This is a genomic window from Cupriavidus sp. 2TAF22, assembly GCF_052115045.1.
In the GTDB taxonomy this organism is placed as follows: Bacteria; Pseudomonadota; Gammaproteobacteria; order Burkholderiales; family Burkholderiaceae; genus Cupriavidus.
Map to the genome: position 1 here is coordinate 1 of NZ_JBFRFX010000029.1, position 56093 is coordinate 56093.

The following is a 56093-nucleotide window of genomic DNA, read 5'->3' on the forward strand; positions in this document are numbered from 1 at the left end:
TTGTAAGCTCCGATGCTTGCGCACCGGGCATCCGCTATCAAGCGCCCACACTTATCGGTTGTTTGTTTGTTAAAGAACTTGCCGCGGTTCGCTTTGCTTACCGCGTCGCTGCTTTGTTGTCAGCAGCAGAGAAACGAGATTATGAAGAAACTTAGTAATTAAATCAAGAGTTTTTTGCGAAATTTCTTTTTTTCAAAAACCTCGCTCACCTCGACTAATTACCTTCGCCGACCCAGGCAATCATTTTCCCTGCTTGATTCGCCGCAATATTTCCTGCTGCGGGGGACCGAATACTAAGGGTTCCACACCGAGCTTGCAAGTTTTTTCTGGAAAAAACCAAAAAGTGCCACCATGGCCACATCGAGGGTGCATCGAGGCCCGAAGCCGCCGGCACGCCTTCCTACGGCAGGCCCTCGTGACGGGCAACAGCGCAGGCATCCGGCAAGTTACGCAGGAGCGAAGCGGCATCCCCAGAGCGACGGCGTGTCCAGGTCCATGACTCGCTCAACACCCAGTGCGCCCGGCACTTCGTCGTAGAAATGCCGGGCGCCATGCCCATCCGACATCAGTCATGTGGCGGCGGGACGGGTGCACTCTGCGCTGCGCGCGTTCGCAGGCGTGGTGTCGCGAAGTCCAGGAAGGCACGCAACTTCAACGGCAGCGGCGCTTGTCCTTTATGCACAAGACTGACTGGCAATGGCGCCGACTCGAATTCCTCGAGCACGATGCAAAGTGTCTTATTACGTATGGCATCCGCAACCTGGTAGGACAGCACACGTACCAGTCCAACGCCGAGTATCGCGGCTGCAATAGCCGCCTCCGCGGTATTGACTGCAAGCCGCGAATGAATGGGCACGGATAACTCGGACTTGCCGAATCCAAAAACCCAGGCGCGCATGGACGCGAGAACCTCGAAGGTAATGCATTTATGCCCGGCGAGATCGCGCGGTCCGGCCGGCACGCCGTGAGTTGCCAGATATGCCGGACTTGCACATACGACCCGGCGGACGACTCCGACTCGCGTCGCCATGAGCGTGCTATCGGGCAATTTACCAATCCGGACCGCCACGTCGGCGTGCTCGTCCATCAGATGCACGACGCGATCCGTGAGCGCGAGGTTGATGTCGATCTCCGGATATTGCGCGAGAAATTCCGCAACGACCGGCACGACGTGCAAGCGCCCGAAAGTGACAGGAGCCGTGATGACGAGCTCGCCCCTGGGCGAGGAATGTTCACCGGTCGCAGCGCGCTCGGCCTCTCCGATTTGCTCGAGAATCCGCCTGCAGGCGGCCACGTATGAATCCCCGGCTTCCGTCAGCGAAAGCTTGCGCGTCGTGCGGTGAAGCAAACGGACTTTTAAATGTGCCCCCAGCTCCCCAATCTTGCGGCTGACTGTTGCCAGCGGCACGCCGAGGCGACGCGCGGCGGCGGACAAACTGCCCGAATCGGCGACCGCGATGAGCAGAGACATGGAGTCAAAAAGGTTCATCTGATTCTATCGATTCTATCAATTGATGGAAGGATGACTCTCAATTTTGCTGGATTCTCTTTTCAGATGCAAGGAGGTAACTTACGAACCTAGTATCTCGAGAATGAAAGGAGAGTGCCGTGAGCAACCCATCCAACCCACCCGACAGTCCGCACGCGCCTGCGATGGCGTCCCGTAGCAAGATCGTGATGATGGCAATCATCGCGGGCGCGGTGATCACCAACATCTATTGCACACAGCCGATCTTGCCGTTGATCGCGTCGGACCTGCACCTCGACGTGACAACGGTTGATCTCGTTGCCGGCGCTGCGTTGCTTGGCTTCGCAACGGGGCTGGCGCTTCTGTTGCCTCTGGGCGACCGCTTCGACCGTCGCAAGCTGGTACTCGGCCAGATCGCGCTCGCCTTCGGCTTTGCCGTGGTTGCAGCGCTCGCCCCCGGTGTCTGGGCGCTGATCGCAGCTTCCTTTGGTCTTGGCATTGTCAGCTGCGTGCCGCAACAGCTCGTGCCTTTCGCGGCCGTCATGTCGCCGCCAAGCGAGCGTGGGCGCTCGGTGGGGACGGTCGTCAGCGGGATCATGGTTGGCATCCTGCTTGGCCGCACGATCAGTGGCGTGGTCGGCGCGGCCTATGGCTGGCGCGCGGTCTATGGCGTGGAAGCGGCGTTCATGATCCCGGTCTGGATCGCCGCCGCATCGCTGCTGCCGCGGGGTCGGCCCACCACGAATCTGTCCTATGGACGCCTGCTCGCGTCGCTCTGGCCGCTGGCGCGGGACAATCGCCCGATCCGGGAATCGATGATCATCCAGGCGCTGTTGTGGGCTTGCTTCAATGCGTTTTGGGTGAATCTGGCCGCGCTCCTCGTAAGCGGTCCGTGGCACCTTGGTAGTGCCTGGGCGGGCGGCTTTGGCATCATTGGCGCGGCTGGCGCACTTGCCGCTTCACTCGGCGGTCGCGCCACTGACCGGTTGGGGTCGCGCAGCGTCATTGGGGCCAGTATCGGCATAGTGACGCTTGCGTACGTGCTTCTCGCCGGCGCCGATTCCTCGCTTGCCCTTCTGGTTATCGGTGTCATCGTGCTCGATATTGGCGTGCAGTCAGGCCTTGTGTCCAACCAGACGCGCGCCTTCGCCGTTGATCCGAAGGCGCAGGGCCGCATTAACAGCCTCTACATGACCGCTACCTTCTTCGGCGGCGCCCTCGGTACGGTGATCAGCGGCTGGCTCATGACTCGCTTCGGCTGGACGGGCATCGTCGCATTTGGAATCGTGCTTGGACTCATCGCTTCCGCAATACACTGGATCGGCGCCCGGGGCGGCCAGCGGAGCCCGAATACCGATGCGGCGATCAAAGCGGGCAACATCTCAGCGAGCGCAGATTGAATTGCCCCGGAGCCGGTCCGCGAGGATGCGTCGCGGACCATCCAAGACCTTATTCGAGACGGCGGGGGCCGGGCTCGCGGCCGCAAGCGCGGGCTATTTGCCGATCGCCAACGCTGCCTCAGGAGCGGCCGCCGGCTGGTGCGCCGGACCGGTGATCTCGGCGCTCGTCCTGATGAGGGTCTTGCGGAAAATCTCCACCAGGGGCCGCAGATTGACTTTGTGCCACGCCGCCCACAACGGCGTGCGGTAGGTGAACCACGACAGTTCGTGCAGGACCACCCCGTCCGGCGCCTGGTGGCGCAGGCTCTGCTGGATCATGGTCATGCCGAGGCCTGCTGCCACCAGTCCCAGTGCTGCCAGCGGCTCGGTGGCTTCCATGGTGATGGACGGCGTAAAGCCGGCCCTGGCGCAGGCGGCAATGAAGGTGTCGTGCCGCAGGGCACTCTCCCTGTGCATCACGCCAATCCACTTCTGCGCCGCGAGGTCGTCCGGCGTGAAGCGCTGCGCCGTTGCCAACGGATGTCCCTCGGGAATGGCAAGCAGCATCGGGTCGTTCAGCACCTGTGCGGACTCCAGGTCCGGGTCGTCCGGAGGCGGCGGCTCGCATACCAGGGCGATGTCCAGGCTGCGCTGGCGCAGTCCTTCGATCTGCGCCGCGGAGGGATGGTTGTAGAGCGCGATATGCACGTTCGGGCGCGTCTGCCGCAGTTCGCGCAAGGCATTGGGCAGCACGCCGGAATGCATGGCGTATTCGAGATACCCGATGCACAGCCCGCCCTCGTCCCCCTTCCCCAGGCGCCGGGCCAGTGACTCCAGCCGGTTGCCATGGGTGAGGAAGGCGCGCGTTTCGGCCAGGAATGTGCGCCCGTCCGTGGTCAGGCGGATGCGCTGCTGGGAGCGCTCGAACAGCGTCAACCCCAGCTTTTCCTCGAGTTGCGCGATCTGCCTGCTCAGCGGCGACTGCGAGATGTGCAGCCGCTCCGCCGCCCGTCCGACGTGTTCTTCCTCGGCGACGGCGACAAAATAGTGGAGTTGGCGAATGTCCAGCATCTCAGACCTCTAGAGACTTAACTTTTTCCTGATCATGTCCCGTCGAGGCTCAACTTGCAACGCCCGACCGTGCCGCGATCTGCGGATCTTCATCTCCGCATATTGCATGAAGCATGCCTTGCAATGATTTCCCCGCCGCGCCAGGAAAGGCGTGGCGGGGAGACGATCATTCGCCGCGCCGGAACAGCACGCGCGACGTGCCCGGCCCGGAGCCGACGCAGTACCGGCTTAGGCCGTCGATGGCCTTCAAGACGAAGCGCTGTCGCTGCTGCTGCCAAACGACGCTTCGAGCGCCTTCAGGCCGTCCCGGTAGATACCGCCGAACAGGGCGGACGCCTCCTCATCGCTCACACCAACCGGCGTGAACTGGCCGGACCATTCGACCTGCGCGCCCTGCTCGCCTGGGATTTCCAGCACGCGCAGCGTCGAGCGATAGCCGGTCACGGGGAACGGCGCCTCGAGGATCGAATAGGTGTAGCTGCGCGCCGCGTTGTCGAATACCTCGAGCCGCTCGACGATGGCATTGCCGTCGGGATTGGCCAGGCGACGCACGCGGCCGCCCTCGCTCAACTCGCTCCTGGGAATGTAGGGCAGCCAGTCCGGCAGCGAATCGAAGCCGCCGATCCGTTGCCATACCTGGTCTGCCGGGACCGCGAGCGTGATGCTTGCAAAAGCTTGTGCCATGTTGGCTCCTCAGGCGAGATCGATGGGAAGCGGCGCATTGGGCGCGACCAGGCCTTGCTCGCGCATTTCGCGCCAGAAGCCAGCGGGGATCGGCTCCGACAGCGCGGCCATGTCTTCGGCGATGCGCTCGGGACGGCTCGCCCCCGGGATTACCGCGGCGACGGCGGGATTGGCCAGTGCGAATTGCAGGGCGGCGGCCTTGATGCCGACCTGGTAGCGCCGGGCGATCGCCTTGATGCGCTCGACTTTGGCGACGATGTCGGCCGGCGCCTTCTGGTACTCGAAATGCGTGCCGCCGGCCAGGATGCCGGAGCTGTAGGGGCCGCCGACGACGATCTCGACCTTCTGCGCGGCGGCCGCCGCCATCAGGCGCTGCAGGGCGCGCTCGTGATCCAGCAGCGAGTAGCGCCCGGCGAGCAGGAAGCCATCAGGCTGCGCTTCGGCCAGGTCCAGCGTCAGCTCCAGCGGTTCGACGCGATTGACGCCCAGGCCCCAGGCCTTGATGACTCCTTCCTCGCGCAGCCGGGTCAGCACGCGGAAGGCACCCTTGCGGGCAGTCTCGAAGTAGGACAACCATTCGTCGCCATAGAAGTCCTGCGCGATATCGTGCACCCAGACGATATCGAGGCGATCGGTGCCCAGTCGTTTCAGGCTGTCGTCGATCGAGCGCAACGTGGCGTCGGCCGAATAGTCGTTGACCAGCTTGTTAGGACGCCCGGTGGCGAACAAACCACCTTTTTCGCCAAGATCGCGCGCGCTGGCGTCTTCGACTTCGTCCAGGATCAGGCGGCCAACCTTGGTGCTGATCACATAGTCATTGCGGTTGCGCTTGGCCAGGGCCTGGCCCAGGCGGATCTCGGACAGGCCGGCGCCGTAGAAAGGCGCGGTGTCGAAGTAGCGGATCCCGTGTTCCCAGGCGGCGTCCACGGTGGCGGCGGCTTCGGCTTCGGGGATATCGCGGAACATGTTGCCCAGCGGGGCGGTACCGAAACCGAGGACGCTGCCGGCGGGCAACTTGTCTTTGATGCTCATGACTGCTCTCCAGAAGTGAGTTGAGTGAAGGCAGTCTAGGATCGCAAGTTGAGCCTGTCCAAGACGGAATAGGGAGAACTTAAGTCTCCCAAGGTCTTAATATGAACGAGCGGGCTGGGCCGGACGCGCGTACATTGGCGTCGCATGGGCTGCATCGGCCACTCGGCATGCATCGGCGCGCTTCGTCGATGCCCGCGGCGGTGGGGCGATGCCAAGGCGGCTGGCGCGGGCCAGCCCATCCGAGGCCGGGTCCACGCCGACCATCGCGCCCATTTCCAGGTGCCGGCTATTGCGCATCACCTTGAACATCAGGTCGGTGCCGATATTGCCCGGCCCGATGATGGCGACTTTCAGTTTGCGGTTTTTGCTTGTTTTCCTTCTGGCGGCGATACATGGAAGCCTGCATGCCCGAGCCCTTCCATATCGACCGAGACGTACTGCCCCGGCCGGATCCATTCGGCCTGCGTGGCGCCGCCGGCCATTACCAGCCAGCCTGTCTGCAGGGGCTCGCCGGCGGCTGCGGCGACGCGCGCCGCGGCCACCAGCGAGCGCAGCGGATGGCCGAGAATCGCCGCCGTGGAGCCCACCTGCACCGCCCGGCCGTCGATCGACAGCACCAGGCCGAGGTTGCCGAAATCGCGGTGCGGATCGTGCCAGGCGCCGATCACGAAGCCGCTCGACGAGGCGTTGTCCGCGATGACCTCGGGCAAGGTGAACTTGAAATCCCGGTAGCGCGAATCGATGATCTCGAGCGCCGGCGCGATCGCCTCCACCGCGGCAAGCGCCTCGGCAGCGGTCGCGTCGCCGGCCAGGGGCTTCTTCAGCACGAACGCCAGCTCCGGCTCGACGCGCGGATGCACGTAGCGCGAGAAATCGACCGCCCCGCCCTCCTCCACCTGCATGCCGCTGGTCAGGCGGCCCCAGATCACGTCGGACAGCCCCATCTGGATCATCTTGGCGCGGCTGGTAAAGCCCATCTTCACGCCGACCCGCCGCTCGCCGCGCGCCTCGCGGCGACGCACCGCGGCCGACTGGATCGCGTAGGCGTCGGCGAGCGACAGCGTGCCATCGGCATCGAACTGCGCCACGGCGGTCGCGCCGGCGGCGGCGTCGTCCAGCATTGCAGCAAGATCCTGGATCGATGTCAGCGAGGTCATTGCGCGTTCTCCGGTTCGAATACGGCCTTCACGCTGCCCAGGCCGTTGATATGGGCATCGAACACGTCGCCGGGCTGCACCGGCACCATCGGGCCGAGCGCGCCGGACAGCACGAGATCGCCGGCGCGCAGCGGGCTGCCAAGCGCGGCCATCGTGCGCGCCAGCCAGACCACCGCGTTGAGCGGATTGCCAAGGCATGCGGCGCCCGCGCCGGTCGAAACCGGCTCGCCGCGCCGCATCAGCGCCATGCCGCACAGGCGCGCGTCGAATGCCTGCAAGGTCTTCGGCGTGGTGCCGAGCACGTAGGCTGCCGAGGATGCGTTGTCGGCCACCGTGTCCACGAACCGGATATTCCAGTTGTCGATGCGGCTGCCGACGATCTCCAGCGCCGGCAACGCGTACTCGATGGCGCCGAGCACGTCCACCAGGCCCGCGCGCTCGAGGTCAAGGTCGCGGCCCAGCACGAAGGCGACTTCCGCTTCGATCTTCGGCTGCTGCAGCGCCGACACCGGAACCGGCTCGCCATCGCCATAGCCCATGTCGTCGAACAGCGTGCCGAAGTCGGGCCGGTCCACGCCGAGCTGCGCCTGCACGGCGCGTGCCGTCAGGCCGATCTTACGACCGACGATGCGATGCCCGCCAGCCACGCGTGCCTCGGTGTTGATGCGCTGGATCGCATAGGCTGCCTCGGCGTCGATGCCCGGGTACTGCTCGCGCAGCGGAGCGATCCATTCGCCGGTGCGCGCGGCCTCGCGCAGCGCAAGCGCGGCGGCTTGTTGTTGCTGGGGTGTCATGGGTTCTCCCTGGCGGCGCGCGCAGCGTCGATCTCGTCCTTGGTGCGGTCGCCCACGCTCCACTGCGTGGCGGGCAACTGGCTGACCAGCACGCGGATGCTCTCCAGCGGCGCGCCGAGCGTGGCGTGCACGGTGCGCGCCACCTCCTGGATGCAGCGCTTGACGGTCGCTTCGTCGCGACCTTCGATAAGGGTGATCTGTACGATCGGCATGAAGGTTTTCGCTATGGAGTGGAATTCAGGCGGCGGGCGGCGCCACCGCGATATCGGTCTTGCCGGCGCGCTTGAGCGCGTCGGCCACGAAGCCGTTGCGCTTCATGGCTTCGACGAAGTCATGCAACCAGGCGGCACCGGCCTCGCGGCCGCGCGGCAGGCACAGCGCCTGGTCGATCGCCAGGAAGTCGTCGGCCATCACGCGCAGGTGCGGCCGCGTCGCCGCGTATTGCTCGATCACGCGGCGCACGCCGGCGGCGGCGTCGAGCGGCGCGGACTCGAACAGCGCGAAGGCCTCGGCGGCCGTGGGCCGGCGCTCGATCCGCGCCTGTTTCAAGGTCCGCGTCAGGTGCAGGTCGTAGGCGGCCCCCTTGCCGACGGCCACGCTGCGGCCCGGCGCATCGACGTCCTGCGGGCGCTGCAGCGGCGAAGCGGCGTGGACCATGTAGCAGGCAGCGATCTGCACATAGGCCGGCGAGAACGCCAGGCGGTCGGCGCGCACGGGGTCGACCGCCAGGAAGGCTACGTCCCAGGCGTCGTCGGCGAGGGCATCGGTGACCTTGCCCGCGGCATCGTAGGGCACGAGTTCGGTCTCGAGTCCGAGCTGCTCGCCCAGCGCATAGGCCATGGCGACCGAGATGCCCCCCGGCGCGCCGGTGGCCGGATCGCGCTGCGCGAGCGCGGCATTGCCGAAGTTGATCGCAGCACGTACGCGGCCGTGCGGCGCCAGGTCCCGGAGGACGGAAGCATCGATAGTCATCAGGTTCATTCCTGGTCTGGGGGTGGGCCGGTCAGGGCGGGTCGGGTCAGTCAAGGTGCACGCCGGCCGTCTTGATGACCGTGCCCCACTTCGCGCTCTCGCTCTTGATAAAGCGCGCCAGCACCTCGGGGGTGCCGCCGCCGAGCTCCACGCCCGAAGCCGCGAATTTTTCCTTGACCTCCGGCCGCTTGAGCGTGGCATTCATCGCGGCATTGAGCGCCTGCACTACGTTGGCGGGCGTGCCCGCCGGTGCGACGATGGCGAACCAGGCGATGGACTCGAAGCCCTTCACGGTCTCGGCGATCGCCGGGACGTTCTTGAGCGCCGGCACGCGGCCGGGCGTGGCCACGCCCAGCGCCCGCATCCGCTGGGCCTCGACGAACGGCAGCGTTGCCGGCGAATTGTCGAACATCACCTGCACGTTGCCGCCCATCAGATCCGTGGCCGCGGGCGAGCTGCCGCGGTACGGCACGTGCAGCAGGTCGATGCCGGCGCGGCTCTTGAGCAGTTCCATGGTGAGGTGGCTGGTCGTGCCGTTGCCCTGGGAGCCGTAGGAAAGCTTGCCCGGATGCGCCTTGGCGTAGGCGATCAGCTCCGGCAGCGTCTTGAAAGGCTGCCCGGTATTGGCCACCAGCATGATGGGCACGGTGGCGATCAGGCCCACGGGCGCGAAGTCCTTGGCGGGGTCATAGCCAAGCCGGCGGTAAAGATACTGATTGATGCTCAGCGGGCCGGCGGTGGTCACCAGCAGCGTGTAGCCGTCCGGCTTGGCATGCGCGACGATCTCCGCGCCGACGTTGCCGCCAGCGCCCGCGCGGTTGTCGACGATGACTGTTTGCTTGAGGGCGTCGCCCATGCCGACGGCCAGGGCGCGCGCGACGATGTCGGTGGTCCCGCCCGCCGGGAACGGCACGACGATGGTGACCGGCTTGTCGAAGCTCTGTGCGGCGGCGGCGCCGGCGGCAAGCATGGCGGTGCCGGCGAACAGCCCGGCGGCGAGACGCCGCCATGGCGAACGGCCCGGGCGGGTACTGGTGATGCGCAAAGGCATTTCTGTCTCCTGTCTGAATCTTGTCCTGCGGTCAGTCGTCAAAGCCGTACAGGCGCGCCGGATTGTCCACGAGCATGCGCCGCTGCTGGTCCGCGTCAGGCACCCAGAGCGGAATCAGGTCGACGAGGTCGGCATCGTTGGGCATCGCCCCCTTGTAGATGGGATGCGGCCAGTTGCTGCCCCAGATCACGCGGTCGGGATACGCGCGCACCACGGCATGGATCATCGGCAGCATGTCCAGGTGCGGATATGCCTGCGACGACGAGCGATACAGGCTGGCGAGCTTGACCCAGCAGCGGCCTCCCTCCAGCAGGCCCATGAGCGCAGCGAATCCCGCCGACTGCACGCCCTCGTCGCCAAGCACATGGCCGAGATGATCGACGACGAACGGGTTGGGCAATGCCATCAGGCGCGGCGCCAGGTCGCACAACTCCTTCGACTCGTGCAGATGCAGCACCAGATGCCAGCCGAGCGGATGGGTCTCCTGCGCCAACGCCTCCAGGTGTTCGAAACGGGCGCCGCCGCGCACGACGGTGGAGATCCGGCAGCCGCGCATGCCGCCGTCGTGCATTGCCTGCAGCGCGGCTCGCCCGAGTCCCGGCCGGATTACCGCAACGCCGCGTGCGCGTTTTCCCATGCGTGCGATGGCGTCCAGCGTGACACGGTTGTCCGTGCCGTGCGCGCCGCCGTGCACGATCACGCAGCGGTCGATGCCCAGCGTGGCGAGCAAGGCCTCGTATTGTTCGACAGTGCAATCCTCCGGCGTGTAGCTGCGCTCTTCGGAAAAAGGGTACTGCGCCTGCGGGCCGAACACGTGGGCGTGGCAGTCCACGGCGCCCCGGGGCATGCGGAACGCCGGCATGCGCAGGTTGCGGTCCGGCCCCTGGCAGGGCGGGGGGGCGGCGGTGAGGCCGGTGGGCATGGCTTGTCTCCAGTCTGGTGCTTCGCGGGACTTCTGCCCCTGCGCTGATGTGGATCATCGGCCAGTCAGCCCTATACGGTCTAATACTATTTTTTTCCGATACCATACCGATCCGGTATTGCCCTTCCTGATCTCCTCCCAACACGCGGACCTCCCATGGATCTCAAACAGATGCGTTACTTCCTCGCGGTCGCGGAGGAGCGCAATTTCACCCGCGCGGCTGCGCGCCTGCATATGGCCCAGCCACCGCTGACGCGCCACATCCACGCGCTCGAAGAGGAACTCGGCGCCGCGCTGTTCGTGCGCACGGCCAAGGGCGTGGAACTGACGGAAGCCGGCACGGCCCTGCTCGAGGAGGTGCCCAATGTGCTCAGCATGGCGCGGCGGGCAAGCGAAAAGGCGCAGCGCGCGGGACGGGGCCTGATCGGCCGGCTCGACGTCGGCATCTTCGGCTCGGGCCTGCTCAACGTGATTCCGGTGCTGCTGGCGCGCTTTCACAAGGCACGGCCGGAGGTACGGATCGGCCTGCACAACATGGGCAAGGCCGAACAGATCGAAGCGCTGCGCGAGCGCCGCATCACGGTGGGGTTCAATCGGCTGGTACCGAACGAGCCGGACCTGATGGTCGAGACCGTGCTGCGCGAAACCATGCTGGTGGCGCTGCCGGAACACCACCGCCTGGGCAAGAAGCCGGTGCTGACGCTGAAGGATCTCGACAGCGAGCCGATGATCCTCTATCCCAATGCACCGCTGCCGGGACTGGCCCAGGAGGTCATGTCAGCGTTTCGCAGCGAGGGCGTGCGACTGGTGATCGAGCAGGAGGTGGAGGACGTGGTCACCGCCGTCGCCCTGGTTGCCGGGGGCTTCGGGCTTTGCGTGACGACCGAGTCGGCATCGAACCTGCGGCTGCCGGGCGTGGTCTATAAGCCGCTCAGGTCGCGTGTACTGAAGGACATCGAACTGAGCTGCCTGTACCGCCGCGACGATCAATCGCAAATTCTCCAGGCATTCCTCAACGTTGCGCGACAGGGCGCGCAGCTACCGCTGAGGCGGCGCTGACGCAGGCCTGACGCGCCAGGCATCGTGCCCCGCCCTGCCCCGGCGGCCGTCGTCGTGTTGTTGCATTTCAGCTGAAAAAAGAAAAATTCAATACGGAGCGGCGCCTCAGCGACTAGAACTGCATAGACAGCGCGCCGGCATGTCGGCGACGGGCCTTGCCCTGCGGCACCGGCGTGACGAGGGAGGAAAAACACGATGGCTTCCATCACGATCAACGGCATCGCGATCGACACGTCGGCACCCAGGGAGACCCTGGCGGCGTTCTCCCTGGCCAACGAGAACGCCAGCACGACCGACTACATCGTCGTGGTGCCCCATGCCCCGATGAATGCCGCACAGAAGCAGCAACTGGCGCGCGCCGGCGCCGAGGTCCTGGAAGCGGTGCCGGGCGGCGGGCTGGTTTGCTACTTCCCGAAGACCAGCCTCGCCAGGGTGCGGGCACTGCCGTTCGTCGACTGGGCCGACCTGTATCCCAACGTGGTCAAGCTCTCGCCGTCGCTGCGCCGGGTGGCGCCGCAGCCCGGCGGCGTTGCCGTGGCGGCGGCCGCGCTGGCGCCGCCGGCCGAGCTCGATAGTTCGCGCGTCACGGTCGACGTGGTGCTGCACCGGAACGCCAGGGTGGCCGAAGCGCACAAGCTGGTTGCCGCCGCCGCGCACCTGGACGTATCCGCGGTGACCGTGGCCGGGCACAAGCTGCGCGTGACGCTCAAGCGCCGGCGCCTGCCGGAGGTCGCGGCGCTGGACCCGGTGCGCCACGTCGAGGAAGTATTCCCGCGCCGGCTGGCCAACAATATCGCGCGCACCATCCTGCGCGCCCCGGCCGCGGCCGACCCCGCTGCGCTGCGCGGCGATGGCGAAGTGGTGGCGGTGGCCGATACCGGCTTCGACAAAGGCTCCACGACCAATGTGCACCCTGCCTTCAAGGGCCGCGTCAAGGCGCTGTACGCGCTGGGCCGGCCCGGGCGCAAGGACGATCCCGACGGGCACGGCACGCACGTGGCAGGCTCCGTGCTTGGCGACGGCGTGTCCAGCACGGACGGCGCCATCTGCGGCGCGGCCCCCGGCGCCAGGCTGGTGCTCCAGTCGGTGCTGGACAGCCAGTCAGGCCTGGGTGGCCTGCCCGGCGACCTGAACGATCTGTTCCTGCCGCCCTACAAGACCCACAAGGCGCGCGTGCACACGAACTCGTGGTGCAGCCAGGGCAACTTCGGCAAGTACGATCCGCAGGCGCATGAAGTCGATGAATTCGTCTACAAGAACCGCGACATGCTGATCTGCTTCGCCGCCGGCAATGCGGGCACGGACAGCGACGCCAACGGCCAGGTCAACCCGTCTTCGGTCCCGCCGCCCGGGACCGCCAAGAACTGCCTGACCATCGGTGCCAGCGAGAACGACCGCCCGGCCATGAAGATGACCTACGGCGCCGGCTGGCCGGCCGATTTCCCGACCAATCCCATCAAGTCGGACCGGCTCGCCAACAACCCGGAAGGCATGGTCGCGTTCAGCAGCCGCGGCCCGACCATGGACCTTCGCTTCAAGCCGGACGTGGTGGCGCCCGGCACGTACATCTTGTCCACCCGCTCGCGCGCGACCAGGTCCGAAGGCTGGGGCCTGTCGGGCGATCCGCTCTACATGTTCGACGGCGGCACCAGCATGGCCACCCCGCTGGTGGCCGGATGCGCAGCCGTCGTGCGGCAGTTCCTGCGCACCCGTCACCGCTTGCGCAAGCCCAGCGCGGCGCTGGTCAAGGCGCTGATCATCAACGGCGCACGCCCGCTTGCCGGGCAATACTCGCCTTCCGAGGCCGGGGCCGTGCCGAACAACAACCAGGGCTTCGGCAGGGTCGACCTGCAGGCGGTGACCGGCCCCTACGCGGACCACGAGACGCTGCAGTTCTTTGACGAAGCCACCCGGCTCGACACCGGCGAGCGCGAGGACTACGAGGTGACCATCGCCGCCAGCGCGCGCAGGCTCAAGGTCACGCTGGTATGGACCGATCCGCCCGGCGAAGGGCTGCAGAGCGACCTCGACCTGGTGGTCGTGGCGGGCGGGCGCGAGTGGCACGGCAACATGGCCCTGGGCGCCACGGATTTCGACCGCGTCAACAATGTGGAGCAAGTGGAATGGAATCAGATCCCGGCCGGCAGCGTCACCGTATCGGTGGTGGCCCACGCCATTGCGCTGGCGAAGCAGAACTACGCGCTGGTGATCCGCGTGGGCGGCTAGCAGGGCCGCCCTGCCCCGCCCGTGCCGCTACAGCCCGGCAATCACGGCCCAGCACGCGAGCGCGCTGTTCATGCTGGTCCAGTAGCCGAAGCCCTCGTAGTAGTAGACCGCCCACATCGCCTGCAGGCTCTGCTTGGCCGGCTTGTTGCGCAGCTTGCCGTTGATCTGTGGGTCCGAGCAGTTGCGCACCACCAGCCAGTGTGGCGTGGACTTGCCGGCGGCGGCGCGTTCTTCCACCACCATGCCCAGCACCGCATCGCCCATCTCCACCGCGCTGCCGATCTGGTCGAGGTGGTTGAGCGACGTGCCGAACTCGAAGTAGTCGGTGGTGAGAATGGGATGGAAGGCCGGCAGCTCCCTGCCGTCGAGCTTGATGTCGGGATCGTTCTTGCGCACCGGCTTGGGCAGGTTGTCCAGCGGTGCGTAGTTGATCGTGGGCGGGAGGAACTCCGGCTCGGCGATCTGCTCCTTGAAGCCGGCCATCAGCTCCACGGCCTTGGCGAAGTGCGTGGTCTTGACCTGCCAGTCCGACTTGTAGACCTTGTCGTTGAACGGGCTGTCGCGGAACTCCTGCTTGAGGCGGAATTTCGCGCCGCGCGTAACGATCACGTCGCCGAGGTCGTGCTGCGCGAACACCGCGCCCGCGGTGCCCGTGGTGATCACCAGCTTCGCCTGCGTTTCGTCGATGATCTGGTGGAGCAGGTCCCTGATCGGCAGGGATGCCTTGTGCGGGCTGCCCGCCGGCGGCGTGGTGACGCCGTCCTGGTTGAGGTGGAGTTCCGACTTCATGCACAGCACGCGCTTGCTGCCGATCTTCACCGGGAAATAGCTGCCCAGGCGCATCACGCCGCGCGCGGGCGCGTGGGCACGGATGTTCGGCAGGTATTGGGCGAAGTTGCGCGCGTAACGATACCAATGATCGCGCGAGAAGCCCGGCGTCATCACATCACCGAGCGCCATGGTTTCATCCACCGTCCAGGTGATCACCACGACGTCGGCCTTGGGCAGCGGGTCGTTCAGATCGGGGATGGTGGCCAGTGGCACCGGTGTCGGGCGCAGCGCGGCCGGGAAGGCGATCTGCGGGTGTGCGGCCAGCCCCGGCGCGGCCGCGAGCGTGGTCGCCACGGTGGGATGGTTGTCGAAATCGGCGGCCGTCATGCCGGACGACAGCAGCTGGCGCGCCAGCTCCTTGCGGAAATCGAGTTCGTCGCTCATGGCTTCCCCTTTGCGCGCTCTGCGCGTTGCTGTGGCGTAGATAGCCTATGTCGCCGCAAAGCAGACATCAACCGTAGCGCACAACCGTAACGCACAACCGTAACGCGCCATTGAAGGCGGCCGGTTCATGTACTAGAGTCCTTTCCGGATGTGGGAGGTTAGCCAATGAAGTCAGTCGGCAAATCAGTACCGCGCATCGATGGCCACGCCAAGGTTACCGGGCATGCGAAATACGCCGCGGATACCGCGCCGGCCGATGCCGTGCATGCCGTCATCCGCGCCAGTGCCATTGCCAAGGGGCGTGTCCTGTCGATCGACGAAACCACCGCGCGCGCGGTGCCTGGCGTGCTGGAAGTCATCACCTCGTCGAACTGCCTCGCGCTCCATGCGGCCGACCCGTTCCCCGACTCCGCCGGGCAGCACCGCCTGCCGCTGCAGGATGACCGTGTCGACCACCTGGGCCAGGCCATTGCGGTAGTCGTCGCCACCAGCCGCGAGGCCGCCGAATACGCGGCGGACTGCCTGCAGGTGCGCTACACGCCGAAGGCGGCAGTGCTCGAGCCGGCCGCGCAGCCGGTGGCCCGGCCCGCGGCCTCGCCGCTGCACAACTTCCGCTGGGCTGCCGATGTGCCGGACAACGGCCCTGCCCCCGCCGCGGCCGACGTGACCATCGACCAGACCTATGTCACGCCCTTCGAGCACCACAACCCGATGGAGCGCCCCGCCGTGGTTGCCGCATGGAACGGAGCCGCGCTGACGCTGCACGATGGCTCGCAGTGGATACGCGGCGTGCAGGCCATGGTGGCGGCCTGTTTCGGCATGCCGGTGGCCAAGGTCCGCGTGCAATCGAAATTCGTCGGCGGCTCGTTCGGCTCGAAGCGGCTCACATGGCCGCATGTGCTGCTGGCCGCCGTTGCCGCGAAGATGGTAGGCAAGCCGGTGGTGCTGGCGCTCTCGCGCAACCAGATGTTCTCGATGGTCGGGCACCGCCCCCATACCGAGCAGCACCTGACCTTGCAGGCGGCCAGCGACGGCACGCTGAAGGCGCTCACGCATGCCGCCAAGACCACCACCTCGATGAACGACGACTTTGTCGAGCCGGCCACTTCGCGCACGCGCATGATCTACCGCTGCCCCACCGGCCAGGTCAGCCGCGCGCTGGTCCGGCTGGATCTGCCCACGCCCACCACCATGCGCGCCCCCGGCGAAGCGACCGGCTTCTTTGCGCTGGAGTCGGCCATGGACGAACTCGCGGTGGCGGTTGGCATCGACCCCGTGGCGCTGCGGGTGAAGAATTTCGCCAGCACCGACCCGGTCTCGGGCGCGGCATGGACCTCGAACAGCCTGCGCCAATGCTATGAGATGGCCGCGCAGCGCTTCGGCTGGTCGGCACGCACCAGCGCGCCGGGATCGATGCACGATGCGCAGGGGCAGCGCATCGGCTGGGGCATGGCGAGCGCCGCCTATCCGGTCAACCGTTCGGCCGCCTCCGCCAGCGTGGGCATCGATGGCACCGGCACGGTCACGGTCAAGAGCGGCACGCACGAGATGGGCGGCGGCATCTGCACCGCGCTGGCGCAGATCGCGGCCGACGGCGTGGGCGTGGCGCTGGCGCGCGTGCGCGTGGAGATCGGCGATACGGTGCTACCGAAGACCACCGTCTCGGGCGGATCGCGCACGCTGGCCAGCGTCGGGTCAGCCGTGCTGGCGGCCAGCCGTGACCTGCAGGGCAAGCTGCTGGCCGCCGCCTCTGCGCAAGCGGGCACCGTGTTGTCAGGCGCAGCCCCGGCCGACATGGACACAGCCGACGGCCGCGCGTTCCTGAAGGCCACGCCCCAGAGCGGCGTCGCGCTCGAAGCCATCATCGCGGCCAGTGGCGGGGCCACGCTGGAGGCCGCCGCGAATGCCGCGCCACCGGCTACGCCGCCGGGGCCGATGCTGTCCTTCGGTGCGCATTTCGTCGAGGTCGTGGTGGACCCCGGGCTGCCGGTGCCGCGCGTGAGCCGGGTCGTCAGCGCGTTCGGCGTCGGGCAGGTAGTCAATCCGATGCTGGTCAGGAGCCAGCTGGCCGGTGGCATCGTCGGCGGCATCGGCATGGCGCTGCTGGAAGACTCGCCGGCCGATTCGGTTGCGGGCGGCTTTGTCAATGCCAGCCTGTTGTCTTACCTGCTTCCCACCTGCGCCGACGTGCCGCAGATCGACGTGCTGCTGGTCAAGGAGGTGGACGACAAGGCAAATCCGCTGGGCAGCAAGGGCGTGGGCGAGCTGGGCATCGTCGGCCTGGCCGCGGGTATCGCCAACGCGGTCTACCATGCCACCGGCGTGCGCGTGCGCCGCCTGCCGATCCGCATCGACGACCTGCTGAACTGAAGCGCTGGAGAGGCACGCCATGGCTATCGCCACGATCCACCTGACTGTCAACGGCGCTCCGCACGAGCTCAGCGTCGATACCCGCGCCACCCTCGCCGACACGCTGCGCGATACCCTGGGGCTGTACGGCACCAAGGTAGGCTGCAACCGTGGCGAGTGCGGCAGTTGCACCGTGCATGTGGACGGACGGCGCGTGCTCGGCTGCCTGATGCTGGCGGTGATGGCGGACGGGCATGCCGTCAAGACCATCGAGGGCGTGGCGCCATCGGCGACGAAGCTGCACGCCCTGCAGCGCGCGTTCGTCAAGCAGGATGCCTTCCAGTGCGGCTACTGCACCGCCGGCCAGGTCATGTCGGCGCTGGCCTGTGTAACCGAAGGCCATGCCGGCACCGAAGACGAAGTGCGCACCTGGATGTGCGGCAACCTGTGCCGCTGCGGCGCCTATCCGAATATCGTGGCGGCGGTACTGGCCTACGCCCGCGACGGCGGGACCTGACGTGCGCGCGTTCGCGTGGGTACGCGCCACCAGCGTCGCGGACGCCCTGACGGCGATCGCGGCGGGCGACGCCATGTGCATCGCCGGCGGCGTGGAGTTGCTGAACCTGATGCGCGAAGGCGTCTGCGCACCCGGCACGCTGGTCGATCTGAGCGGCATTGCCGAGCTCGGCCAGATCGAGCTCACCGCCACCGATCTGGTGCTTGGCGCGCTGACGCGCATGAGCGACGTGGCAGCCCACGCCGACGTGGTGCGCGAGTGCCCGGCGATCGCCATGGCGCTGGAACAAAGCGGCTCGCCGCAGACCCGCAACGCCGGCACGCTGGGCGGCAACCTGCTGCAGCGTACGCGCTGCGTCTACTTCCGCAACGGTGCCGTCGATGCGGCCTGCAACAAGCGCACACCCGGCAGCGGCTGCGCCGCGCTCGCCGCGGGCGCCACCCGCGCGTTCGCGCTGTTCGGCCGCAGCAGCCAATGCATCGCCACTCACCCGTCCGACCTGGCGGTCGCCCTGGCCGCGCTGGACGCGCAGGTCGTGCTGCGCGGCGCGAGCGGCGAGCGCACGCTGGCGGCGGCGGATTTTCTCCGCCTGCCCGGCACCACGCCCCAGCGCGACAACAACATGAAGCCGGGAGAGCTGCTGATGAGAATCGTCGTTCCGCGCAGCGCGCTGGCCAGACGCAGCATCTACCTCAAGGTGCGCGACCGCGCAGCCTACCAGTCGGCGCTGGTCTGCGTGGCGGCCGCCGTGGCGCTCCAGAACCAGAAGATCACGCAGGCAAGGATAGCCCTGGGCGGGGTAGCCCACCGGCCATGGCGGCTCACCACGGTGGAGGCGGCCATCGCCGGCAAGCGGCTCGACGCCGCGGGCTTCCACGACGCCCTCTCGGCGGCCATGCTGACGCTTGCGCCACAGAGCGCCGATGCCACCAAGCGCCTGATCGCCATCCGGGCCGTGGAGCGCGCGCTCAGGAACGCGGCGGCGGTGCCCTGAGCGACGCGAGGCGCGCCGTCCAGCCGCATGCCGCACGGAGCGCGCCTTATTCTGGCTCGATACCGGCGACCTTGATGATCTTGCCCCAGCGCTCCAGCTCCGCGAGCTGGAACTTCGCGAGCTCCTCCGGCGAGGACACCTTGACCTCCATGCCGTTGTCCGCCACGTAGTGACGGATCGATTCGGTGGCCATGGCCTTGCGCATCAGCTCGTTGAGGCGGTTGATGACCGGCGCCGGCGTGCCTGCGGGCGCGTAGAGCGCATTCCAGTAGCCGAAGTCATAGCCGGCCACGCCCTGTTCGGCGATGGTGGGCACGTTGGGCAGCAGCTGCGAGCGGTGCGGGCTGCTGACGCCGAGCGCGCGCAGCTTGCCGGCCTTGACCTGCGGCAGGCTGGTGGTCAGGTCGACGATCATCACGTCGGTCTGTCCCGCCACGAGATCGATCACGGCGGGCGGATTGGCCTTGTACGGGACATAGGTCAGCTTCGTCCCCGTCATGTGCTCGAACTGCTCGGTGGCGACGCGCGCCGACGACGACCCCGAGCCGAACGTCATCTTGCCGGGCTCCTTCTTCGCCAGCGCGATGAACTCAGGCACGGTCCTGGCCTTCACGCCGGGGTTCACGACCATCAGCATGTAGCCCTGCACTACCTGGCCGATCGGCGCGAAATCCTTGATGGGGTTGTAGGGAAGATTCTTGACCAGGTGCGGGTTCGCGGCCTGCGTGGTGTTGGTGGTCATGAACAGCGTGTAGCCGTCCGGAGCCGAGCGCGCGACCAGCTGGGCCGCGATGCCCCCGAACGCGCCGGGACGGCTGTCGACCACCACCGCCTGCCCCGTCTCCTTGGTGATCTGGGCGCCCATGGCGCGGGCCAGGCCGTCCGTGGTGCTGCCGGGGCTGGAGCCGATCACGATGGTGATCGGTTTCGACGGATAAGATTGCGCGCCGGCCAGGCCGGCCGCAAGCATGGTGACGGCGGCCGCCGCCAGATGGGTGATTCGCATTACTGTCTCCTGATATCTGTTTTTTGATCTTGCCGATATTGCCGATATTGCCGATGTTGCCGGCGTTGCCGGTGTTTCCTGTTCTCTCGATTTTGCCTGTTATGGCTGCTTTACCTGTTTTGCCGACCGTGCCGGTTTTTGCCGGGGCGTCGGCCGGTCAGGTAGTCAGGCTGAACTCCGGCCGCTGGCCGGCGAGCGCCTGCGCGATGCTGGCCAGGACCATCTCTCCCATGGCCGTGCGCGTCTGGTGCGTGGCGCTGGCGCGATGCGCCTGGAGCGTGACGTTGTCCAGCCCCAGCAGCGCTTCGGGCACGTTCGGTTCGTCGACGAACACATCCAGGCCGGCACCGGCGATGCGCCCGGACGTCAGCGCCGCGACGAGGTCGTCTTCCTTGACCAGCCGGCCGCGTGCGATGTTGATCAGGTAGCCGCCCGTGCCCAGCGCGTCGAGCACCGCCGCGTCGACGATGCCCTCGGCCTTGTCCGCGGCGGCGGCGAGCACCAGCGCGTCACTCTTCGCGGCCAATTGCACGAGGTCCGGCACGAAGGTGTAGGGCACATCCGCCATCGCCTTGAGGTCGGTGTAGGCGATGGGGCAGCCGAACGCCGCCAGGCGGGTGGCGATGGCGCGGCCCACCCGGCCCATGCCGACGATGCCGACGCGCATGCCGCTGACGCGGCGCGCCAGCGGAATCGCGCTCGGCTGTGGATTGCGCACCCAGTCGCCGTTGCGGATGAACCGGTCGCCCGGGCATATGCCCCGGCAGGTGGCGATCAGCAGCCCGACGGCGAGATCGGCGACGTCCTCGGTCAGCGCGCCGAAGGTGCCTGTCACCGGGAGGCCGCGCGCGCGGGCATATGCCAGGTCCACCGCATCGGTGCCGACGCCGTTGACCGCCACCACCTCGAGCGCAGGCAACTGCTCCATCATCGCCCTGCCGATGCCGGTGTGGCCGCCGGTGATGACCGCGCGGATCGAGGCGCCGTGTTCGCGCAGGTAGGCGTCCTTGTCGCCCTGCTCGAACAGCCGGTGCACGGTGTAGAGCGTGCCCAGCTTGTCATTGATCTCGGGAATCAGGATCGGATTCAACTGCAGGATGTTGGCCTTCATGCGGTGTCTCGTCGTTATCGTCATCAGTTGTCTTATGACATGAAGGCTAGTGCAGTGGATGAAGACAGTCAAGATCTATTGAATCGCTACCAACTATCGGCGTTTAAAGTGGCTATACAGGCCTTTAATTTTGAAATTCACGGGGGAATCAAACTGAAATATTACGCACCATCCACCTGAGAGCTGAAATCGGTTCCACCGGAGGCTCGACCCAAATCTGGCTCGTTATTATGTGATGTCATATAACATGAGGCGGAATTACCTCCTTTCGTGACGCCAACCCCGCCCTCCCCATGGAGAAGCGCGTTCAAACCCCCGGAACCGCCCGCCGCGGCACAGCCGGGCGGGCTCGCTGGCACAGGCTCAGATGACCGGATTGCGGCCGCCGTTGACCGACAGGATCGCGCCGACGATGTAGCTGGCGCGGTCGCTGGCCAGGAACAACGCGGCATCGGCGACTTCCTCCGGACGGCCATAGCGGCCCAGCGGCACCTCCGCAGATCCGCGGGCAAACGCTTCGTCCCGGCTGATATCCAGCCGCTTGGCTTCCAGCGCCAGCGATTGCTCGACTCGCCCGGTCAGGGTGTAGCCCGGGTTGATCGCGTTGATCCGGATGCCCAGCGCGGCGTAGTGCGCCGCATGGCCGACCGTGGACAACATCAAGGCAGCGTTCGCCGCGCCGCCGGAGATATGGGTGGACGTCGGCATCTTGCCGCCGGAACCGATGATGTTGACGATCACGCCGCTGCCGCGCGGCCGCATATGGGCCAGCACCGCCTCCTGCGCGTTGGCGACCGGGAAGTATTTGTCTTCCATGCCGGCCCGCAAGGCGTTGCCGTCGAGCGCCTCCGGCTCGTAGCGCTTCGCCGCGCCGGCGCTGTTGATCAGCACGTCGACCGGGCCATGCGCGCCTTCGATCTCCGAGACCACGCGCGTGGCGTCCTCGTACGCCGACAGGTTGGCGGCGTAGCCATGGGCCTGGATGCCCTCCTGCGCGAGCCCGGCCAGCGCGCGCTCGACATTGGCCGCATCCCTGGAGACGATGACGACGCGCGCCCCTTCACCGGCGAATGCCCGCGCGCACGCCAGTCCGATCCCTTTGCTGCCGCCCGTCACGACGACGAGCTTGTCCTTCAGGTTGAGTTCCATCGTTGCATTCCATTGTTGCCGTTGAGACCGCCCACATCCTACCCGGGCTTGCTATCCGGCGTGCGGCCGCGGCCTGCCCGGCAAGCAGCCTCGCATCGCCAGGCTAGCTGGCCGCGATCATGCCCTGCAGCGCCCTGAGGACCTCGGGCGAGCGGAACGCGCTGTTGTGGGTGTCGTCCGGCAGGAGCCGGAACGAAGCGTTGATCCCGCGCTGCGCGAGCGCATCGATGTAGCTGCGGGCGAGGTCCGGCGCTGTGTTGTCGTCCCTGGCGCCGGTCAGCGCGACGACCTTCGCGCCGGCGTCAACCTTGCCCGCCCAGGCCATCGGGTTCTCGCTGCGGCTCCATGCGCGGCGTCCGCTGCGCCAGGCCACGGTGTCGCAGGGGCATGAAACCAGCACCGCGCCGTCCATCAGCCTGGGCTTCAGCCCGAGCAGGATCGCGGCAGTCGCAGCGCCGCCCGAGTGGCCGACCACCAGCACGAGCCGGGGCCTGAACCGCTCGCGCAGACGCTCGATCGCCGTGCCGACCTCGGTGACGTTCTCCCGCGTGTAATGATCGGCGCGCCCGCTATGGCTGAACGCGACGGTCGACTCATTCCCGCTGCCGTCCGGATAGCCCGGACGCACCAGGGCGATGGACGCCACGTTGCCACCGAGTTCCTTCGTTGCCGCCTCGGCGGCAGCGAACTGGTAGTTGGCCGGCCCGCCCGTGGAAAGGTCCCCGTGCAGCCAGATCACCATCACTTCCGGCGCATCGGAGCCGAACCGGCGCATCACCAGGCACTGGGACGCGCCGCTGACGTGCAGCTCGGTGATGTCGGGGGTGCAGGTGGCGGCCTGTGCCGGCTGGCCGGAAAGGAACAGGAGAAGCGCGGCAAGGAGGGCAGTGGCTAGCTTCGGCATGGGAAATTCCGTTTCATCAGCGTCCGGTCCGGCAGCATCCCGAGGCTGCGGACAACGAGCGCAAGCATTGCCCGAAACCACGTGCTTGTCCATCCGGCAGGGTACGCCGCCCTGCCCTGGCGCAACGCCGGCCTTTCGCAGGTCATTCTCCGGTCTGTCCCCTGGCGACACACCGCAGGCAAACGGATTCCCTCAGTGCGTCGGGAACACCTCCAGCTGCTTGACGATCAGCGAAGCGCCGTCGCGCGCGGCCCAGAGCATCAGCACATCGTAGGGTGCATGCTCGAGGACGGCGATCGCCACCAGCGGAGAATCGCGGCCCGCGGCGTGGGCGACGAATATCGCCTGCTCGCCGCTGCGTGGCCTGACAAGCAGGCTGCGCCAGTCTGCCGGTGATGCAGTGACGTACACCGGACTTCCGCCGCCATCGGCCTGGCGCTTCAAGCCGGGATCGTTCGCCAGCCCGCGATCGCGCAGGCGCAGCCGCGCGAGCGCGCGGATCGGGGGGCTTTCGGCGCTCATCTTGGCGCCGGCACCAAAGAACGGCGAGAGCACCGGCCCCAGCTCCGCCACCGAGGTGGTCAGCCAGGCTTGCATGAAGCGCTCGACCCATTGCGCTTCGTCCTTGTCCACCTCCGCGCGGGCCTGGCGCGCGGCTTGCTCGGCCAGCGCATTGACCGAGGCGTCGAGCTGCGTGACCGCGCGCGGTTCGGCCAGCGGGACGCGGGCGCCGCGGTAAAAGGCGGGACCTTCCTGCGGCTCGCCACCATCGTTCAAGGACAGGCCGCGCACGATGGCATCCGGATCCGGCACGCCCTCGCCCTTCAGCCACCCGGCCTTGTCGGCCTTGGTCGCGGCATGGCAGAACACGTCGACCCGCGGTTCCAGCCGGTCCCAGGTGGCTTTGCCCTTCGGCAGGCGCTGTGCGCGGCGGTATGCCAGCAGACGCTCGAAGGTAGCGCGGGCAGCGCTACGGCACTGGTCCGGGTACTTGTATGTGAGGTCGGCGTCGTGGGAGAGCGCGCCGCCCTTGGCAGCCGGATGCGCCCACATCAGCAGCCTGTCGCACGGCCCTGTCGAGGGCTCGCCGCCGTGCGAGAAGCTGTCCTGCCAGCCGTGCAGCGCCTGTCCCAGGCGCGTGAGCCGGTCGCCGGCCTCGCTGCCATGCTCGCCGGTGACGGCTTCGACCGCGATCGCGGCGAATGGCTGCCTGGCATCGACCACCCGGTTTGCCGGCTCGGCCGGCGGCGGGTGCTGGGAGCGGAAGTGCAGTTCGCGGGTCAGCGCGCTGGCCGTCTGGTCGTGACGCACGCACAGCGAGTAGAGCATCGCATGGACCGCATCGAGCATGCCCGTATCGCTTCGCTCGTCTCCGGCTGCGATCAGGCGGCTGTCGCCGCCGTCAAAGCCTGCCTGCCCCGCCAGCCAGTAGGTCAGGCCGTAGTGGAAGTCCATCTCGTAGGCCTGCGCGCCGCCCGCGAAGCCCAGCCACACAAGCATCGCTGGTACGACGCGACGTAGAACGGACGAGGAAGCTGGCATGGCGCGTCTCTCCTGGATGACATCGCGAGCGGGAACTCACGACCGGACGGGGGATGCCCGGTGCCGGCCTCCAGCGGGAAGTCTGTTGGCTGGCATGGTCAGGTTCCGTGCGCCACCGAACGGAGCCGCGGAGCCAGGCAGCACGGCAGGCAAACCCGGCCCGGCCCCCTTCCCGGCCGTCATCGCACGGCCGCATGCACCGCGGCTGAACCCCACTTCAGCGGGGGGGAAGTGGCGCTACCGATGATCCGATAAGGTAGGCGGGGCGCGGCAGCTCGCTGGTATCCCGTGTGGTGGATACCATGGGCACCATCAGCGAATCGTCGGGCAAGATCGTGGAGATCATCGGCGTGATCGAAGGCATCGCCTTCCAGACCAACATCCTGGCGTTGAACGCCGCGGTCGAGGCAGCCCGCGCCGGCGAGCAAGGCCGGGGCTTCGCGGTGGTGGCCGAAGAGGTACGCAGCCTGGCCCAGCGCTCGGGCTCCGCCGCCAAGGAAATCAAGGTGCTGATCGACGACTCGGCCTCGAAGGTGGCGATCGGCAACGACCTGTTGGCGCAGACGGGCCGCACCATGGACGATGTGGTCGACAGCGTCAGGCGCGTGACCGACATCATGGCCGAAGTCACCGCCGCCACGCACGAGCAGGCGGCCGGCATCGAACAGATCAACGAGGCCGTGAGCCAGATGGACCACGTGACGCAGCAAAACGCTGCCCTGGTCGAGCAAGCGGCCGCGGCGGCCGGCTCGCTGCAGGACCAGGCCCGCGGCCTGATACAGGCGGCCGGGCGCTTCCAGGTCGCCTAGTTGCCTGCCCCAGGGCCGGCCGGCATCGGTGGTTCAGCCGGCTGGACGCCTGCGCGTGGCGGCCAGCCCGCTTCCGATGCGGGTCAGAACGCCAGCCTGGCGCTCACGCTGACACTGCGCGGATCCGCCGGCTGGATGTAGTCGGCGTACTGGAAGCCCCAGTAGCGCTTGTTGGTCAGGTTGTTGACGGCCGCGCGCAAGGTCAGCTCCTTGCCGGCCACGCGGGTGACGTAGCTGGCACCGAGGTTGAACACGGTATAGCCGGCCAGCGTGATGTCGCCGGCCGGGCGCAGCTTGGTGGTGCCGGTGTACTTGCCGTCGATGCCCACGCGCAGGCCCGGCACGAACGGCACGTAGTACGCCAGCCGCGCCGCCAGCACGAAGTTCGGCGCCCCGGCCACGCGGTTGCCGTTGAAATCGGCGCCGCGCGCGTACCAGCTATCCAGGTACATGGCGCTGCCGCCCAGTTCGAACTGCCCCACGCGCGCGGCGCTGGCCAGCTCCGCGCCCTGGTAGATCGACAAGCCGTCCTGCACGAACACGTTGTCGCTGTTGGCGTACTGCGCGCCGCGTTCGATGCGGAACAGCGCGGCGGTGCCGGTCCAGCTGCCCTGGTCGGTCTTGGCGCCCAGTTCGTACTGCTTGCTGCGGATCGGCTTGAGCTGCGCGCCGGCGTTGGCGTAGATGGTGTCCACGGTGGTGCCGCCTTCGAGCGACTCCACGTAGCTGGCGTACAGCGTGGTGCTCCGCAGCGGCTTGTACATCAGGGCGACGGTCGGCGTGACAACACCGTTCTTGCTGTAGCTCGAGGTGGTGGCCCCGCCGCGCGCATAGCCGTTCTGCTCGTAGTTGGTGTAGCGCACGCCGCCGAGCACGGACCATTTCTCGGTCAGCTCGATGGTGTCGCTCACGAACAGCGCCATTTGCGAGATATCGCTGGCGCGGTACTGGCTGAAGCCACCCTGCGAGTAGTAGGTACGCGTGTTGGGCAGCGCCAGGTTGCCGGAGCCGAGCGAGAAGTACACGTCAGAGCCGGTGCTGTAGCGGTCGATCTGCTCCTGCCACGCCGTGCCTGCCACCAGCTGGTGGCGCAACGGACCGGTGGCGAACTTGCCCTCGACCATGGTCGTCCACTGGCTGAACTGATGCCCCTGCGTGCCGTCGTAGCGGAAGTCCTCGTAGTCGCCGTTCACGTTGGCGAGCACGAAGGAGGTCTCGTTGCGGCTGCGCGAGACCTTGCTGAAGCTGTAGCTGGTGCTGACGGTCCAGTCCGGGTTGATGTTGTAGCGCAAGCCGGTGCTGTACAGCTGCAGGTTGGTGAACAGGTGCTGGTCCGGGCCGGCGAACAGGCCGCCGCGGCCGCTCACCACGCCCGGCAGCGAAGTGCCGGTGTACGAATACGTGGCGAAGGTCGGCGTCTGGCCGAAGGTGCGGCGGTCCTGGTAGATGCCGTCGAAGGTCCAGGTCAGGTCCCGCGTCAGGCGGGCATCCAGCCCCAGCGAGACGGAATCGCGCTTGAGGCCGACCGCGTTGGATGGCTTGCCCTCCTCGTGCGTGACATTCAGGCGGTAGCCGAACATCTGGTCCGGCCCCGCACGCCCGCCGAGGTCCAGGTGCTCGGTCCAGACGTGGGCGCTGCGGTAGCCCAGCTCCAGGCTGCCGGTGAAGGTGTCGGTCGGGCGCTTGGTCACGTAGTTGACCGTGCCGCCCGGATTGGCGAAGCCGTACATGAAGCCGGACAAACCCTTGAGCAGTTCGACCTGCTCCAGTTGCTCGTATGGCAGCGTGATGCCGTATCCCACATACGGCATGCCGTTGATCTTGTAGCCGTTCTGCCAGTCGAGCTGCAGCCCGCGCACGGTCAGGTAGCTGGCCCAGCTATTGTTGGCGTTGCTGTTGTCGGAGACCGACGCATCCACGGCGAACACGTCGCCAAGCTTGGTGACCTGGCGGTCGGCCAGGTCTTCGCCGCTGACGATGGTGGTGGAGTACGGCGTATCGATCTGCGCGCGGTTACCCAGCGCGCCGCTGCCAACCTTCTTCTCGAGCTGCTGGCCGGCGTCCGCCATGGCGCCCGCGCTGACGGTCACGGCGGGTAGTGCCTGCTCGGTGGCTGGCGCGGCCTGCTGCGCCAGCGCCGCGCCACAGAGCGGGAATCCGAACAGGACCGCCATCCTGGCCAGTGAGGCAAGTTGGCGGGCTTGAGGCGCAGCAGGGTTCCGGCGCGCAGCGGGGCCGAGGTGAACGGTCATTGGGTCCTGGAAAGCGAAGTGAACAAGCGAAGTGAACAATTGGATACAACGCAAACGCAAATGCGATTGATTTGCATTTCGTTTTAGAGGTCTCGGATAATGCCCAAAATTGCTGGCTATCGCAACAGGCGCGGTGAATACGAAGCAGACAGGTGCAGGCAAGCCACCATCAGAGTGGCGTAACAGGCATAAAATGGTCGTCCCGGCGAGCCCGCCACCGGTATTCGCTGACTTTCCACAAATTCCGCTTGTATTTATCTGACCTGTCAGCTACTGTTGCATCAACCAAGACGAGGAGCACATCGTGGACCACTACTCGAAGGAAAACTTCCCGCTGACCTACAGCGTCGGGTTCTTCCTCAATCGTGCCCGCAACAGCCTGATGGAAGAACTGGATGCAGCGCTGAAGGAACTGGGCATCAGCAGCCAGCACATGGGCATCCTGCTGTCGATGCTCCGCGGCAGTGCGTCCACCCCGTTCGAACTGTGCAAGCGGCTCGGCGTGGACACCGGCCTGATGACGCGCATGCTGGACAAGCTGGAGAACGAGGGCCTGCTGAAACGCAGCCGCAGCGTGAGCGACCGTCGCGCGGTCAACCTGGTGCTGACCGACAAGGGTCGCGCGATCACCGAGCAGGTTTCCGAAATCGCGCCGCAAGTGCTCAATGCACGGCTCACCGCCTTTTCCCCGGATGAATTCGCCGAATTCAGCCGGCTGCTTGTGAAATTCGCGAGCGCCTGAACCTTTTTTTTTCGCTTAATTAACTGATAGGTCAGAAAATGAACAATCAGAAGATGCAGCCGGCTCGCAGCGTCAGCCGCTTCGTTCGCCCCGCCGGCCTTGCCCTCTCCGCGCTGATGGTGGCCGTTCTTGCCGGGTGCGCCAACTACGCGGGCATTCATAGCGACAAGCAGATCGCCGATACCAAGGCCTACGCCAGCACCCAGAGCATCCCTGCCGAGCAAGGCCGCTGGCCGTCGGCCGACTGGGCCGACCAGTTCGGCGACGCGCAGCTCAAGGCCCTGGTGGCCGAAGCGCTGGAAGGCAGCCCGTCGCTCGAGAAGGCCAGGGCCCGCCTGGCCGCCGCCGTGGCGGCCAGCGAAGGCGCCAACGCCAATACGCTGCCGCAGGTGGGCGCCGGATATTCGTGGACCCGCCAGCGCTTCTCGGAAAACGCCATGACGCCGCCCCCCTTCGCCGGCTCCTGGCAATCGGAAAACAAGGCCATGCTGGGCGCCACGTTCGAGCTGGACCTGTGGGGCAAGAACCGCGAAGCGCTGAAGTCGTCGGTCTCCGCCGTACATGCCACCGAGGCCGAATCCGAGCAGGTCAAGCTGACGCTCAGCTCGGCTATCGCGCGCGCCTACAACGAGCTGGCCCGCCTCTATGCGCTGGCCGATATTGCCCGCGACGAAGTCACCCAGCGCGCCGCCGTGCTGCGCGTGACCAGCGGCCGCGTGACGATGGGCCTGGAAACCGAAGTGGAGAAGCGCACCGCCGAAGCCAACCTGGCCACCAGCGAAGTCGCCGTCTCCGCGCTCGAAGGCAATATCCAGCGCACCCGCTACCAGCTCGGCGCGCTGCTCGGCAAGGGCCCGGACCGCGGCCTGGCCATCGCCCGCCCCAGCCTGGGCACCGGCGAGGAAGTGCGCCTGCCCGACAACCTGCCCGCCGACCTGGTCTCGCGCCGCCCGGACATCGTGGCCGCGCGCTGGCGCGTGGACGCCACCACGCATGACGTGAAGGTGGCCAAGGCCGAGTTCTACCCCGACATCAACCTGTCGGCCGCCATCGGCCTGGACGCCTTCGGCTTCGGCCACTTCCTGCGCGCCGCCAGCCGCACCGCTTCGGCCGGCCCGGCCATCCACCTGCCGATCTTCGACGGCGGCGCGCTGCGCGCCCAGCTCAAGGGCCGCTATGCGGAGTTCGACTTCGCTGTCGCCAACTACAACGAGACGCTGATCAACGCGCTGTCCGACGTGGCCACGCAGCTGTCGGACATCCGCGCCATCGACGTACAGATCGCGGGCGCCGTGCGCAGCGACGAAGCCGCCCGCCGCGCGCTGACCCTGGCCATGGCCCAGTACAAGGCCGGCCTGACCACGCAACTGACCGTACTGAACGCCCAGACCAACGCGCTGGCCAGTGCCCAGGCAGTCGCCAACCTGCGCATGACCCGCCGCGACCGCCAGATCGCGCTGGCCGCGGCGCTCGGCGGCGGCTACACCGACACCTCGGATTCCATCAAGCAGGCGGCCCTGATCCGCTGAGCCAGCCATCGCAATAACGCTAACCGCCAATCGCCAGTTTCCCGCATACAGGTACTGCCATGACTACCCAGAACCAAACCGAACAAGCTGCTCAACCGAACAACCCGCAAGCCGTTGCGCAGGCCGCCAGCCCGGCACCAGGCAAGCGCAAGCGCGCCCTCGCCCTGCTGGGCCTGGTCACCGCGCTGGCCGCCGCCGGCTGGGGCACGTACTACTACACCGAAGCCCGTTTCCATGAAGACACCGACGACGCCTACGTCAACGGCAACCTGGTGCAGATCACGCCGCAGGTGACCGGCACGGTGATCGCGGTCAACGCCGACGACACGCAGATCGTCAAGGCGGGCGAGCCGCTGGTGAACCTCGACGCGGCCGATGCCAGGGTGGCGCTGGCCAATGCCGAAGCCATGCTCGGGCAGACCGTGCGCCAGGTCAGCGCGCTCTATGTCAACAACAGCGTGCTCGAAGCCACCATCGCCCAGCGCCAGGCCGACCTGGCGCGCGCCCGCGACGACCTGCGCCGCCGCACCGAAGTCAGCGAGACCGGCGCCGTCGCCGCCGAAGACGTGGCGCACGCCCGCGATGCCGTCAAGACCGCCGAGGCCGCGCTCGAGACTGCGCGCCAGCAACTGGCATCGAACCACGCGCTGACCGACCAGGCCACCGTGCCCGACCACCCCAGCGTGCAGGCCGCCGCCGCCAAGGTGCGCGACGCCTACCTCGCCAATGCCCGCAACAGCCTGCCGGCGCCCGTGACCGGCTACGTGGCGCGCCGCTCGGTGCAGGTCGGCCAGCGCGTGGCCCCGGGCAACCCGCTGATGGCCATCGTGCCGCTGGACGGCGTGTGGATCGACGCCAACTTCAAGGAAGTGCAGCTCAAGAACATCCGCATCGGGCAGCCGGTGGAGCTGCATGCCGATCTCTACGGCAGCAGCGTGACCTATCACGGCCGCGTGGTGGGCTTCTCCGCCGGCACCGGCAGCGCGTTCTCCGCCCTGCCCGCGCAGAACGCCACCGGCAACTGGATCAAGGTCGTGCAGCGCCTGCCGGTACGCGTCCAGCTCGATGCGGCTGAGCTGCGCGCGCACCCCCTGCAGATCGGCCTGTCGATGCAGGTGGACGTGAACACGCGCAACGCCGGCGGCTCGCACCTGGCGCCGGTGGCCGACGCCGCCAACGCCTACCGCACCACCTACAAGACCAATGTGTTCGAGCGCTACGGCGCGGAAGCCGACGACGAGATCGCACGCATCGTCGCGCACAACAGCAATAGCCAGGGCCAGGGCGCGCAGGTCGCCCGGGCCGCGCAAGCGCCCAAGCCGCAGGCCAGCGCACCGGTGCAGGCAGCGCGCGCGGGAAAGCAAGGCGCGGGCGCCTGAAGCGTTCTTTTTCGTCCAAATATCTGACTTATCAGGCGATGCCGGCAGGGCGCGGGACAGCGACCCTTCCCGCGGCCCTCCCCGGCCGGCATCCCAAGCGACCTGAATACGCGACCAAACAAGCGAAACCTCGCCGGAGCGCACCATGCAAGCCCAATCCCGACCACTCGCCCCGCCACCGCCGCTCACCGGCGGCAAGCTCGCGCTGGCAACCTTCGCCGTGGCGCTGGCCACCTTCATGAACGTGCTCGATTCGTCGATCGCCAACGTGGCCATCCCGACCATCTCCGGCAACCTGGGCGTCTCGATCGACGAGGGCACCTGGGTCATCACGCTGTTCGCCGCCGCCAACGCGGTGTCGATTCCGCTGACCGGCTGGCTGACGCAGCGCATCGGCCAGATCCGCCTGTTCGTCGGCGCCATCCTGTTGTTCGTGCTGTCGTCGTGGCTGTGCGGCATCGCCCCCAACCTGCCTGTGCTGCTGGCCGCGCGTATTCTCCAGGGCGCCGTGGCCGGTCCGCTGATCCCGCTCTCGCAGGCCATCCTGCTCGGCTCGTATCCGAAGGAAAAGAGCGCGACCGCGCTCGCGCTGTGGGCCATGACCGCCACCGTGGGCCCGATCGCCGGCCCCGCGCTGGGCGGCTGGATGACGGACAGCTACTCGTGGTCGTGGATCTTCTACATCAACATCCCGGTCGGCCTGTTCGCAGCCGCCGTGACATGGGCCATCTACCGCGAGCGCGAGACCCCCCCGCGCAAGCTGCCCATCGACGTGGTCGGCCTGGGCTCGCTGATCGTGTGGGTGGCCGCGCTGCAGATCATGCTCGACAAGGGCAAGGACCTGGACTGGTTCAGCTCGCCGGTGATCGTCATCCTGGCCGTGGTGGCGGCGCTTGGCTTCGCCTTCTTCGTGATCTGGGAGCTGACCGAGAAGAACCCCATCATCGACCTGCGCCTGTTCAAGGGCCGCAACTTCCTCGGCGGCACGGTCGCCATCTCGGTGGCCTACGCCCTGTTCTTCGCCAACCTGGTGCTGCTGCCGCAATGGATGCAGCAATACCTGAACTATCCGGCCGTGAACGCCGGCATGGTGACCGCGCCGCTCGGTATCTTCGCCGTGCTGCTCACGCCCGTGCTCGGCAAGCTCTTGCCCAAGATCGACCTGCGCGTGCTGGGCACCATGGCATTCCTTGGCTTTGCCGGGGTGTTCTTCATGCGTTCGCAATACACCACTGGCGTGGATACCTGGACGCTGGTCCTGCCGACCTTGCTGCAAGGCATACCGACCGGGCTGTTCTTCGTGCCACTGACCGCGATCATCCTCTCGGGGCTGGCCCCGGAGAAGATTCCCGCCGCGGCAGGCCTGTCCAACTTCGCCCGCGTGTTTGCCGGCGCGGCAGGCACGTCGATTGCCAGCACCGCATGGAACAGCCGCAGCATCCTGCACCACAGCCAGCTTGCCGAGCAGGCCAGCCCGACCAACCCGCTCTACAACGCCGCGCTCGAATCGATCCAGGCCACGCTGCATTTCAGCCCGGCGCAGGCGGTGGCCTACTTCGAGCGCAGCCTCAACACGCAAGCGATCATGCTCGGCCTGAACGACATCTTCTGGATCTCGGGCGTGATCTTCGTGCTGATCGTGCCGCTGATCTGGCTGACCAAGCCGGTGAAGGGCGCGGTGTCGGAAGCGGCGGCTGCCGCGCACTGAAGCACCCGAGCGCGCCACGGCGCGGTCGCGCCGTGGCCAGCAAGCTTGCGCCTCCCGCCGGGAGGCGTTCCCGCTTTCCCGCTTTCCCTGCGCAACCCCTCGTCAGAACGTCAGAACAAATCCCGTTGCCCCGTCACCAGCCTGGAGAAATCCTCTTCCAGGAACGGCAGGATGGCATCCGCCACCGGCTGCAGCTGGCGCTCCAGGTAGTGCGCGTAGTCGAGCGCGCCGCGCCGCGTTTCCAGCGGCTCGGGCCCCGTGGTGGTCATCACGTAGCTGATCCAGCCGCCGTTCTGGTATTGCAGCGGGCGCCCCTCGCGCTGATTGAATTCGTCGGCGATGCGCGCGGCGCGCACGTGCGGCGGCACGTTGCGCTGGTACTCCTCCAGCGGGCGCCGCAGGCGCTTGCGGTAGACCAGCAGATCGTCGAACTCGCCGCCGAGCGTGCGCGCCACGTAGTCCCGCACGTACTCGCGAAAGGGTTGCTTCTTGAACACGCGCTGGTATAGCTCCTGCTGGAACTGCTGGGCCAGCGGCGTCCAGTCGGTGCGCACGGTTTCCAGGCCCTTGAAGACCATTTCGTCTTTGCCATCCGCGCCGGCGACGAGCCCCGCATAGCGCTTCTTGCTGCCTTGCTCCGCGCCGCGCACGGTGGGCATCAGGAAACGCAGGTAGTGGGTATCGAACTCCAGCTCCAGCGCGCTTTCCAGTCCATAGGACTGCCGCAGGTGATCGCGCCACCATTGGTTCACGTATTCCACCAGCGCGAGCCCGAGCCGGCGGGCATCCTGCTCCGAGTGCGGGTGCTTCAGCCAGACGAAGGTGGAGTCGGTATCGCCGTAGATGACCTCATAGCCCCTGGCCTCGATCAGCTCGCGCGTGCGGTGCATGATCTCGTGGCCGCGCATGGTGATCGACGAGGCCAGGCGCGGGTCGAAGAAGCGGCAGACGCTCGAGCCCAGCACGCCGTAGAAGGCATTCATGATGATCTTGAGCGCCTGCGACAGCGGCTGGTTGCGCTGGCGCTTGGCCGCTTCGCGCTCCTGCCAGATCTGGCTGACGATGGCCGGCAGGCTGTGCTTGCTGCGCGAGAAGCGCCCGCCGCGGAAGCCCGGCACCGAATCGGCATCATCGGGATGCAGCATGCCTTCCACCAGCCCTACGGGATCGATCAGGAAGGTGCGGATGATGGACGGATACAGGCTCTTGTAGTCCAGCACCACCACCGAGTCATAGAGCCCCGGCCGCGAGTCCATGACAAAACCACCGGGGCTGGCCGCCTCCGGCACGTCCCCCAGGTTCGGCGCGACATAGCCCTGCCGGTGCATCAGCGGCATGTACAGGTGGCAGAATGCCGCCACCGAGCCGCCGCTGCGGTCCGCGGCCAGCCCCGTGACCGCGGCGCGCTCCAGCAGGAAATGCAGCAACTCGGTCTTGGCGAAGATGCGCGTGACCAGTTCGCAGTCCTTCAGGTTGTAGCGCGCCAGTGCGGGCTTGTCCTCGGCAAAGCGGCGGTCGATCTCGGCCATGCGCTGGTATGGGTTGTCGATGGACTTGCCCTCGCCGAGCAGCGTCTGCGCCACGTTCTCGAGGCTGAACGAGGGGAAGTTCCAGGTAGCCGAGCGCAGCGATTCGATGCCGTCGATGATCAGCCGGCCGGCGGCGGAGGCAAAGAAATGCTCCTGCTTGAAGCCGTGCTCGCGCCATTCCAGCAGGCCGCCGCCGCGGCCGAAGCGCAGCGGTATGCGGTAGCGCTCCGCATGCTTTTGCAGCACGCGCAGGTCGAACTGCACCACGTTCCAGCCGATGATGGCATCGGGATCGTGCCGTTCCAGCCACTGGTTGAGCTTCTCCAGCATGTCGGCATGGCTGGCGCAGTAGTCGAGGTCGAAGTCGATGCCGCTTGCATCGCCGTTGGGCGGCCCGAGCATGTAGACCTGGCGCTGGCCGCAGCCTTCGAGCGCAATCGAATACAGCTCGCCGTGGGCGGTGGTCTCGATATCGAGCGAAACCAGCTTCAGGCGCGGGCGGTAAGCCGGCGCGGGCTTCATCTGGGCGTTGAGCAGCGGCCCGCGCGGATCGGCCGCGTTGGCTTCGCCGCCGAACCACACCGGCGCATTGATGAAGCGCTCCATCAGGTAGCGGTCGGGGGGGCGGATATCGGCTTCGTAGACATCGATGCCGTATTCGCGCAGCTGCTTTTCCAGCTTGCCGAGCTGGCGGTATTGCGGGCAATACAGGCCCAGCACCGGGCGCTGGTGGAAGTCGGTCAGCGGCAGGGGTTTCAGTTCGGCGCCGCGCTCGCCGCGCAGGACCAGTGCTGCGCGCTCGCCGTGCTCGGCCGGGATGAAGGCCACGGACTGCTGCGGGGCGAGACGGATATGGCGCGGCCCGTCGTCCGTCGCGAGCCAGAACTCGACCTCGGTGCCCGCCGCGGTGTCGCGCCAGTGCCGGGTCAGAAGAAAACCCTGATGTAGTTGATCCACCCTGCTGCTGCCTTGGAAAGCCCTGCCTTTGCGGCCACCGGCTATTCTACCGGCCCGCCGGCCTAGAGCATGGCCGAATGCAGGTGATGGGGATCGTCCAGCGTCTCGGCGACGATCTGCAGCGACTCTTCCACTTCGTCGCGGTCGCTCGGCCCGCCGAGGCAGATGCGCACGGCTTCCGGCGGATTGCCGTCGGTCGAGAACGCGGCGCTGGACACCGCGCCAATGCTCCGGGAGCGCAAGTGCAGTGCCAGCTCCGACGGGCTCCATACGCTTTCGCCGGGAATCGGCAGCCACAGGTGAAAGCCGCTCGGATCGGCGTCGAAGGGGCGGCCCGCCAGCACCCGCTGCGCGATCGCCTGGCGCGCCACGCTCTCGGCGCGGATCGCCTTGAGCATGTCGTCCACCGTGCCGTCCTTGATCCAGGCCGTGGCCAGCAGGGTATTGAACGGACTGGCCATCACCGTGGTGGCGCGCAAGGTGCCGGCCAGCCGCTGGGTCTGGCGGGCGCTGGGGCCGTGGATGAAGGCGATGCGCAGGCCCGCGCCGAAGCATTTCGACAGCCCGGTCACGTAGTAGGTGAGCTCCGGTGCCAGGGTGGCGAATGCATCGGGCACGCTCTGCGGCAGCATGCCGTAGGCATCGTCCTCGATGATCGGCACGCTGTAGCGCAGCGCGATATCGGCCAGGATCTCGCGCCGGCCCTGCGGGATCGTCCTCGTGCTCGGATTCTGCAAGGTGGGATTGCAGTAGAACGCGGCGGGTTTCTGCGCCTTGCACAGCGCCTCGAAGGCCGGCGCGAGCGGCCCCTCTTCGTCGCCGGGCAAGGCCAGCAGCTGCACCCCGAGTTGCGCGGCGATGGCCTTGATGCCGGGATAGGCCAGCGTGTCCAGGCAGATGGCCTGGCCGGGGCGCGACAACTGCGACAGCAACGCCACCAGCGCGCTATGGATGCCGGGGGCGATCAGCACGGTCTCCGCGCTGCATGCCGGCACCAGCCGGCGCAGCCAGCCGGTCGCCACCGCACGGTCGGCCGGCGTGCCGCCGAAGTCCTGGTAGCGCAGCAGCGCATAGGGATCGGTGGCCCCCATCAGGCGCGTCATCGATTCGCGCAGCCGCGCGGCCAGCGCCGCCGGCTCCGGCGGCATGTTCATCGTCATCTCGGCGCCCGTGCCCGCGCGCAGCGGCAGCGCCGGCGCGCGCCCGCGCACATAGGTGCCGCTGCCGGCCTTGGTGTCGATCAGGCCGCGCTTGCGCGCCTCGTTGTAGCCGCGCGCCACGGTGGTGTAGTTGAGCTTCAGCGCGTCGGCCAGGTCGCGCAAGGCCGGCAACCGGTCCCGCGCCTGCAGGCGGCCGCTGGCAAGCGCCTCCTCGATCAGCTCCGGGATCATCAGATAGGCCGGCTTCGCGCTCTCCGCGATGCGCTTTTCCCAATGGTTCGTCAGGCCAGACAAGACGGACTCCGCGATATGGATTCAGCCATTCAGGCTAGCACAAGTGATCGCATTCACCATGCAATATTGATTGCACCCGGATACGCAACATGATGGTGCGCGAATGAGCCTGATTGCACCGATTGAGCGCACGCGATTGCCGCAAAGCCGCCACCCGGTGCATCCCTGCGGCGCCGCGCGCCCGGCCCCGAGTGGTGCCGGCAGTACCTTGCGCGGCCGCCGCGTTGCCGATCACCGATGCGATCAATCCGGCGGCGCCTGCCAGATCGCGGATTGATCGCATGGCTGGACCGCGCGGATGGCATACCGGTTGCACAAGTCTCCACGTCGGCCCCCCGGCCGATCGATCGATCGACGGATCGCTTGATCGACTGAACCACCAACGAATTGGAGCAAAACATGCCCGCAGTGAACAAACCGGCCCACCAGAAGGGCGATTTCCTGGTCGACTACGAAGAGAAGGTCTTCGAGGACGTAAAAGCCGAGCGGGGCGAGAAGGCGCTGGTCACCTTCCACACCGTGGCCTTCGAAGGCTCGATCGGCTTCGTCAACATGCTGCAGGCCACCCGCCTGCAGCGCAAGGGCTTCGAGACCTCGATCCTGCTGTATGGCCCGGGCGTCACGCTCGGCCTGCAGCGCGGCTTCCCCACGCTGGGCGACGAAGCCTTCGCCGGTCACCTGAACTTCAACAAGCAGCTCACCAAGTTCATGGACGAAGGCGGCAAGGTCTACGCCTGCCGCTTCGCGCTGCAAGCGCTGTACGGCCACGGCGAAGCCTCGCTGATCGAAGGCATCCGCCCGATCAACCCGCTCGACGTGCTCGACCTCCGGCTCCTGCATCGCAAGGAGAACGCACTGATCGTCGACACCTGGACTGTTTAAGTAAAGAGAGGCGGGTATCACCATGTCACAGAAACGCATCGTGCGCGCGGCCGCGGTCCAGATCTCCCCGGACCTCGAGAACGGCGAGGGTACGCTCGGCAAGGTCTGCGAAGCGATCGACAAGGCCGCCCTGGAAGGCGTGCAACTGATCGTCTTCCCCGAGACCTTCGTGCCGTATTACCCGTATTTCTCCTTCGTGCGGCCGCCGGTGCAGTCCGGCAGCGACCACATGCGCCTGTACGAGCAAGCCGTGGTGGTACCCGGCCCGGTCACGCACGCCGTCGCCGAGCGCGCGCGCCGGCACGGCATGGTGGTGGTGCTCGGCGTCAACGAGCGCGACCACGGCAGCATCTACAACACCCAGCTGATCTTCGACGCCGATGGCCGCCTGGTGCTCAAGCGCCGCAAGATCACGCCAACCTTCCACGAACGCATGATCTGGGGCCAGGGCGACGCTGCCGGTCTCAAGGTCGCCGACACCGCCGTCGGCCGCGTGGGCGCGCTGGCCTGCTGGGAGCACTACAACCCGCTGGCGCGCTACGCGCTGATGACCCAGCACGAGGAAATCCATTGCAGCCAGTTTCCCGGCTCGCTGGTGGGCCCGGTCTTCGCCGAGCAGATCGAGGTCACCATCCGCCACCACGCGCTGGAATCGGGCTGCTTCGTGGTCAACGCCACCGGCTGGCTGACCGAGCAGCAGATTGCCTCGGTGACCACCGACCCGGGCCTGCAGAAGGCCCTGCGCGGCGGCTGCAACACCGCGATCATCTCGCCCGAAGGCCAGCACCTCGCCACGCCGCTGCGCGAAGGCGAAGGCCTGGTGATCGCCGACCTGGACATGTCGCTCATCACCAAGCGCAAACGCATGATGGACTCGGTGGGGCACTACGCGCGCCCCGAACTGCTGAGCCTAGCCATCAACGACCGGCCGGCCGCCACGTCCTCGGCCATGGCTTCGGCCATGAGCACCGCATTCGCCAACTTCAACGGGAGCACCCAACATGCACTCCAGCGAGACGACGCCGGCCTCGAGCCGGCAGTTGATGACTGAGCTTCAATCTGTCGGGATGCGCCTGGAAGACCCCCGTGCCGGCGCGGCCAGCCGCCGCGGCGGGGCGGGCCCTTCGGACCACAAGGCAGTGACCATCGACGGCGTGACCATCATGGTGCCGGTGCATACCAGCACGGCCTGGGACTCCCCGTTCGTGGCCTCCGCCCCGGATGCCCGGGGCGAGGTGAAGCTCTCGCGCGGCACCATCCCCATCGCCAGCATCAGCTTCCCGAAGGCGCCGCGCTTCTATGCGATGCAGACCATGGAAGGCATCCCCTACTCCCACATCGCCACGCTGCACGGCGCCGACGTGCTGGCCACCACCGTGCTGCAGACCTGCATCCGCTATGAAAGCCGGCGCAAGACCTGCAAGTTCTGCTCGATCGGCCAATCGCTGGCGGCCGGGCGCACCATCGCCCGCAAGACCCCCGAGCAGCTGGCCGAGGTGGCCCGCGCGGCCGTGCTGCTCGACGGCGTCAAGCATATGGTGCTGACCACCGGCACGCCGCCCACGCCGGACCGCGGCGCCAGCATCCTGTGCGACAGCGCGTTCGCCATCCGCGCCGCGGTCGACCTGCCGATCCAGGCGCAGTGCGAGCCGCCCGACGACGACCGCTGGTTCGGCCGCATGCGCGCCGCCGGCATCGACACGTTGGGCATGCACCTCGAAGTGGTCACGCCCGCCGTGCGCGAGCGCATCATGCCGGGCAAGGCCTCGGTGCCCATCAGCCGCTACATGGAGTCGTTCAAGGCGGCGGTAGCGGTGTTCGGGCGCGGCCAGGTCAGCACCTATATCCTGGCCGGCCTGGGCGACACCGCCGAGGCCATCCTGTCGATCTCGCGCGAACTGCTCGACATCGGCGTCTACCCGTTCGTGGTGCCCTTCGTGCCGATCTCCGGCACGCCGCTGGAAGACCATCCCGCGCCCACGCCCGAGTTCATGAAGTCGGTGCTGCAGCCGCTGGGCGCGATGGTCGGCGCGGCCGGCATGCGCTCGGCCGACATCAAGGCCGGCTGCGGCAAGTGCGGCGCCTGCTCGTCGCTGTCGTCCTACGAAGGATTGCCAGCATGAAAGCCGATCTCTGCGTGGAAGTGCCGGCCGCCGACGTCTTGCGCGTGCGCTGGGCCGATGCAGCCTGGGAAGCCGAGCAGGCCTACCGCCTGCGGCAGGCGGTGTTCTGCGACGAGCAGGGCATCTTCGCCGGCGACGACCGCGACGCCGTCGATGACGTGGCCCAGTTGCTGGTAGCGGTGGCGTCCCGGCCCGGGCAGGCGGACCAGGTGGTCGGCACGGTGCGCATCCACGAGAGCGAGCCCGGCGTGTGGTTCGGCTCGCGCCTGGCCGTGGACGCCGCCTTCCGCCGCCACGGCAAGATCGGCGCCACGCTGATCCGCCTGGCCGTCAGCAGTGCCAACGCGCTGGGCTGCCAGCGCTTCCTGGCCCACGTGCAGAGCCAGAACGTGCCGCTGTTCCGGCGCCTGCACTGGAGCGTGCTGTCGGAGGAAACGCTGCTGGGCCATCCGCACCACCTGATGCAGGCGGACCTCAATATGTATCCGCCCTGCCATACGCCGCGCATAGGCTTCGTCGCCGAAGGCAGGGCCGCACGATGACCCTCGACGAACTCGTCCAGGCGCAGCGCGCCAGCCGCGGCTTCGGCCACAAGACCGATATCGCCGGCATGCTCTCCTCGCTGGGCAGCGCGCTGCCCAACGGCGCGCGCGACCTCGCACAGGCCGTGGCGGTGGGCGACGACTGCGCCGCCATTGCCGACGGCGACGACTATCTGCTGTTCGCCATCGAAGGCATGGTCAGCGACTTTATCCGCACCATGCCGTGGTTCGCCGGCTACAGCGCGGTCATGGTCAATATCAGCGATGTCTATGCCATGGGCGGGCGCCCGCTGGCCGTGGTCGACGCGATCTGGAGCCAGGGCGTGGCCGACGCCGCCGAGGTGTTCAAGGGCATGGCCGCGGCGGCGTCGCGCTATGGCGTGCCGATCGTCGGCGGACACAGCAATGCCCGCAGCGACCAGGCCCAGCTCGCGGTGGCCATCCTTGGCCGCGCCACGCGCCTGCTGTCGAGCTTCGCCGCGCGTCCCGGCCAGCGCCTGCTGATGGCGGTGGACCTGCGCGGCGCCTTCGTCGAGCCGTATCCCTACTGGAACGCTTCCACCGAGGCGCCGGCCCAACGCCTGCGCGGCGATCTCGAGATCCTCCCCGCGCTGGCCGAGGACGGCCTGTGCGGTGCCGCCAAGGACATCAGCATGGCCGGCACGCTCGGCACGGCGCTGATGCTGCTGGAGTGCTCCGGCGTGGGCGCCAGCATCGACCTGGCGCGCATTCCCATGCCGCCCGGCGTGGACATGCAGCGCTGGCTGACGGCCTTCCCCAGCTATGGCTTCCTGCTGGCGGTGGACGAACAGGACGTGCAGGCCGTCAGCGCGCGCTTCGGCGCGCGCGGCATCGCCTGCGCGGACATCGGCGCCATCGACGCCTCGCGCACGGTGCAGGTCAAGCGGCATGGCGAGCGCGCCTTGCTGTGGGACTTCGCCCGCGACGCCTTCATCGTTCCGCGCGACGCGGAACCGCTCACCGCATAAGGAGTACCCATGCCAGTCACGCATTTCCGGGTGCAATGGCCGGACCACAGCCAGGCTACCTGTTATTCGCCGTCCTCCGTCGTCACCGAGTACTTCGCCGCCGGGCAGGACTATCCGCTGGAAGACTTCCTGGCGCGCGCGCGGCAGGCCCTGGGCAGCGCCTCCGAGCGGGTCATGGCCAGGTACGGCTACGCCTGCTCCTCGGCCATGGACCAGCTCGGCCAGATCGAGACCACCGCGGCCAGATGGCAGGCCCAGCCCGGCGCCACCGTGCGCGTGCTCGGCTTCGGGCGATAGCCCCCACATACGGCACCCGCAGTTTCGTTTCATCGATTTCATTTCATCGATTTCGTCTCACCGATTTCGTCTCACCGAACGCCAAGAAGGAAAACCATCATGTCCAGCACACACAGCCAAAGCCAGGCCAGCGGGGCCGCCGCAAAGCATTACAGCGTGATCGTGGTCGGGGGCGGCCAGGCGGGCCTGTCCATGAGCTACTACCTGCAGCAGGCAGCCATCGACCACCTGGTGATCGAAAAAAATACCATCACGCACACCTGGCGCAAGCAGCGCTGGGACGCCTTCTGCCTGGTCACGCCCAACTGGCAGTGCGCCCTGCCCGGCTACCCCTACCAGGGCGACGATCCCCACGGCTTCATGAGGAAGGACGAGATCACCGCCTACCTGGATGGCTTCATCGCCATGGTGAACGCCCCCGTGCTGGAGCACACCGAGGTGCGCCGCGTCCGGCCGCGCGAGCGCGGCGGCTACGAGGTCTCGACTTCGCAGGGTGACTTCACCGCCGACCAGGTGGTGGTGGCCTCGGGCGGCTATCACTCGCCCATCGTGCCGCGCATGGCCGAGCGCCTGCCGGCCGGCATCCGCCAGATCCAGTCGTCCGAGTACCGCAGCCCGCAGGCGCTGCCCGCGGGCGGCGTACTGGTGGTGGGCTCGGGCCAGTCGGGCGCGCAGATCGCCGAAGACCTTCACCTGGCGGGGCGCGATGTTTACCTGGCCGTGGGCGAGGCACCGCGTTGCGCGCGCTTCTACCGCGGCCGCGACGTAGTGGACTGGCTCGCCGACATGCAGTACTACGACATGCCGGTGCAGGAACATCCGCTGCGCGAAGGCGTGCGCGACAACACCAACCACTATGTGACCGGGCGCGACGGCGGCCGCGACATCGACCTGCGCAAGTTCGCCACCGAGGGCATGGAGCTGTACGGGCTGCTGCAGGACTACCGCGACGGCAGGCTGCACTTCGCGCCCGACCTGGCGGCCAACCTGCAGGACGCCGACGACACCTACAACCGCATCAACGCCGGCATCGACAAGTACATCGAGAAGCATGGCATCGCTGCGCCGCCGGCCAGCATCTACGAGCCCGTATGGCAGCCCGCCGCGGAGCGTACCGCGCTGGATCTGGCCAGCGCGGGCATCGGCACCATCATCTGGTGCATCGGCTTCCGCCCGGATTTCAGCTGGCTGGAAGCGCCGGTCTTCAACGGCCGCGGCTACCCCGGCCACGTGCGCGGCGTCACCGCCCAGCCCGGCCTGTACTTCCTGGGCCTGCCCTGGCTCCATACCTGGGGATCGGGCCGCTTCTCGGGCATCGCGCGCGATGCCGAGCACCTGGCTGGCCAGGTGCGCGCCTCGCTGGCCAGCGAAGCCCTGGCCGCCTGACATGCACCGCGCTCGCACCCGCTACGTGGCGGGCATGCCGCAACTGTCGTACACGGGCCTGTCGGAAAACTGGCTGCTGAAGACCTGCGGGGACCTGCACTGGCAGGGCCTCGCGGCGCTGGCCGGGCAGCCCGTGCCCGAGTTCCGCGACGCCGGCGGCCACAAGTCCTACGCCGCCTTCCTGGCGATCCGCGTGCGCGAGGCCGCGCTGGAGACGATGGGCGAGCATGCGGCGTTCGCCATCGACACCGGGCTCCAGCGCGTGACCGGCGCGCGCCACCACAGCACGCACCGCGTCATGGCGGGCGACGCGCGCCGCGCCGAGGTATCGATGATGTCCACCTTCATCCGCCGCGAGCGCGAGCGCGACAACCGCTCGGTGGTGCGCGCCGCCTTCGGCCCCGCGGCCGAGGCGCCGCTGGCGCAGGCCACCGAGATGGCAAGCCTGGCCAAACGCTTCCGCGCCGCCGACTGGGGCGCGCACCTTGGGCTGGCGCAGGACACGGCGCCCGCGCGCCATACGGCCGAGTACCTGCCCTGCCCGTACACCGACTTCAACGGCGCCGACCTGCTTTACTTCGCCAGCTTCCAGGCCATCGTCGACCGCGCCGAATGGCAATGGCAACGATTCGACGAGCCGCCGGCGGTATCGCAGCGCGACCTGTTCTTCCACGGCAACGTCAACCTGGGCGATGCGCTGGAGCTGTCGTTCAGCGCCGTGCAGAGCGGCCCCGCCGGGCTCGCCCACTGGTGCGAGATCCGCCGCGCCAGCGATGGCGAGAAGATCGCCGACGCGGTCACGCGCAAACGCTGGAGAACGAGATGACAGCGCAGGACAGCACCACCCTCGCCATGCCCGGCGGCGACCACGGCGTGCCCCGGCGCGCCGTCTATGCCGCCGCCGACCTGGACGGCATCGCCCACCTCGGCACCCCGCCCGGCGAGGCGCCCTTCGTGCGCGGCGTGCACCGCACGATGTACGCGGGCAAGCCGTGGACCGTCCGCCAGTACGCCGGCTTCGCCGATGCCACGGCCTCCAACCTCGCCTTGCGCACCGCGCTGGAACAAGGCGCGCAGGGCCTCTCGGTGGCCTTCGACCTGCCCACCCACCGCGGCTACGACTCGGACCACCCGCTGGCGCAGGCCGATGTCGGCATGGCCGGCGTGGCGATCGATTCGGTCGAAGACATGAAGCGGCTGTTCGAGGGCATTGCGCTGGACCGCGTCTCGGTCTCGATGACCATGAGCGGCGCGGTGCTGCCCGTGCTGGCTGCCTTCCTGGTGGCCGGAGAAGAAAGCGGCGTGCCGCTGGCGCGCCTGAGCGGCACCATCCAGAACGACATCCTCAAGGAGTACATGGTCCGCAACGCCTGGATCTTCGGGCCGGCGCCGTCCATGCGCATCGCCGGTGACGTGGTGGCCTGGCTGGCCCGGCACGTGCCGCGCTTCAACGGCATGTCGATCTCCGGCTACCACTTCCAGGAGGCCGGCGCCGACCCGGTGCTGGAACTGGCGCTGACGCTGGCCAATGGCCAGGCCTATGTCGAGGCCATCCGCGAGCGCGGCATCGGCGTGGACGCATTCTGCGGCACGCTGAGCTTCTTCTTCGGCGTCGGCAAGGACTTCTACCTGGAGATCGCCAAGCTGCGCGCCGCGCGCCTGCTGTGGTGGGAGATCATCCAGGCCGCCGGCGGCACCAGTGCGCGCGCCGGCGCGCTGCGCATGCACTGCCAGACCTCGGGCTGGTCGCTCACCGCGCGCCAGCCGCAGAACAATGTGGTGCGCACCACGGTGGAGGCGATGGCGGCGGTATTCGGCGGCACGCAGTCGCTGCATACCAATGCCTATGACGAAGCGCTGGCGCTGCCCGGCGCCGACGCCGCGCGCCTGGCGCGCGACACCCAGCTCATCCTGCAGCGCGAGATGGGCCTGTGCGAGGTGGCCGACCCGTGGGCCGGCTCCTACATGATGGAGTCGCTGACCCGCGACGTGGCCGACCAGGCACGCGCGCTGATGGCGCAGATCCGGGCGCGCGGCGGCGTGCTCGCCGCGCTCGAATCCGGCTGGGTGCACGCCATGATCGCGCGCAGCGCCGCGCGCACCCAGGCCCGCATCGATGCCGGCCATCAGGCCATCATCGGCGTCAACCAGTTCGAGGCGCCGGATGAGGCGCCGGCCTGCTTCGCGGTGGACGGGCGCGCGGTGCTGGGCGCGCAGGCGCAGCGCCTGGCCACGCTGAGGGCAAGCCGCGATCCGGCGGCGCTGCAGCGCGCCTTGTCCGCCCTCACGGCGGCAGCCCGCGACGGCGGCGGCAACCTGCTCGCGCTCAGCGTCGACGCCATGCGCTGCCGCGCCACGGTGGGCGAATGCACCGCCGCGCTGGAGCAGGCGTGGCCGCGCCACCGGGCCAGCCCCGTCTTTGCCGAAGGCGAGTATGGCGGCGCGCGCGCCGGGGATGCGGCCTGGGAGCAGGCCGTCGCGCGGGTGCGGGCGCTGGGCGCGCGGCTGGGCCGGGCGCCGCGCATCCTGGTCGCCAAGCTGGGGCTGGACGGGCACGACCGCGGCGCGAAGGCCGTTGCCGCGGCGCTGTCAGACGCCGGCTTCTCGGTCACGCTCGGCCAGCTTTTCCAGCAGCCGGAAGAGGTGGCCGCCGAAGTGGCACGCGGCAGCTTCGACGCCGTGGGCGTTTCCACGCTGGCCGGCGCGCATCTCGCGCTGCTGCCCCGCCTGCTGCAGGCGCTGCGGGCCAGGCAGTTGCAAACCCCCGTTTTTGCCGGCGGCATCGTGCCCGACGGCGATGCGCGCATGCTGCTCGGACTCGGCGTGCGCCGCATGTTCGGCCCGGGAACCGCGATGGACGTCATCGTCCGGCAGATCGCCGTTGTACTGGAGGACGTCGCACATAGAGATCCGGCGCGGCCGGGTGCCCTGCATGCAACTGCCTGACAGGCTGCGCCTTCCGGCGCGCTGACCCGGGTCGGCTCCAGGGCACACGGGTGGCCCCGGCACCGCCACGTGTCAGACGGTCCCCGATTGCCATGCCTGCCAGGGCGACCCAGAATGCAGGTATGCCCTGGCCAGGTACCACGCCGGCAACCAGGCAATAGTCAGGAGAAACAGTCAGGAGATCGAGATGACAGTCCGCAATATCCACGTCGTCCCCCACGGCAACGGATGGGACGTGATCCACGAAGGGGCCAGGTATGCCGACTCGCATCACGACTCGCAAGAGGATGCCATCGAGGCTGGCACGCGCGATGCACAGCGCGAACGCGTCGAGTTGCTGATCCACGGGCAGGACGGCCAGGTCCGCTCGCGCAACAGCTATGGCGGAGATCCGCGCGGGGTGGAGGGCTAGGTTTGCCGCCCTCGCCCGGCTTTAGCCTTGTCTCTGGCTTTTCTTGCGCGCCTTCGCGTCCTCGCCGGGTTCTCCAGCGTCGCCAGAGTCTCCGGGCTCTCCAGCCTGCTCAGGCACTTCAGGCTCGGAGGGCTTGGTGTGACTTCCCACCGTTCCCCGCCAGGCCGGCATCGCGCGCTGCGTTGGCGCGGACCCTGCGTCCTCCCGGATCATCTCGATCAGTGCGCGTAATCCCGCCGGCACATGGCGGCGGCTGGGGTAATACAGGCACAGGCCGCCAAACGGTGGCGTCCAGTCTTCCAGCACCCGCTGCAAGGTGCCCGCGGCGAGGTCCGCGGCGACATTCCATTCGGTCAGATAGGCCAGCCCCAGGCCTGTGCGTACCGCCTCGAGCATCAGCGAGGCATCGTCCAGCGTCAGCGCGCCCTGGACATCGATGCTCATCGATTCGCCATGGCGCGCGAATTCCCAGCGGTAGAGCGCGCCGCTTGGCATGCGCGTGCGGATGCAGCTGTGCGCGAGCAAGTCGGCGGGCGTGCGCGGCACCGGATTGGCGGCGAAGTAAGCCGGGCTGCCCACCACGGCAAAACGCTGCGGCGACCCCAGCGGCACCGCGACCATGTCCAGCGGCAGGCTCTCGGCAAGGCGGATGCCGGCATCGAAGCCGGCCACCACGATATCGACCAGGCGGCCTTCGGTGACGATATCCAGCTTCATCTCCGGATAACGGCGCAGGAAGGCCATGAACAACGGCATCGCCTGCAGGGCGGCACCCACCGCGGTATTGATACGCAAGGTGCCGGAGGGCGTATCGCGAAAGCTGCCCGCCTGCTCCATCGCGCCGCGGATCGTCGATAGCGCAGGCGCAACGCCGTCGACGAACTGCGCGCCGGCCTCGGTCAGCGAGACGCTGCGCGTGGTGCGATGAAACAGCCGCACGCCGATGCGCGCCTCCAGCGCGGCAATGGCGTGGCTCAGCGCCGAGGTGGAAACGCCCAGCTCCGTCGCCGCGGCACGAAAACTGCGCAGGCGCGCCACGGCGATCACGCCTTCGAGTTCACTGAGTCCCGATGTCTGCATTATCCCAATCTGTTCAACAGTCCATGCGAAATTATATGGCTAGACCGGCTAATTAGCAGGGCTTATCGTTGAGCCCATGTTGCTACGCGTCCTGCGCATTCCCGGAGTCTTCATGCATCGCATCGATCAGATCTACATCGACGGCGCCTTCGTCACCCCGCACGGTGAAGAGTGGTTCGACCTTTTCAATCCCGCCACCGCCGAGGTCATCGGCCAGGTGCGGCTGGCCGACGCGCAAGATGCCCGGCGCGCCATCGCCGCCGCCAGGCGGGCCTTTCCCGCCTTTTCGCAAACCACCAAGGCCGAGCGCATCGGCTGGCTGCGGCGCATGCACGCCGCGATGCTGGCGCGCGAAGACGAACTCTTCGAGGCCATCGTCGAAGAATATGGCGCGCCGGTATCGCGCGGGCGCTGGATGGCGCAGCACGCCTCCAGCGTCCTGCTGGAAGCCGCCAAAGTGCTGGAGGATTATGCGTTCCGGCGCACCATGGGCACGGCGGAAGTGGTCATGACGCCGCTTGGCGTGGCCGGGCTGATCACGCCATGGAACAGCAACGGCGGCTTTATCTGCGGCAAGCTGGCCGCAGCCGTGGCGGCGGGCTGCACCGCCGTGATCAAGCCCAGCGAGATGAGCGCCATCCAGACCCGCATCGTCACCGAGGCGCTGCATGAGGCGGGCCTTCCACCCGGCGTGTTCAACATCGTGACCGGGCGCGGGGACACCGTGGGCGCCGAGATCAGCGCGCATCCCGATGTGGCCAAGGTATCGTTCACGGGTTCCACCGCTGTCGGCAAGACCATCCTGCGCGTCGGCGCCGACACGCTCAAGCGCGTCACGCTGGAGCTTGGCGGCAAGTCGCCCGTGCTGGTGCTCGACGATGCCGACCTGGCGCATGCCGTGCCGCTGGCGCTCCAGGCCGGCTTCATGAACAGCGGCCAGGCCTGCGTTGCCGGCACGCGCATCCTGGTGCCGCGCGCGCGGCTGGACGAGTTCGAGGCGGCCGTGGTGGCGGAGGTGGCCCGCACCCGCAGCGGCGACCCGCGCGACCCCGGCACCGCCATCGGCCCGATGGTGAGCGAAAAGCAATGGCAGCGCGTGCAGCGCTACATCCGCATCGGCATCGAAGAAGGGGCGCGGCTGCTGGCCGGCGGCGAGGGCCGGCCCGAAGGCGCGGGCAAGGGCTGGTTCGTGCGCCCGACAGTGTTCAGCGGCGTGCGCAATGACATGACCATCGCGCGCGAGGAGATCTTCGGCCCGGTCCTGTCGATCCTGCCTTACGGCGACACCGAGGAGGCCATCGCCATCGCCAATGACACCAGCTACGGCCTGCAGGCCTATGTGCTGTCGTCGGATGCCGCCCGCGCCCGCGCGGTGGCGCAGCGCATCGAGGCCGGCCGCGTGCTGGTCAACACGCTGGCCCACGAGCCCGCCGCACCGTTCGGGGGATTCAAGCAATCGGGCATCGGCCGCGAATACGGCACGTTTGGCCTGGAAGCCTTCATGGAACCGAAATCGCTGCTGGGCGTGGCCTGAGCGGGCTGGCCAGCGGGTGCACGGGGATCAGGCCGGGTTCCGTGCGACCGGGCCGCACCTGCACGGTGCCAGCCTGGCCGTTCCCCGACAGTTCCCCGACGGTTCCGCGACAGTTCCGCGTCTATTCCTGCGAACTGGCAGAAATGACCGAGACATTCACCGCGGCGATGCCCAGCGGCTGGCGCTCGGCATCGCTTGCCGCCGAGGCGCCGGTCCATGCGCGCAGGGTCTGCCCGAGCGACTGCAGCACCGCGCTGCCATCGGTGGATTCCTGCTCCAGGCCCAGCAGCACTTCGAGCGAGACGCTGTGTTCACCGGCCTGCTGCAAGCGCGCGTCGAGTTCCGCGAGCACCGCATGGACGGCATTGGCCATCTGCAGCACGAAGCCGCGCTGCGCGCCCAGGGACTGGTATTGCGGGCGGATCCAGGATTCCACCAGGGTGACGAAGACCACGCCGGTCTCGTCGGCATTGATTTCGAAGGCGCAATAGCCCGCCGGATCCAGGTCGTGCGCGAGGATCAGGCGGTAGAACAGCACCTGGCCGCACACGTCGTCGCTCTCCATGTCCATCTCGAAGGCCTGGCCCGGCTCCCAGTCTTCGCTGTCGAGCACCTCGCCGCTGGCCTCGGCGTCGCTCTGCGCGGCCAGCAGGCCGCGCAGCCTCCCCAGCACCTCGTCACGGCCCGGGGCCTCGGGCGGCTCGGTATAGATCGCGAAGCGGTTGCCCTCGCCGCGATCGATGAACCCGGTGCCCATCAGCGGCGCGAGTTGCAGCGGCAACGGCTCCTGCAGGGCTTGCCGCAGGGTGTTGGTATTGGAGGCAGAAGTCATGGGTGTGGAAGGGGCGGGATGACGATCGGAAAAAGTAGCGCCGAGTTTGCCACAGATGTGGCGCCGCAAGCCATTGCACCGTCGGCGGGCCGGGCGGCGTGCGCTGTGCCACAATCCACAGCGCGCGCCGCTGCCTTCCCCGCAAGACACAGATCCGGGCACCGGCCGCAACCAGTTCCTCTTGCCAGAAAAGGAAACAGCATGTCGACCCGCCGTCAGTTCCTGAAGACCGTGCCGCTGGCCGTGGTGGCGGGCCTTGGCGCCAGCGCCGCCGCGCACGCGGCATCCCCCGTGCTCGACGAGAAAGACCCGCAGGCCGTCAGCCTCGGGTACAAGGCGGACACCCGCAAGGTGGACCAGGCCAGGTACCCCAGGCACGCGGCCAGCCAGACTTGCGCCAACTGCCAGCTGTTCCAGGAAGGCAGCAGCCCTGCCGCCGGCAGTTGCGTGCTGTTCGGCGACAAGCAGGTGGCGGCCGCCGGCTGGTGCAGCGCCTGGGAACAAGGCTGAGTCAGCGCCCGCGGGCGCAACCGGAGAGCCAACTAGGAAGCCCCGTCGGCGTCCCCTGCCGATGCGCCGCCCTGCGCTTCCCATGGCCGCCCGCGCGTGCGCGGGTCCACCGGCAGGCGCTGCTGCATGGCCGCCTTGGCCAGCATATGCGCGCTGATCGGCGCGGTGAGGAACAGGAAGGCCGTGATCAGCAATTCGTGCAGGCTCAGCCCGTCGCCCCCGGTGCTGAAGCACACCACCGACGCCACCACGATGCTCCCCACGCCCAGCGTGGTCGATTTGGTCGGCCCGTGCAGGCGCATGTAGAAATCGGGCAGCCGGAACAGGCCGAACGCCCCGACCAGGGTGAAGACACTGCCCACCAGCAGCAGCACGCAGGTGGCGATCTCGGCAACGGCGCTCATGACGTCTCCCTTGCTCCGCTCACTTGAGTTCGATGATGTCGCCGCGCTGCAGGTACTTGGTCAGCGCGACCGTGCCGATAAAGCCCATCACGGCGATCAGCAGGGCGATTTCGAAGAACAGCGCCGAATGCAGCCAGATACCGAGCACCATGATCAGGGCGATCGCATTGATATTGAGCGTATCGAGCGCCACGATGCGGTCCGGCAAGCTGGGGCCGCGCACCAGGCGGATGAAGGTCAGCACGAAGGCCAGGCCAAGGATGGCCAGGGCTACCGGTATCACGATGGCAAGCATGCGAATATCTCCCGCAGGGGCGCTTCGTAGCGCGATTTGATCAGTGCTGCCAGCGCGGCCTCGTCGTCGAGGTCGAGCACATGGACCAGCAGGCGGCGGCGGTCGTCGCTGAGTTCGGCGCACAGCGTGCCGGGACTGAGCGAGACGATGCTGATCAGCATGGCCAGCGCCAGTTCATGCTCGACGTCGAGCGGCACCACGATGAACGTCGGACGCAGCCGCGCTACCGGGCCCAGCACCAGCATGGCTACTTCCACATTGGCCACCACGATATCGATCAGTACATGTCCCGCCAGCCGCAGCAGCAGCCCCGGGCGGGCCAGCCGCACCGGCCGCAGCCACAGCCGCTGGCCGACGCGCAGCGCGATGGCCCAGCCCAGCAAGGCGCCCAGCACCCAGCTGGCGGGCGACGCGCTGTTGGACAGCAGCAGCCACGCGGCCAGCAGCACCAGGCTGAGCCAGGGATGGGGGAACAGGCGCCGGGCCAGCGTGCGCATGCGCCTAGCCCTTCCCGGCAGGCAGCACCGCGCGCAGGTAGGCAGCACGGTCGAACAGCTGGGTGGCGGTGGCGGCCAGGTACTGGTGCAGCGGAAGCGCGAACACCACCAGCGCCACGCTGCAGCCCAGCAGGAACGCGCAGCAAGCCAGCTTCCATCGGTCCGGCGCCTGGCGGTGGACGCTGGCGTGCCGCTCCGCCGCCTGCTGCGGCAGGCGCCACAGCAGGCGCGTACCGGTGCGGCTCACCGCGACCAGCAGCGCCAGGCTGGACAGCAGGATGACCGGCCATAGCACGGCCGCGCTGGCCAGCGGCGTGCTGCGCATCACCATGACCTTGCCGATGAAGCCGGACAGCGGCGGCAGCCCGATCGCCGCCACCGCGCCGACCAGGAACAGCACCCCGGCCAGCCGCGACGGCTGGACCACGGCCGGGGCCGCCTTCGCCGGCGCCGGCTCCAGCGCGTCCGCCAGCAGGAACAGGGCCGCCGTGCACAGCGTGGTGCTGAGCAGGTAATACAGCGCGCCGCTCCACGCCGGCCCGGTCTGCATCGATATGCCGGCGGCCAGCAACCCCACCGATGCGAGCACGAGGTAGCCGGTCAGCGACTTGAGGCCCTGCGCGGCCAGCGCCCCGGCCGCCCCGAAGGCCATGGTCGCCAGCCCCAGCGACCAGATCCAGTCGTGCATGAACGCGGCCAGCATGCCGTCCGGCGCACCGAACACCAGCGCCGCGCAACGCAGCATGGCGTAGAGGCCGACCTTGCTCATGATGGCGAACAGCGCGGCCACCGAGCCCGTGGCGCTGGCGTAGGCCCGGGGCAGCCAGAAGGCCATCGGAAACAGCGCCGCCTTGAGCGCAAACACCAGCATCAGCATGGCCGCGGCGGCCGTTGCCAGCGGCATGGCGCCGGGCTCGAGGCCAGCCAGGCGCAAGCCCATGTGCGCCATGTTCAGGGTGCCGGTCAGGCCGTACAGCACGCCGACCGCGATCAGGAAGAACGCCGACCCCGCCAGGTTCAGCAGCACATAGTGCAGCCCGGCGCCGATGCGCGCGCGGCCGCCGCCATGCACGAGCAAGGCATACGAGGCGATCAGCAATATCTCGAAGAAGACGAAGAGATTGAACAGGTCGCCTGCCAGGAAGGCGCCGTTGAGGCCCATCAGCTGGAACTGGAACAGCGCGTGGAAATGCCGGCCGAGGCGCGCGTCGCCGCGCCCGGCGCACACCGCCGCCGCCGAAGCCAGCACCGCGGTGAGCAACAGCATCATGGCGCCCAGGCGGTCGAGCTGCAGCACGATGCCGAAGGGTGCGGGCCAGTTGCCGGGGCTGTAGACCTCGATGGCGCCGCTGGCGGCGTGCCACACCAGGGCACAAGCCAGCGGCAGCAAGAGCAAGGTGGCGACGATGTTCAGGGCCCGCCACGCGCCGCTCCAGCGGGCCGGGCCGGCGGCCAGCAGGCCACCGGCGAACATCGGCAGCAGGACCACAAGCAGGATCGGCAGCGGCGGGGCGGCACTCATGCGTCGGGCTCCCCGTCCGGCTCCTGGCCATCGACATGATCGCTGCCCGAGATCCCGAGCGAGCGCAGCGCCAGTACCGCCGCGAACGCGGTCATCGCAAAGCCGATGACGATCGCCGTGAGCACCAGGGCCTGCGGGAGCGGATCGGCATACTGCGCGCCGGCGGCGATCACCGCCGGCTTGCCGGTCGCCAGCCGGCCCATGCCCAGCAGGAACAGGCTCACCGCGTAGGAAACCAGCGCCAGCCCCAGCACCACGGTAAACGTGCGCGCGCGCAGCAGCAGGTAGAGGCCGCTGGCCATCAGGACGCCGATCGTGCATGCGTAGGCCGCCTCCATTACGTGCCCTCCCCGGCGCCTGCCTGGCTTGCCTGGCCGGCGCGCTTGTCGCGCACGCCCAGGTGCGACACGATCAGCAGCGTGGTGCCGACCACCGTGAAATACACCCCAAGGTCGAACAGCATGGCGGTGGCAAGCTCGACCTCGCCCAGCAGCGGCACGTGGAAATGCCCGAAGGCGGTGGTCAGGAACGGATAGCCGAAGGCCCAGCTGCCCAGCCCGGTCAGCCCCGCGAGCAGGATGCCGCCGCCCGCCAGCGCACGGTGGTTCAGCGCGATGCGGGCTTCGGTCCACAGCACGCCGCTCGCCACGTATTGCAGCAACAAGGCCACCACCGTGACCAGCGCGGCGACAAATCCGCCGCCCGGCAGGTTATGCCCGCGCAGCAGCATGAACACCGCCACCATCATGGTCAGCGGCAGCATCAACCTGGCCAGGATGGCGAGCAGCAGCGGATGGCTCTGGCCCGACCATGGCAGCCCGTTGGGCCCTGCCGGCGGCGCCGCCAGCCTCAGCCCCTTGAGCATGGCGTGCACGCCCAGGCCGGCGACCAGCAGCACGCAGATCTCGCCCAGGGTATCGAAGCCGCGGAAATCCACCAGGATCACATTGACCACGTTGTGGCCGCCACCGCCGCTCACGCTGTTGTCGACGAAGAAGGAGGCAATCGAATCGTAGGGGCGCGTCATGACGGCGTAAGCCAGCACCGCGGCCAGCGCGCCGCCGCCCAGCGCGAGCACGGCGTCGCGGACATGCCGCAGCGGCCTGGCGGCCTCGGGCCGGTCGACCGGCAGGAAGTACAGCGCCAGCACCAGCAAGAGGATGGTCACCACCTCCACGGACACCTGGGTCAGCGCCAGGTCGGGCGCCGAGAAACGTGCGAACGCCAGCGTCACCAGCAGCCCGCAGGCGCCCAGCAGGATCAGGGCGTTCAGGCGCTGCCGGCGGGCGATCGCCACGCCGATGGCCGACAAGGCAAGCAGGCCCATGCCGCCGAGGGTGACGCTGTCGGGCGGCGTCGGCGGCAGCGGGCCGGCCAGCGTGTCGAGGTCGGCCAAGAGGAGCGCGGGGATGCCGAGCATCGCGGCCAGCATCCAGGCAAGGTATGCCTGCAGCGAACCGTTCTCGAACACGGCCGCGAGACGCCCGGCGGCCCGCGCGATGCAGGCAATGCCGGCCTCGAACACATCGCGCGCGCTGAGATGCGCGATGCGCGCGTGATAGCGGTGGAAGGCGCCGCGCCGCAGGATGAAGAAGGCCGTGCCGGCCGCCATCGAGACCAGGCTCATGAGCAGCGGCAGGTTCACGCCGTGCCACAGGCTCAGGCTGTAGTCCGGCAGCGGCGCGGCCAGTGTGGCCAGCGCCGCTGCCGCCAGCAGCGGGCCGACCGTATAGGCGGGGAACAGGCCCACCACCAGGCAGGTCACGACCAGCACCTCGACCGGGATCTTCATGGACCGGGGCGGCTCGTGCGGCGGGTAGTGCGGCAAGGCGTCCGGCTTGCCGTCGAAGAACACCCCGTAGCTGAAGCGCAGCGAATACGCCACCGTCAATGCCCCGGCAAGCGTCGCCGCCGCCGGGATGACCCAGTTGAAGTCGCCGAGCAGGCCCTGCGCCAGGGTCTCGCCGAAGAACATCTCCTTGCTCAGGAAGCCGTTGAACAGCGGCACGCCCGCCATCGAGAGCGAAGCCACGATGGCAAGCAGCGCGGTGTGCGGCATGTAGCGGCGCAGCCCGCGCAGCAGCTGCAGGTCGCGCGTGCCGGTCTCGTGGTCGATGATGCCCGCGGCCATGAACAGCGAAGCCTTGAACACCGCGTGGTTGATGATGTGGAACAACGCGGCCACCGTGCTCAGCTGCGTATCGAGCCCGAACAGCAGCGTGATCAGGCCGAGGTGGCTGATGGTCGAATACGCCAGCAGGCCCTTCAGGTCGCGCTGGAACAGCGCCATGGCGGCGCCCGCCACCAGCGTGGCCAGCCCGGTCAGGCTGACCAGGTAGAACCACCAGTTGCTGCCGTCGAGCACCGGATAGAGCCGCGCCAGCAGGAACACGCCGGCCTTCACCATGGTGGCGGAATGCAGGTAGGCCGACACCGGCGTGGGCGCGGCCATGGCGTGCGGCAGCCAGAAATTGAATGGAAACTGCGCCGATTTGGTGAACGCCGCCAGCAGGATCAGTACCAGCATCGGCACATACAGCGGGTGGTGCTGCACGGTGCCGGCCTGGGCCAGCACATCCGACAGCTCCATGCTGCCGCAGATATGCCCCAGCAGCAGCACGCCGGCCAGCAGCGCCAGGCCACCCCCGCCGGTCACGGTCAGCGCCATGCGCGCGCCCTTGCGTGCGTCGGCGCGATAGGACCAGAAGCCGATCAGCAGGAACGACACGATGCTGGTCATTTCCCAGAACACGGCCAGCAACAGCAGGTTGGAGGACAGCACCACGCCCAGCATGGCCGCCATGAACAGCAGCAGCAAGGCAAAGAAACGCGCGCTCGATTCGCCGCGCGGCAGGTAGTAGCGCGCGTACAGGATGACCAG

The 56093-nt window shown here is 67.9% G+C and carries 49 protein-coding genes and 2 pseudogenes (1 of these 51 running past the window's edge); 23 read left to right on the forward strand and 28 right to left on the reverse strand.

All coding sequences use genetic code 11. The features are described 5' to 3' along the window. Window positions 1–565: 565 nt before the first annotated feature. Window positions 566–1489: a LysR family transcriptional regulator gene (locus AB4Z48_RS28485; protein WP_441620185.1), complete on the reverse strand. Its 924-nt coding sequence runs from the start codon at window positions 1487–1489 to the stop codon at window positions 566–568. Window positions 1490–1653: 164 nt separating this feature from the next. On the opposite strand from AB4Z48_RS28485, the gene AB4Z48_RS28490 reads away from it, so the two are divergent. Continuing rightward, the gene (locus AB4Z48_RS28490) at window positions 1654–2868 is read left to right on the forward strand and encodes an MFS transporter (protein WP_441620340.1); all 1215 of its coding nucleotides are present in this window, start codon (window positions 1654–1656) and stop codon (window positions 2866–2868) included. A gap of 93 nt (window positions 2869–2961) precedes the next feature. Here the strand turns inward: AB4Z48_RS28490 and AB4Z48_RS28495 are convergent, their stop codons facing one another. From AB4Z48_RS28495 to AB4Z48_RS28540, 10 genes and pseudogenes are all read right to left on the reverse strand, one after another. Further along, the gene (locus AB4Z48_RS28495) at window positions 2962–3918 is read right to left on the reverse strand and encodes a LysR substrate-binding domain-containing protein (protein WP_441620187.1); all 957 of its coding nucleotides are present in this window, start codon (window positions 3916–3918) and stop codon (window positions 2962–2964) included. Window positions 3919–4164: 246 nt separating this feature from the next. Then, window positions 4165–4602: an SRPBCC family protein gene (locus AB4Z48_RS28500; RefSeq protein ID WP_441620189.1), complete on the reverse strand. Its 438-nt coding sequence runs from the start codon at window positions 4600–4602 to the stop codon at window positions 4165–4167. 9 nt (window positions 4603–4611) lie between these two features. Beyond that, the gene (locus AB4Z48_RS28505) at window positions 4612–5634 is read right to left on the reverse strand and encodes an aldo/keto reductase (RefSeq protein WP_441620191.1); all 1023 of its coding nucleotides are present in this window, start codon (window positions 5632–5634) and stop codon (window positions 4612–4614) included. Between the two features lie 204 nt (window positions 5635–5838). Then, window positions 5839–5943, reverse strand: a pseudogene (locus AB4Z48_RS28510) (acetaldehyde dehydrogenase (acetylating)); the annotation flags it as partial. A gap of 41 nt (window positions 5944–5984) precedes the next feature. Next, window positions 5985–6791, reverse strand: a complete 807-nt coding sequence (locus tag AB4Z48_RS28515; protein ID WP_441620193.1) for a 2-keto-4-pentenoate hydratase — start codon at window positions 6789–6791, stop codon at window positions 5985–5987. Beyond that, on the reverse strand, window positions 6788–7585 hold the full coding sequence (gene mhpD, locus AB4Z48_RS28520) for a 2-keto-4-pentenoate hydratase (RefSeq protein WP_441620195.1): 798 nt from the start codon (window positions 7583–7585) through the stop codon (window positions 6788–6790). The genes AB4Z48_RS28515 and mhpD overlap by 4 nt, the downstream gene beginning before the upstream one ends. Further along, window positions 7582–7797: a tautomerase family protein gene (locus tag AB4Z48_RS28525; protein WP_441620197.1), complete on the reverse strand. Its 216-nt coding sequence runs from the start codon at window positions 7795–7797 to the stop codon at window positions 7582–7584. The genes mhpD and AB4Z48_RS28525 overlap by 4 nt, the downstream gene beginning before the upstream one ends. Before the next feature lie 25 nt (window positions 7798–7822). Continuing rightward, on the reverse strand, window positions 7823–8557 hold the full coding sequence (locus AB4Z48_RS28530; RefSeq protein ID WP_441620199.1) for a transporter substrate-binding domain-containing protein: 735 nt from the start codon (window positions 8555–8557) through the stop codon (window positions 7823–7825). A gap of 46 nt (window positions 8558–8603) precedes the next feature. Beyond that, window positions 8604–9608 carry a Bug family tripartite tricarboxylate transporter substrate binding protein gene (locus AB4Z48_RS28535; protein ID WP_441620201.1) on the reverse strand — a complete coding sequence of 335 codons (1005 nt, stop codon included), beginning with the start codon at window positions 9606–9608 and terminating at the stop codon, window positions 8604–8606. A gap of 31 nt (window positions 9609–9639) precedes the next feature. Further along, window positions 9640–10530, reverse strand: coding sequence for an amidohydrolase family protein (locus AB4Z48_RS28540; RefSeq protein WP_441620202.1), 891 nt, complete (start codon window positions 10528–10530; stop codon window positions 9640–9642). A gap of 156 nt (window positions 10531–10686) precedes the next feature. Between AB4Z48_RS28540 and AB4Z48_RS28545 the strand changes: the two genes are divergently transcribed. Then, window positions 10687–11589, forward strand: coding sequence for a LysR substrate-binding domain-containing protein (locus tag AB4Z48_RS28545; RefSeq protein ID WP_441620204.1), 903 nt, complete (start codon window positions 10687–10689; stop codon window positions 11587–11589). Window positions 11590–11784: 195 nt separating this feature from the next. After that, entirely contained in the window at window positions 11785–13815 is a 2031-nt protein-coding gene (locus tag AB4Z48_RS28550) for a S8 family serine peptidase (RefSeq protein WP_441620206.1), read from the forward strand. Window positions 13816–13842: 27 nt separating this feature from the next. Here the strand turns inward: AB4Z48_RS28550 and AB4Z48_RS28555 are convergent, their stop codons facing one another. Beyond that, a complete protein-coding gene (locus AB4Z48_RS28555; RefSeq protein WP_441620208.1) occupies window positions 13843–15030 on the reverse strand; it encodes a hypothetical protein in 1188 nt (395 codons plus the stop codon). Between the two features lie 165 nt (window positions 15031–15195). Between AB4Z48_RS28555 and AB4Z48_RS28560 the strand changes: the two genes are divergently transcribed. Genes AB4Z48_RS28560 through AB4Z48_RS28570 form a run of 3 tightly spaced genes read left to right on the forward strand, consistent with a single transcriptional unit; the run spans window position 15196 to window position 18890 of the window. Next, the gene (locus tag AB4Z48_RS28560) at window positions 15196–17400 is read left to right on the forward strand and encodes a xanthine dehydrogenase family protein molybdopterin-binding subunit (RefSeq protein ID WP_441620210.1); all 2205 of its coding nucleotides are present in this window, start codon (window positions 15196–15198) and stop codon (window positions 17398–17400) included. 19 nt (window positions 17401–17419) lie between these two features. Next, window positions 17420–17896, forward strand: coding sequence for a (2Fe-2S)-binding protein (locus AB4Z48_RS28565; protein WP_441620212.1), 477 nt, complete (start codon window positions 17420–17422; stop codon window positions 17894–17896). Window position 17897: 1 nt separating this feature from the next. Further along, window positions 17898–18890, forward strand: coding sequence for an FAD binding domain-containing protein (locus AB4Z48_RS28570; protein ID WP_441620214.1), 993 nt, complete (start codon window positions 17898–17900; stop codon window positions 18888–18890). A gap of 46 nt (window positions 18891–18936) precedes the next feature. Here AB4Z48_RS28570 and AB4Z48_RS28575 read toward each other — a convergent pair whose 3' ends face one another. From AB4Z48_RS28575 to AB4Z48_RS28595, 5 genes are all read right to left on the reverse strand, one after another. Next, a complete protein-coding gene (locus AB4Z48_RS28575) occupies window positions 18937–19896 on the reverse strand; it encodes a Bug family tripartite tricarboxylate transporter substrate binding protein (RefSeq protein ID WP_441620216.1) in 960 nt (319 codons plus the stop codon). A 157-nt stretch (window positions 19897–20053) separates the two neighbouring features. Then, window positions 20054–21007, reverse strand: coding sequence for a 2-hydroxyacid dehydrogenase (locus tag AB4Z48_RS28580; RefSeq protein WP_441620218.1), 954 nt, complete (start codon window positions 21005–21007; stop codon window positions 20054–20056). A gap of 363 nt (window positions 21008–21370) precedes the next feature. Continuing rightward, entirely contained in the window at window positions 21371–22156 is a 786-nt protein-coding gene (locus AB4Z48_RS28585) for an SDR family NAD(P)-dependent oxidoreductase (protein ID WP_441620220.1), read from the reverse strand. Between the two features lie 103 nt (window positions 22157–22259). Then, on the reverse strand, window positions 22260–23060 hold the full coding sequence (locus AB4Z48_RS28590; RefSeq protein ID WP_441620222.1) for an alpha/beta hydrolase family protein: 801 nt from the start codon (window positions 23058–23060) through the stop codon (window positions 22260–22262). Between the two features lie 192 nt (window positions 23061–23252). Then, window positions 23253–24602: a hypothetical protein gene (locus AB4Z48_RS28595; protein ID WP_441620224.1), complete on the reverse strand. Its 1350-nt coding sequence runs from the start codon at window positions 24600–24602 to the stop codon at window positions 23253–23255. Window positions 24603–24862: 260 nt separating this feature from the next. Between AB4Z48_RS28595 and AB4Z48_RS28600 the strand changes: the two are divergent. Next, window positions 24863–25411: pseudogene (locus AB4Z48_RS28600) on the forward strand (methyl-accepting chemotaxis protein); the annotation flags it as partial. Between the two features lie 83 nt (window positions 25412–25494). Here the strand turns inward: AB4Z48_RS28600 and AB4Z48_RS28605 are convergent. Beyond that, window positions 25495–27663, reverse strand: a complete 2169-nt coding sequence (locus AB4Z48_RS28605) for a TonB-dependent siderophore receptor (RefSeq protein ID WP_441620226.1) — start codon at window positions 27661–27663, stop codon at window positions 25495–25497. A 304-nt stretch (window positions 27664–27967) separates the two neighbouring features. Between AB4Z48_RS28605 and AB4Z48_RS28610 the strand changes: the two genes are divergently transcribed. The 4 genes from AB4Z48_RS28610 to AB4Z48_RS28625 all read left to right on the forward strand — a co-directional run bounded on the left by AB4Z48_RS28610 (window position 27968) and on the right by AB4Z48_RS28625 (window position 33021). Then, the gene (locus AB4Z48_RS28610) at window positions 27968–28405 is read left to right on the forward strand and encodes a MarR family winged helix-turn-helix transcriptional regulator (protein WP_441620228.1); all 438 of its coding nucleotides are present in this window, start codon (window positions 27968–27970) and stop codon (window positions 28403–28405) included. Window positions 28406–28443: 38 nt separating this feature from the next. Beyond that, window positions 28444–29934: an efflux transporter outer membrane subunit gene (locus AB4Z48_RS28615; protein WP_441620230.1), complete on the forward strand. Its 1491-nt coding sequence runs from the start codon at window positions 28444–28446 to the stop codon at window positions 29932–29934. A gap of 59 nt (window positions 29935–29993) precedes the next feature. Then, entirely contained in the window at window positions 29994–31313 is a 1320-nt protein-coding gene (locus AB4Z48_RS28620) for an HlyD family secretion protein (protein ID WP_441620232.1), read from the forward strand. 145 nt (window positions 31314–31458) lie between these two features. After that, entirely contained in the window at window positions 31459–33021 is a 1563-nt protein-coding gene (locus AB4Z48_RS28625; RefSeq protein WP_441620233.1) for a DHA2 family efflux MFS transporter permease subunit, read from the forward strand. Window positions 33022–33131: 110 nt separating this feature from the next. On the opposite strand, the gene AB4Z48_RS28630 is transcribed toward AB4Z48_RS28625, so the two are convergent. Together AB4Z48_RS28630 and AB4Z48_RS28635 are read right to left on the reverse strand one after the other, a co-directional pair. Continuing rightward, entirely contained in the window at window positions 33132–35507 is a 2376-nt protein-coding gene (locus tag AB4Z48_RS28630) for a DNA polymerase II (protein ID WP_441620235.1), read from the reverse strand. Between the two features lie 62 nt (window positions 35508–35569). Further along, window positions 35570–36961, reverse strand: coding sequence for an aminotransferase-like domain-containing protein (locus AB4Z48_RS28635; RefSeq protein ID WP_441620237.1), 1392 nt, complete (start codon window positions 36959–36961; stop codon window positions 35570–35572). A gap of 399 nt (window positions 36962–37360) precedes the next feature. Between AB4Z48_RS28635 and AB4Z48_RS28640 the strand changes: the two genes are divergently transcribed. The 10 genes from AB4Z48_RS28640 (at window position 37361) to AB4Z48_RS28685 (ending at window position 46538) form a co-directional block, all read left to right on the forward strand. Next, a complete protein-coding gene (locus tag AB4Z48_RS28640; RefSeq protein ID WP_441620239.1) occupies window positions 37361–37843 on the forward strand; it encodes an MSMEG_0572/Sll0783 family nitrogen starvation response protein in 483 nt (160 codons plus the stop codon). Between the two features lie 22 nt (window positions 37844–37865). Beyond that, the gene (locus AB4Z48_RS28645; RefSeq protein ID WP_441620241.1) at window positions 37866–38894 is read left to right on the forward strand and encodes a Nit6803 family nitrilase; all 1029 of its coding nucleotides are present in this window, start codon (window positions 37866–37868) and stop codon (window positions 38892–38894) included. Beyond that, complete coding sequence (locus AB4Z48_RS28650) at window positions 38887–39966, forward strand: MSMEG_0568 family radical SAM protein (RefSeq protein WP_441620243.1); 1080 nt, start codon at window positions 38887–38889, stop codon at window positions 39964–39966. Before AB4Z48_RS28645 ends, AB4Z48_RS28650 begins: the two co-directional genes overlap by 8 nt. Continuing rightward, entirely contained in the window at window positions 39963–40508 is a 546-nt protein-coding gene (locus AB4Z48_RS28655) for an MSMEG_0567/Sll0786 family nitrogen starvation N-acetyltransferase (protein WP_441620245.1), read from the forward strand. Before AB4Z48_RS28650 ends, AB4Z48_RS28655 begins: the two co-directional genes overlap by 4 nt. Next, the gene (locus AB4Z48_RS28660) at window positions 40505–41497 is read left to right on the forward strand and encodes a sll0787 family AIR synthase-like protein (protein WP_441620247.1); all 993 of its coding nucleotides are present in this window, start codon (window positions 40505–40507) and stop codon (window positions 41495–41497) included. The genes AB4Z48_RS28655 and AB4Z48_RS28660 overlap by 4 nt, the downstream gene beginning before the upstream one ends. 9 nt (window positions 41498–41506) lie before the next feature. Continuing rightward, window positions 41507–41794 carry an MSMEG_0570 family nitrogen starvation response protein gene (locus AB4Z48_RS28665; RefSeq protein WP_441620249.1) on the forward strand — a complete coding sequence of 96 codons (288 nt, stop codon included), beginning with the start codon at window positions 41507–41509 and terminating at the stop codon, window positions 41792–41794. A 99-nt stretch (window positions 41795–41893) separates the two neighbouring features. Further along, window positions 41894–43180, forward strand: coding sequence for an MSMEG_0569 family flavin-dependent oxidoreductase (locus AB4Z48_RS28670; RefSeq protein WP_441620251.1), 1287 nt, complete (start codon window positions 41894–41896; stop codon window positions 43178–43180). Window position 43181: 1 nt separating this feature from the next. Then, the gene (locus AB4Z48_RS28675; RefSeq protein ID WP_441620252.1) at window positions 43182–44006 is read left to right on the forward strand and encodes a Pnap_2097 family protein; all 825 of its coding nucleotides are present in this window, start codon (window positions 43182–43184) and stop codon (window positions 44004–44006) included. Then, window positions 44003–46126 carry a methylmalonyl-CoA mutase gene (scpA, locus tag AB4Z48_RS28680; protein ID WP_441620254.1) on the forward strand — a complete coding sequence of 708 codons (2124 nt, stop codon included), beginning with the start codon at window positions 44003–44005 and terminating at the stop codon, window positions 46124–46126. The genes AB4Z48_RS28675 and scpA overlap by 4 nt, the downstream gene beginning before the upstream one ends. Window positions 46127–46313: 187 nt before the next feature. Beyond that, a complete protein-coding gene (locus AB4Z48_RS28685) occupies window positions 46314–46538 on the forward strand; it encodes a DUF2188 domain-containing protein (protein ID WP_441620256.1) in 225 nt (74 codons plus the stop codon). A 21-nt stretch (window positions 46539–46559) separates the two neighbouring features. Here AB4Z48_RS28685 and AB4Z48_RS28690 read toward each other — a convergent pair whose 3' ends face one another. After that, window positions 46560–47618, reverse strand: a complete 1059-nt coding sequence (locus tag AB4Z48_RS28690; protein WP_441620258.1) for a LysR family transcriptional regulator — start codon at window positions 47616–47618, stop codon at window positions 46560–46562. Window positions 47619–47730: 112 nt separating this feature from the next. Between AB4Z48_RS28690 and AB4Z48_RS28695 the strand changes: the two genes are divergently transcribed. Further along, a complete protein-coding gene (locus AB4Z48_RS28695) occupies window positions 47731–49152 on the forward strand; it encodes an aldehyde dehydrogenase family protein (RefSeq protein WP_441620260.1) in 1422 nt (473 codons plus the stop codon). Between the two features lie 121 nt (window positions 49153–49273). Here AB4Z48_RS28695 and AB4Z48_RS28700 read toward each other — a convergent pair whose 3' ends face one another. Further along, on the reverse strand, window positions 49274–49984 hold the full coding sequence (locus tag AB4Z48_RS28700; protein ID WP_441620262.1) for a hypothetical protein: 711 nt from the start codon (window positions 49982–49984) through the stop codon (window positions 49274–49276). A 201-nt stretch (window positions 49985–50185) separates the two neighbouring features. Between AB4Z48_RS28700 and AB4Z48_RS28705 the strand changes: the two genes are divergently transcribed. After that, the gene (locus AB4Z48_RS28705; RefSeq protein ID WP_441620264.1) at window positions 50186–50494 is read left to right on the forward strand and encodes a high-potential iron-sulfur protein; all 309 of its coding nucleotides are present in this window, start codon (window positions 50186–50188) and stop codon (window positions 50492–50494) included. A gap of 32 nt (window positions 50495–50526) precedes the next feature. On the opposite strand, the gene AB4Z48_RS28710 is transcribed toward AB4Z48_RS28705, so the two are convergent. The 6 genes in view from AB4Z48_RS28710 to AB4Z48_RS28735 are tightly spaced (at most 19 nt apart) and all read right to left on the reverse strand, a layout consistent with a single transcriptional unit that may run on beyond the window. Then, window positions 50527–50898, reverse strand: coding sequence for a Na+/H+ antiporter subunit G (locus AB4Z48_RS28710; protein WP_441620266.1), 372 nt, complete (start codon window positions 50896–50898; stop codon window positions 50527–50529). Window positions 50899–50917: 19 nt separating this feature from the next. Next, window positions 50918–51193, reverse strand: a complete 276-nt coding sequence (locus AB4Z48_RS28715) for a K+/H+ antiporter subunit F (protein WP_441620268.1) — start codon at window positions 51191–51193, stop codon at window positions 50918–50920. Further along, a complete protein-coding gene (locus AB4Z48_RS28720) occupies window positions 51178–51681 on the reverse strand; it encodes a Na+/H+ antiporter subunit E (RefSeq protein WP_441620342.1) in 504 nt (167 codons plus the stop codon). The genes AB4Z48_RS28715 and AB4Z48_RS28720 overlap by 16 nt, the downstream gene beginning before the upstream one ends. A 13-nt stretch (window positions 51682–51694) precedes the next feature. Then, a complete protein-coding gene (locus AB4Z48_RS28725) occupies window positions 51695–53212 on the reverse strand; it encodes a monovalent cation/H+ antiporter subunit D (RefSeq protein ID WP_441620270.1) in 1518 nt (505 codons plus the stop codon). Further along, entirely contained in the window at window positions 53209–53550 is a 342-nt protein-coding gene (locus AB4Z48_RS28730) for a Na+/H+ antiporter subunit C (protein WP_441620272.1), read from the reverse strand. Before AB4Z48_RS28730 ends, AB4Z48_RS28725 begins: the two co-directional genes overlap by 4 nt. Beyond that, window positions 53550–56093, reverse strand: partial view of a monovalent cation/H+ antiporter subunit A gene (locus AB4Z48_RS28735; RefSeq protein WP_441620274.1) — the 3' portion only. 270 nt of this gene lie beyond the right edge of the window; only the last 2544 of its 2814 coding nucleotides appear in the window; its start codon lies beyond the right edge, outside the window; its stop codon occupies window positions 53550–53552. Before AB4Z48_RS28735 ends, AB4Z48_RS28730 begins: the two co-directional genes overlap by 1 nt.

Excerpts from the sequence above, each read along its gene's own strand:
- AB4Z48_RS28515 (WP_441620193.1), bottom strand. The coding sequence starts at position 6,791 with ATGACCTCGCTGACATCGATCCAGGATCTTGCTGCAATGCTGGACGAC.
- AB4Z48_RS28725 (WP_441620270.1), bottom strand. The coding sequence starts at position 53,212 with ATGAGTGCCGCCCCGCCGCTGCCGATCCTGCTTGTGGTCCTGCTGCCG.
- mhpD (WP_441620195.1), bottom strand. The coding sequence starts at position 7,585 with ATGACACCCCAGCAACAACAAGCCGCCGCGCTTGCGCTGCGCGAGGCC.
- AB4Z48_RS28530 (WP_441620199.1), bottom strand. The coding sequence starts at position 8,557 with ATGACTATCGATGCTTCCGTCCTCCGGGACCTGGCGCCGCACGGCCGC.
- AB4Z48_RS28670 (WP_441620251.1), top strand. The coding sequence starts at position 41,894 with ATGTCCAGCACACACAGCCAAAGCCAGGCCAGCGGGGCCGCCGCAAAG.
- AB4Z48_RS28615 (WP_441620230.1), top strand. The coding sequence starts at position 28,444 with ATGAACAATCAGAAGATGCAGCCGGCTCGCAGCGTCAGCCGCTTCGTT.
- AB4Z48_RS28655 (WP_441620245.1), top strand. The coding sequence starts at position 39,963 with ATGAAAGCCGATCTCTGCGTGGAAGTGCCGGCCGCCGACGTCTTGCGC.
- AB4Z48_RS28500 (WP_441620189.1), bottom strand. The coding sequence starts at position 4,602 with ATGGCACAAGCTTTTGCAAGCATCACGCTCGCGGTCCCGGCAGACCAG.
- AB4Z48_RS28580 (WP_441620218.1), bottom strand. The coding sequence starts at position 21,007 with ATGAAGGCCAACATCCTGCAGTTGAATCCGATCCTGATTCCCGAGATC.
- AB4Z48_RS28555 (WP_441620208.1), bottom strand. The coding sequence starts at position 15,030 with ATGAGCGACGAACTCGATTTCCGCAAGGAGCTGGCGCGCCAGCTGCTG.
- scpA (WP_441620254.1), top strand. The coding sequence starts at position 44,003 with ATGACAGCGCAGGACAGCACCACCCTCGCCATGCCCGGCGGCGACCAC.
- AB4Z48_RS28565 (WP_441620212.1), top strand. The coding sequence starts at position 17,420 with ATGGCTATCGCCACGATCCACCTGACTGTCAACGGCGCTCCGCACGAG.
- AB4Z48_RS28715 (WP_441620268.1), bottom strand. The coding sequence starts at position 51,193 with ATGCTTGCCATCGTGATACCGGTAGCCCTGGCCATCCTTGGCCTGGCC.
- AB4Z48_RS28625 (WP_441620233.1), top strand. The coding sequence starts at position 31,459 with ATGCAAGCCCAATCCCGACCACTCGCCCCGCCACCGCCGCTCACCGGC.
- AB4Z48_RS28650 (WP_441620243.1), top strand. The coding sequence starts at position 38,887 with ATGACTGAGCTTCAATCTGTCGGGATGCGCCTGGAAGACCCCCGTGCC.
- AB4Z48_RS28495 (WP_441620187.1), bottom strand. The coding sequence starts at position 3,918 with ATGCTGGACATTCGCCAACTCCACTATTTTGTCGCCGTCGCCGAGGAA.
- AB4Z48_RS28645 (WP_441620241.1), top strand. The coding sequence starts at position 37,866 with ATGTCACAGAAACGCATCGTGCGCGCGGCCGCGGTCCAGATCTCCCCG.
- AB4Z48_RS28690 (WP_441620258.1), bottom strand. The coding sequence starts at position 47,618 with ATGCAGACATCGGGACTCAGTGAACTCGAAGGCGTGATCGCCGTGGCG.
- AB4Z48_RS28620 (WP_441620232.1), top strand. The coding sequence starts at position 29,994 with ATGACTACCCAGAACCAAACCGAACAAGCTGCTCAACCGAACAACCCG.
- AB4Z48_RS28590 (WP_441620222.1), bottom strand. The coding sequence starts at position 23,060 with ATGCCGAAGCTAGCCACTGCCCTCCTTGCCGCGCTTCTCCTGTTCCTT.
- AB4Z48_RS28730 (WP_441620272.1), bottom strand. The coding sequence starts at position 53,550 with ATGGAGGCGGCCTACGCATGCACGATCGGCGTCCTGATGGCCAGCGGC.
- AB4Z48_RS28535 (WP_441620201.1), bottom strand. The coding sequence starts at position 9,608 with ATGCCTTTGCGCATCACCAGTACCCGCCCGGGCCGTTCGCCATGGCGG.
- AB4Z48_RS28490 (WP_441620340.1), top strand. The coding sequence starts at position 1,654 with ATGGCGTCCCGTAGCAAGATCGTGATGATGGCAATCATCGCGGGCGCG.
- AB4Z48_RS28660 (WP_441620247.1), top strand. The coding sequence starts at position 40,505 with ATGACCCTCGACGAACTCGTCCAGGCGCAGCGCGCCAGCCGCGGCTTC.
- AB4Z48_RS28665 (WP_441620249.1), top strand. The coding sequence starts at position 41,507 with ATGCCAGTCACGCATTTCCGGGTGCAATGGCCGGACCACAGCCAGGCT.
- AB4Z48_RS28505 (WP_441620191.1), bottom strand. The coding sequence starts at position 5,634 with ATGAGCATCAAAGACAAGTTGCCCGCCGGCAGCGTCCTCGGTTTCGGT.
- AB4Z48_RS28485 (WP_441620185.1), bottom strand. The coding sequence starts at position 1,489 with ATGAACCTTTTTGACTCCATGTCTCTGCTCATCGCGGTCGCCGATTCG.
- AB4Z48_RS28545 (WP_441620204.1), top strand. The coding sequence starts at position 10,687 with ATGGATCTCAAACAGATGCGTTACTTCCTCGCGGTCGCGGAGGAGCGC.
- AB4Z48_RS28710 (WP_441620266.1), bottom strand. The coding sequence starts at position 50,898 with ATGAGCGCCGTTGCCGAGATCGCCACCTGCGTGCTGCTGCTGGTGGGC.
- AB4Z48_RS28575 (WP_441620216.1), bottom strand. The coding sequence starts at position 19,896 with ATGCGAATCACCCATCTGGCGGCGGCCGCCGTCACCATGCTTGCGGCC.
- AB4Z48_RS28560 (WP_441620210.1), top strand. The coding sequence starts at position 15,196 with ATGAAGTCAGTCGGCAAATCAGTACCGCGCATCGATGGCCACGCCAAG.
- AB4Z48_RS28695 (WP_441620260.1), top strand. The coding sequence starts at position 47,731 with ATGCATCGCATCGATCAGATCTACATCGACGGCGCCTTCGTCACCCCG.
- AB4Z48_RS28540 (WP_441620202.1), bottom strand. The coding sequence starts at position 10,530 with ATGCCCACCGGCCTCACCGCCGCCCCCCCGCCCTGCCAGGGGCCGGAC.
- AB4Z48_RS28675 (WP_441620252.1), top strand. The coding sequence starts at position 43,182 with ATGCACCGCGCTCGCACCCGCTACGTGGCGGGCATGCCGCAACTGTCG.
- AB4Z48_RS28550 (WP_441620206.1), top strand. The coding sequence starts at position 11,785 with ATGGCTTCCATCACGATCAACGGCATCGCGATCGACACGTCGGCACCC.
- AB4Z48_RS28640 (WP_441620239.1), top strand. The coding sequence starts at position 37,361 with ATGCCCGCAGTGAACAAACCGGCCCACCAGAAGGGCGATTTCCTGGTC.
- AB4Z48_RS28605 (WP_441620226.1), bottom strand. The coding sequence starts at position 27,663 with ATGACCGTTCACCTCGGCCCCGCTGCGCGCCGGAACCCTGCTGCGCCT.
- AB4Z48_RS28685 (WP_441620256.1), top strand. The coding sequence starts at position 46,314 with ATGACAGTCCGCAATATCCACGTCGTCCCCCACGGCAACGGATGGGAC.
- AB4Z48_RS28585 (WP_441620220.1), bottom strand. The coding sequence starts at position 22,156 with ATGGAACTCAACCTGAAGGACAAGCTCGTCGTCGTGACGGGCGGCAGC.
- AB4Z48_RS28705 (WP_441620264.1), top strand. The coding sequence starts at position 50,186 with ATGTCGACCCGCCGTCAGTTCCTGAAGACCGTGCCGCTGGCCGTGGTG.
- AB4Z48_RS28525 (WP_441620197.1), bottom strand. The coding sequence starts at position 7,797 with ATGCCGATCGTACAGATCACCCTTATCGAAGGTCGCGACGAAGCGACC.
- AB4Z48_RS28700 (WP_441620262.1), bottom strand. The coding sequence starts at position 49,984 with ATGACTTCTGCCTCCAATACCAACACCCTGCGGCAAGCCCTGCAGGAG.
- AB4Z48_RS28595 (WP_441620224.1), bottom strand. The coding sequence starts at position 24,602 with ATGCCAGCTTCCTCGTCCGTTCTACGTCGCGTCGTACCAGCGATGCTT.